Raw genomic sequence first — 45,809 nt, 5'->3', positions numbered from 1 at the left:
CCCCCCCCCCCCCCCCCCCCCCCCCCCACCCCCACCCTCATCGACCCCACAGGAGGGCTCCATGTCGCGCATCGACGACGACCGTCAGCTCGGGGACCAGGTCACTCCGGCAGGGGCGCGGGCCACGCAGGTGGCGTCCACCTCCGCCGGTGTGCCGACCGGGCAGGCCGGCGTGCCCGGGTCCCGGCGCACGCGCTCCCGCCCACGCGGCGGCATACGCGGCAGGGAGGGCACGGCCGGGTGGCTGTTCGTGGCCCCCATGATCGTGATCCTCGGGCTCTTCCTCGTCATCCCCATCGGGATGGCCCTCTGGGTGAGCTTCACCAACTGGCAGGGCAACACGAACCCCTTCTCCGTCGGGCAGGGCACCGACGTCGTGGGGCTGAAGAACTACACCGACCTCTTCGCCCGTGACGGGCTGACGCGCGACAACTTCATGCAGTCGATCGGCAACACCTTCTACTACGTGCTGCTCGTCGTGCCCCTGCAGACCATCCTCGCGCTCGGACTGGCGCTGCTCGTCAACAACACGATGCTCAAGGGCCGCAGCTTCTTCCGGACGGCGTTCTACTTCCCCTCCGTCACGAGCTCCATCGCCATCGCGACGGTCTTCCTCTTCCTCTTCTCCAACACCGGTGCGGTCAACGCCTTCCTCGGCTTCTTCGGCATCGACGGCCCACAGTGGTTCAGCGACAGCCGCGGGCTGCTCCACCTCGCCTTCAACGCGGTCGGGGTCGACAACCCGGGCTGGGCGCAGGCCGAGATCCTCGGCCGCAGCCTCTGGGACTGGCTCTCCGGGCCCTCGGTGGCGATGTTCGTCATCATCTTCCTCGTCATCTGGACGACGTCCGGGACCTTCATGCTGATGTTCATCGCCGCCCTGCAGGACCTGCCGGTCGAGATCGACGAGGCGGCGGCGCTCGACGGCACCTCCGGGTGGCAGAAGCTGCGCCACGTCACCCTGCCGATGATCAAGCCGGCGCTCTTCCTCGTCATCACCCTCGGCCTGATCGGCACGTGGCAGGTCTTCGACCAGATCTACGTCATGGGCAAGGGCGCTCCCGCCGGGACGACGCTGAGCCCCGCCTTCCTCTCCTACCAGCAGAGCTTCGGCAACTTCCGCTACGGCTCGGGCGCGGCGATGGCCTTCGTCGTCTTCCTCATCATCATCGTCCTGACCCGCGTCCAGCGACACGTGCTGACCGACAAGGACGAGCGCAAGCCCCTCTTCAGAGTCGGAGGTCGCAAGTGAACGCCCGCAAGTCCAACCCGGTCAAGACGATCCTTCTCTACACGGCGCTGCTCGCCTTCGCGGTGCTGTTCATCTACCCCTTCCTCATCCAGATCTCGACGTCGTTCAAGACCGACCCGGACGCCGCCAACAACCCCCTGTCCCTGCTGCCGAACCCCTTCACGACGCAGACGTGGCAGCGCATCTTCGGACAGAGCGGTGACTCGTCCGTCCCGATCACGACGTGGCTGCAGAACTCCGTGGTCATCACGCTCGTGGTCACGGCCGCGCGAGTCTTCCTCGACTCGCTGGCCGGCTACGCGCTCTCGCGGCTGCAGTTCCGGGGCCGTAAGGCGGTCTTCACGGCGCTCCTCGCCGTGATGGCCGTGCCGGGTGTGGCCCTGCTGATCCCCAAGTTCCTCATGGTCAACTACCTCGGGATCTACGACACCTACACCGCAATGATCCTGCCGCTCATCGTCGATGCGGCCGGGGTCTTCATCATGAAGCAGTTCTTCGACTCCGTGCCGGTGTCGGTCGAGGAGGCGGCGCGGATGGACGGCGCGAGCATCTTCCGCACCTTCTGGTCGGTCGTGCTGCCGATGGCCAAACCGGCCCTGATCACCCTGACGATCCTGTCCTTCCAGGGGTCGTGGAACGAGTTCTCGCACTTCCTCGTCGTCACGAAGGGGACGCCGGAGCACCAGACGCTCGTCACCGGCCTGGCCAGCCTGACGAGCGGGCAGCTGGGCGCCGGCACGCAGTACCCGCTCAAGCTCGGCACCGCCCTGCTGACGACGATCCCGGTGGCCCTGATCTTCTTCGCCCTCCAGCGATACTTCATCCGGGGCGCCAACGAGGGCGGCGTCAAGGGCTGAGGCGCCCGCGGACAGACGGCCGGTGGCGGGTCCTTCGCGGACCCGCCACTCGCCGACGAGATGGCGAGGGTATGGAGGTGGCATGCCAGAGCTCACTCGCCCGCAGACCCCGGACGACACGATCGGCGAGCGCGACCTCACCACCTGGCACACCGGCCTCGGACGCTGGCTCGTGAGCGTCTTCGGCGCGCTCGCCCGCATGTCCCGTCCGGCCGCCCGACGCGTCGCCTCCTGGTCGACGGCTCACCTGGCGTTCGTCGTCTTCGCCGCCATCGCCCTGGTCGTCATGGTCGCCCTCGTCGAGGGGATCGAGACCGTCTACGAGGGCGTCGTCGGGCGTGACGGCCTGACCACGGTCGACCAGCCGGTGCTGGACACCGCCATCTCGCTGCGCTCCCCCGGCCTCGACTCCGCCGTCACGACCTTCACCGACATCGGCGGCCCCGTCGGCATGCCGATCCTCGCCCTCGTCGTCGTCGCCGTCATCACGTGGCGCCGCCGCCGCTGGACCCCGATCGTGCTCACCCTCATCGCGGCCGCAGGCTCGCTGGCCATGACCATCGTGGGCAAGAACCTCGTCGACCGGGCCCGACCGCCGGCCTCGCTGGCCGTGCCGCCACTGGAGATCTCGCCGTCGTTCCCCAGCGGCCACACCCTCAACGCCACCGTGCTGACGACGATCGTCGTCTACCTCGTGCTCATCGAGACGACCGCCGCCTGGCAGCGGACCCTCGCCCTCACCCTCGGCACGCTCTTCGCCCTCACGATGGGCCTGTCCCGCGTGTTCCTCGGACACCACTGGCTCACCGACGTCCTGGCCGGCTGGCTCATCGGGCTGGCGTGGGCCCTGGCCGTCATCACCGCGCACCGCCTCTGGCTCACCCTGCGCGAGCGACCGGAGGTGACGGCCACGGGCGCGGCCGCGGCGGCCGCCGGGGACTGAGGCGACGGCATACGACCGAGGGGTCACGCCTCCTAGGATCGGAAGGGTGAAGCCGGCGATCATCCTCGTGTCCCAGACCCGCTGCGAGCCGCTGCTCGACGAGTTCGGGCGCTACGCGCGCGACTACGACCTGGTGGCCGCCACCTCCGCGCACGAGGCGAAGGAGGCGGCCAAGCGCGTCACCGCCGACGGGGGCCAGGTGGCGATGTTCGTCTCCGAGTCACGCCTGCCCGACGCGGCGGTGCTGGAGGCGTTCCACTGGTGGCGCGCCACCGTGCCGACGGCGCGGCGGGTCATCGCCGCGCACGTCTCCACGTTCCGCGACGACGCTGAGCAGCTGCGCAGCGGCATGGCCACCGGCAAGTACGACGCCTACCTGCTCGCCCCGCGTGGGGTCCGGGATGAGGAGTTCCACACGGCCATCTGCGAGCTGCTCTCCGACTGGGGCTCGACCGTGGCCGAGCCGGAGGTGGTGGCGGTGGCCATCATCTCGCCGGTCGAGGACGCCCTGACGTTGGGCATCCGGGACTACCTCGACCGGATGGGCATGCCCAACCGCGTCTACGCCCCCGACAGCGACAAGGGCCGGCACGCCCTCGCGATCGCCGTGGAGGAGGGCGTGGTGGAGCCCGAGTATCCCCTCGTCATGGACCTCAACCAGCGGGTCTCGCCGGCCCACAGCGTCCGCGACGTCGCCATCCGCATCTTCGGCCGGCCCGTCGACGTCGACGTCGCCCGGGTCGTCGACGTCGCCATCGTCGGCGCCGGGCCGGCCGGGCTCGCGGCCGCGGTCTACGCCTCCTCCGAGGGGCTCTCGACGGTCGTGGTCGAGGCGGAGGCGATCGGCGGCCAGGCCGGGACGTCCTCGATGATCCGCAACTACCTGGGCTTCCCGCGCGGGATCTCCGGCATGCGCCTCTCCCAACGGGCGCGCAACCAGGCGATCCGTTTCGGGACGCAGTTCTTCACCGGCTGGCCGGTCACCACGCTGACGCCGGGATCGGTCGACGACCAGGGCGTACAGGCCCCGCACGTCGTGCGCACCGACGGCGGAGACGTCCAGGCCCGCGCCGTCGTCGTGTCGGCAGGCGTGGAGTACCGCCGTCTGGGCGCGCCCGGCATCGAGCAGCTCGTCGGGCTCGGCGTCCACTACGGCAGCGCGATGACGGCAGCTCGCGAGATGGAGGGCTCCGACGTCATCGTCGTGGGCGGCGGCAACTCCGCGGGCCAGGCCGCGATCCACCTAACCCGCTTCGCCAGGTCGGTGACGATCCTCGTCCGGCGTGAAACGCTCGTGGAGACGATGTCGAGCTACCTCGTCGGCGAGATCGAGTACAACCCGCGCATCACGGTGCAGGGCTGCTCCGAGGTGGTCGGAGGTGGCGCCGGTGACGACGGACGGCTCGGCTGGGTCACGCTGTGCGACACCAGGACCGGCGAGCAGGAGCGCCGCGACTGTCGGGGCCTGTTCCTGCTCATCGGCGCGGCGCCGCACTGCGACTGGCTGCCCGACGAGGTGGCCCGCGACGCCCGCGGCTTCGTCCTGACCGGGCGCGACGTCCCCCAGGCCCGCTGGCGGGACGGCCTGCCGCCGGAGAGCCTCGAGACGACCGTTGCCGGGGTCTTCGCGGTCGGCGACATCCGGGCGGGCTCGATGAAGCGGGTCGCGGCGGCCAGCGGTGAGGGCGCGTCGGCCGTGCCGTTCGTGCACGCCTGGCTCGACCGCACCCGCTGAGCCCACGGCCCGGGCTCAGAGGCGGATGAGCTGCCCGTCACGAAACGAGTAGCGGTATGCCGTCGTCGTGGCAGCCGGCAGGTTGGCCGGGTGCGAGGCGTGGTGGCGGTGCTGGTGCGGACCCGCGGCGGGCGTCGCGCTCACGGGGGTCAGCCCTCCGCTGATGCCGGCGGCCTGGGCCTGCCCGGCCCCTAGGGCCGCGGTGCCGACGAACGCGACGGCGACCGCTGCGCCGGCGGCGCCGAGGCCACGACGCAGCGCGGAACGGAGGGTCGAGGGGGCGGTGCCGAAGCGATGTGTCGTGTCCATGGCTTCACCGTCGCGTCGCTGACTGTGGAGGCTCTGTGGCGCAGGGATGCGTTGGGCGTGGACGGGGAAGCGTTGCGACGACAGCGCTTCCGCCACCGAGATCAGCGGCGCAGGACCCGGTCCATCTCCTCGGCGAGCACACGCGCGCCGTCGGCGCCCTCGGCGCGGAGCCCCTCGATGGCACCTGCACGGTCGGCGTCCGACCGGTTCTGGCTCAGCTTGGCCTTGCCCTCGACCGAGTCGACAGCCACCTCGATGCCGACGATGGCACGCAGCTGGCCACGGACGTACTTGGTCGGGGCATCGGTCACCGCCCAGGGATGGTCGCGGCCGTCCTCGTGACGCTCGGTGAGACGCGTGACGACGTCGAGGACCCAGTCCGGGTCGTCGTGGACCGTGACCGCGCCACGCAGGTGCACCTCGCTGTAGTTCCACGTCGGCACCACTCGCCCGTGCTCGGCCTTGCTGGCATACCAGGAGGGCGAGATGTACGCGTCGGCGCCGCTGACGACGACGAGCGCGGGCGAGCCGGGCGCGATACGCGTCCAGTGCTCGTTGGCGCGCGCGAGGTGGCCGATGACGCGATCGCCCTCGACGACCACCGGCAGCAGCGTCGCGTCGGGGCGACCGTCCGGGCCGACCGTGAGCAGATGCGCGGCCGGGTGTCCGGCGAGGAAGGCCGCGACGTCCGGGTCCGCCATGGCGTTGGCTCTGGGCACGTACATGTCCCGATGGTCGCACGCGGAGCACGCAGGGAGCCCGCCGATGGTCGTCGGCGGGCTCCTGCGGAGGTGCCAGGGGACGCGAGGTGGGGAACGGCGCTGTGCCGGACTCAGCTGTGCCGGTGGGGCGCTCGGCGAGGTGCTGCCGCCCAGGGTCGGGGGCTTTCGGCGTGCGCGGCGGGCACCGCGTGGAGGTCGGCCCGCCCGGTGGCCGCGTTGCGTCCGGCGCGGGCTGGACGCTCGGCTGACGGGTCGAGGCGCTCGGCGAGACTGCGCAGCAGGTGCGCTGCGCGCACGTGCCGGCGGGGGCGGTCGGCCGGCTGGGGTGCGTGGTGCCGGGCGGCCGTGCGGACCGCGATGACGTCGCGGGCGATCGCCTCCTGCGGCGTGAGGCTGACGGTCCAGGCGCTCATGCGAGGCTCACCTGTGCCCGCTTGACGCGGATGTCGCCGCTGCCGGAGTGCACGACGAGCCGGGCCTGGGCCTCGGCGTCGCCGGGTCCCGCGGTCTCCTCCAGGTCGATGTCGACGTCGCCGGTGACGGTGTTGAGGTCGAGGTACGCCGCGACTCCCTGCGCCACGGCGATGGTGACGTCGCCCGTGCCGGTCTTGGCCCGGACGGCGCCACCGTGCACTCCGTCGAGCCTGACGTCGCCCGTGCCGGTGACGAGCTCGAGCTCGCCCGTCGAGGCGCCGACCTGGAGGTCACCCGAGCCGGTGCGGGCCTTGACGGTCGCGTCGGAGCGGCGCAGGGCGATGTCGCCGCTGCCCGAGACCAGGTCGACACGGCCGCCGGCCGTGCCGATCGTGATGTCGCCCGAGCCGGTCTTGGCCTCGGCGTCCCCGCGCGCGGACTGGACTGTGATGTCCCCCGAGCCGGACTTGAGGCCGGCCGCGCCGACCTCGTGGAAGCTGAGGTCGCCCGAGCCGGTGGCGGCGCGGACGTCACCGAGCAGGCCGGAAGCGGCCACGTCGCCAGACCCGGTCCGGACGTCGACGGCGCTCCGCGTCGGCAGCTCCACCTCGACGTCGACCGACCCCTTGGTGCCGAGGCCGAAGAAGCCGTCGCGCAGCTTGGGCGAGATGACGGAGACGTCGTTGCCGCGCGCCTCGACGGTGTACTTCTCCGCGAGCTCGGCGCCGTTCTTGCCGTGCGGGTGCAGCCGGACGGTGGTCGACGGGCCGTCACCGGTCGTCAGCGTCACGTCGCCGACGAGCAGCTCGACCTTGAGGTTGATGGGACCCGTGGTGTCGAAGCGGGTCTCGAGGGTGGTGCCCATGGGATGTCCCCTTGTCTCAGGATGGGTCGTGCAGAGGTGGTCGTGCGGGGGTGGTCGTGCAGGTGGTGCGTCGTCCGGTGGCGGCGAGGCGGGTCAGCGGACCCAGCCCTGCACCCGCTTGTTGGAGGATCGGTTGCGGCCGGGGGCGCCGGGCCCGAACTGCGGGCCGGGCGGCATCGGCGGGAAGCCGGGCATCGGTGCAGGCCCGTGCCCCGTCTGGGTGGCAGCCCGGACCGCCCCGACGATCCAGGTGTTGAGCGACTGGCCGCGGCCCGTCGCCAGCTCCTCGGCACGCACCTTGAGGGCCTCGGGCAGGCGGAGGGTGATGCGGGCCGTCTCCGCGCCCTCCTCGTCGGTCGACACCATTGTGGTGTCACCGACGTCGACGGCCTGGGTGTCGTCGGCGACGGCCGACGGGCCGGCCCCCACGACGACGAAGACGGGCTCGCGGCCCTGCAGTCGCACCTCGACGGAGATGCCTTCGAGCTCGTTGGTGATCTCGGCCGCAGCGTGGGAGAGAGCGTCCATCAGAGCCAGACGGGCGGAGGAGTCGAGCGCGAAGCCGATCCGCTCAGCGGCCTGCTCGGTCTCCGGACCCATCGCCCTGGCCGCCTGGGCGAGATCCCGACGCAGTGCGTCGACGTACTCGGTGATGTCCATGCGCATCACGATGACACCGTAGTGGTGTCATGTCAACACCATGATGACATCGGGTTTCGGTCGGGTACGTTCAGGCGGCCCCTTTCCCTCCCTCGCGAAAGGCCGCCGCATGCGCAGCCTCGGCACGTCAGACCTCCCGTTCGTGCGGTTCCTGTCCTCCGTCATCGAGAAGGTCTCCTCGCGCTCCCGCTCGCGGCAGTTCGTGCGGGTGATGAACCGCATGGGAGCCTCGCCGGCCGCGATCCTGCCCCACGTGCGGGACTCCCCGAACTTCACCGACCGCCGCTTCCACGGCGAGGAGCCCTCCCTGCGACCGCGCATCCGCGCCCAGACCAGCGCCTTCATCGCCGCCGTCCGGGTCCACGGTCGGGGCAAGCCGGTGGCCGCCGTGCCCATCGTCCCCGCGCAGCCCCCCGAGCAGCCGGGCCAGCTCGCCGTCACGTGGTACGGCCACGCGACCAGCCTCCTCGAGATCGACGGCGCCCGCTTCCTGCTCGACCCCGTCTTCAGCGAACGCGTCTCCCCGGTCCGGCACGTCGGCCCGAGGCGCACTCATCCGACGCCCGGGTCCATCGCCGACATACCGAACATCGACGCCGTCCTCATCAGCCATGACCACTACGACCACCTCGACCAGCCTTCGATCGTGCGGCTCGAGGAGACCCACCGGCCGCACTACGTCGTGCCCCTCGGCGTCAACGCGCACCTGCTGACCTGGGGCGTGCCTGCCTCGCGCATCACCGCCCTCGACTGGCGCGGCGAGACCGAGGTGGCCGGCATCCGGCTGACCTGCACCGAGGCCCGGCACAACTCCGGCCGCGGCCTCGTCGACAGCCAGACACTCTGGGCCGGCTGGGCCCTGCACGGCCCCCGCCACAGCGCCTACTTCCCCGGCGACTCCGGCACCTCGAAGCGATTCGCCGCCATCGGGGCCGACCTCGGGCCGTTCGACCTCACCCTCATGCCGGTCGGCGCCTACGACCCGTTCTGGCCCGACATCCACATGGATCCGGAGCAGGCCGTCGCCGCGCACCGGGACGTCAACCGCATCGGCGACGAGGCCCGCGCCCTCACCGCCGACGCCGCGGGAGTCGCCGACGACTTCATCGAGGGCGACCAGCGCATCGACACCCCCGGCGGCGTCCACGAGGAGGGCGAGCGCACGGAGACCGACCGCACCGTCGAGACGGCAGCGCGCACCTCACTCCTCGTCCCCGTCCACTGGGCCACCTTCAACCTGTCGATGCACTGGTGGTCGGAGCCGGTCCGCCGGCTTCGCCGGGCAGCGGCCCAGGCACAGGTGCCGGTCGCCTTCCCCCGAGTCGGTGAGCGCGTCGACCTCGACTCCCGCGACGCACACGCCGTCGCCGCCCGGCACGCAGAGCCGTGGTGGCAGCAGTGCGCGGCGCCCGAGGACTGTGACTGACCCCGCCGGGCCAGGGGGTCCACGAAGGCGCGCCACCCGGCATACAACCTTGGGAACTCAGCAGGCCCGCGCGTCGCTGGACGAGAATGACGGCAGCCCGCACCCGCGCGGCCGCCACCCCGTGAGGCACCACAGGCAGGAGAAGCCCGTGCAGCTCCCGATCCTCCGCCGGATGGGTGCGCCGACCGCGATACAGCGTCGGCGCGCCACGGCGTCACCGAACTACCGCGACGGCGAGTTCCGCTCCCACGAGCCGACCCACGTCGTCGCGACGTCCGAGGCCGAGGGCCCCGGCAGCATGGCCATGACCATGCTCCGGGAGTTCGGGCGCGGCCGCCCCCGCGGCGCCGTGCCGCTCGTGACCCCGCGGCACCCGCACGAGGCGGCCGACCTCGCGGTCACGTGGTACGGCCACGCGACGAGCGTCGTGGAGCTCGACGGCCGGCGCTTCCTGCTCGACCCCGTCTTCGGCAAGCGGGCCTCGCCGTCCGTCGTCGCAGGGCCCAAGCGGCTGCACCCGGTGCCCGGCCGCATCGCCGAGCTCCCGCGGCTCGACGCCGTGGTGATCAGCCACGACCACTACGACCACCTCGACGAGCCCTCGATCCGCGAGCTCGAGCGCACCCACCGGCCGCACTACGTCGTGCCCCTCGGCGTCGACGAGCACCTGCGGGCCTGGGGCGTTCCCACCGGGCGCATCACGAGCCTCGACTGGCGTGAGGAGACGCGGGTCGCCGGCATCCACATCACGTGCACCGAGGCCCGCCACTTCTCGGGGCGGGGCTTCGTGCGCAACCAGACGCTGTGGGCGGCGTGGTCGCTGCGGGGTCCGCGGCACGCGGTCTTCTTCGGCGGTGACTCCGGGCCGACCCACCGCTACACCGACATCGGCGCCGACCTCGGGCCCTTCGACCTGACGATCATCCCGATCGGCGCCTACAGCGTGCACTGGCCCGACATCCACCTCAACCCCGAGGAGGCCGTCAAGGCGCACCTGGCGCTCAACCGCGGCCGGACCGACTCGGTGATGCTGCCGATCCATTGGGCCACCTTCAACCTCGCCACGCACTGGTGGAGCGAGCCGATCCGGTGGGCGCGGCGCGCCGCCGCGGAGCACGGGGTGCGGTTGGTCGCACCGCGTGTCGGCACGCGAGTCCAGCTGAGCGACAAGGACGTCGATGAGGTCGTTGCCGCGCACCAGGACCCGTGGTGGGAGGCGTGCGCCGCGCCCGAGGATCGCGACCAGTAGGTCAGCCCGGCCGGCGGACCGCCCTCACCGATCGCTCGCCGGGACTTCGAGCACCGGCTCGCTGGCGTATGCCGTGTCGTGGCGGTCCGTCGGTCCGCCCACGACCGCGTCGGCGGGCCTGCGGAAGATCCACCGCTGCATCGCCACGAACCGGACGGCCGTCGAGAGCACGTTGGCCACGGCCACGACGACGGTCTGCACGAGCGGGCTCGCCGAGGGCGCGACCGCACCGAGCAGCGCGAGGGCAAGCGTCGTGGCGGTGTAGGTGATGGCGAAGATGACCAGGGCCTGGCCGTGGTGGGTGACGAGCCGGCGACGGCCCGAGATGCCGAAGGTCCACACCCGGTTGAGGCCGGTGTTGAAGAGGGTCGCCACGACGAGGGCGACACCGTTGGCGACCTGCGAGGGCGCCCCGCCCCGCACCAGGGCCGCGAAGAGGCCGAGGTGCAGGACGGTGGACAGCGCACCCACGCCGGCGAACCGGAGGACCTGCTGCGAGAGGAGCTGACGCGGCAGCGACGTGAAGGTCGACATGGTCGTCACGTCAGGGGCTGCGTCAGGTCGTAGAACGTCGAGCCGCCGATCGTCAGGGACGTGAAGTTGGCCTCGACCCACGAGCTGATCTCGGACGACGCGCTGCTGCCGCCGTTCTGGTTGCCGAATCCCCGTCCGCCGCTGGCGAAGTAGTGGATCTGGCCGTTCGCGACGTACTCCTTGAACTGCGCGAGCGTCGGGCTGGGGTCCGAGCCGTTGAAGCCGCCGATGGCCATGACGGGCAGCTGCGTGCCGAGCTGGAGCCCGGCCGCGGTCTGCGACCCGATCGCTGCGGCGACCCACGTGTAGCGGCTCGCGTCGGCCGAGAGGGCCGCAACCACCGCGGTGCTCGGCGTCGAGGCGTCGAGCAGTCCGCCCGGGCCTCCGCCGGTCCGACCTGTCTGCGGACCACCCTGGGTGGTCCCGTTGGCGCCTGTCGGCCCCTGGAGCTGCGGCAGGGTGCCGCCGGCCGCGCCACCGGGTCCGCCGGCGCCGCCTGGCCCGCCCGCGCCACCGGGACCACGGCTGGAGCCGGCAGGACCGGCCGTCACGATGGAGCCGCTGTGCCCCTGCGCGGTGGTCGACACGGCATACGCTCCCGGGCCGGCGAGTGCCGCCACGAGCGCCGCGGCGAGCACGAAGGGGACGGCGCGAGCGTGCATCCAGCGCGTCGCGAGGATGAGGAGGGCCGCCGCCATGCCCACGGCGAGCACCGAGACCCGCAGCCAGTCGCCGTAGGCCGTCGTGCGTGAGAGGAGGATGAAGCACCACGTCGCAGCCGCCGCGGTCGCCGCGGCGAGGGCGATCGTGGCGACCGCGCTCGAACGGCGCTGCCAGGCCTCGACGGCACCCATGCCGACGACTGCGCCGATCGCGGGGGCGAGGGCCACGGTGTAGTACTCGTGGAAGATGCCGGCCATGAAGGAGAAGACGAGCATCGTGACGACGAGCCAGCCGCCCCAGACGAGGTAGGCCGCGCGGCGCAGGTCGGTGCGCGGCCGGCGGCCCCGCAGCCACAGGCCGGCCGCGAGCAGGATCAGGGCGCTCGGGATCAACCACGAGACCTGGTCGCCCACGCTCGACGAGAACATCCGGAACAGGCCGGTCGACCCCCACATGCCGCCACCCGTCGCTCCCGCCGGGCCGCCGCCACCGACCGAGCCGGTCTCGTTGCCGCTCAGGCGGCCGAAGCCGTTGTAGCCGAACGTCAGCTCGAGGAAGGAGTTGGTCTGGCTGCCGCCGATGTAGGGGCGGGCCGAGGCCGGCACGAGCTCGACGATGGCGACCCACCAGCCGGCCGACAGCACCATCGTGCCGACGGCGAGCAACGAGTGGACGATCCGCTTGCGCAGGGTCGTGGGGGCAGCGATGAGGTAGGCGAGCCCGAAGAAGGGCACCACGAGCAGGACCTGGAGGGTCTTGGTGAGGAAGCCGAGGCCGATGAAGACGCCGACGATCATCATCCACTTGGGAGACGCCTGCTCGATCGCCTTGACGGTGGCCCAGGCTCCGAGCGCCATGAGGAGGGTGAGGAGCGCGTCCGGGTTGTTGAAGGTGAACATCAGGGCGGCGACGGGCGTCAGCGCGAGGACGACGCCGGCGATGAGGCCCGCGGCGGCGCCGAACTGGCGCTTGACCGTGGCGTAGACGACCCCGACCGTCGCGACCCCCATGAGCGCCTGCGGCAGCAGGATGGCGAAGGAGCTGAGCCCCAGGAGGCGCACCGACAGGGCCATCACCCACAGGGAGGCCGGCGGCTTGTCGACGGTGATCGAGCTCGCGGCGTCGGAGCTGCCGAAGAAGAAGGCCTTCCAGCTCTCGCTGCCCGCCTGGACGGCGGCCGAGTAGAAGGAGTTCGCGTAGCCGCTCGCCGTGAGGTTCCACGTGTAGAGCACCAGCGTGACGAGCAGGAGGCCGAGGAGCGCCGGGCGCGCCCACGACGGGTCGGCGTCGGCGCCGCGCCAGAGGCGGTGGAGCCGGCCGAGACGACCCCCTCCGGCGGCGGGAGGCTGGGTGGTCTGGGGGCCGGGCTGCGCCGTGCCCCGGGGCGCCGGGGCGGTGTGTCCCGCCGCGCCCGTGGTGAAGGTCATCGTGTCCATGGCTCCACCGTCGAGCCCGCCCCTGTGCGGGTGCTATGTCCGGACTTTGGCGCGGTGATGAGTGCCGGGTCGGGGAGCCGCGGGTCAGGGAGCGGCGGGCAGCAGCAGCGAGAACGTCGTGTCGCCCGGACGGCTGTCGAGCTCGACGCGACCGCCGTGTGCCTTGCTGACGGCAGCGACGATCGACAGCCCCAGACCGGTGCTGCCACCCGCCCGCACCCGGGCGTCGTCACCGCGGGCAAAGCGCTCGAAGACGTTGGGCTGCAAGGACTTCGGCACACCGGGACCGTCGTCGTGGACGGCGACCCGGACCCACTCGCCCTCCGGCCGCACCGACGTCGTGACCCGGGTGCCGTCCGGGGTGTGCGTGCGGGCGTTGGCGAGCAGGTTGGCGACGACCTGGTGCAGCCGGGCGCCGTCCCCGGTGACCTCGACCGGCTCGGGAGGCAGGTCGAGGTCCCAGTGGTGGCCGGGCGAGGCCGCGTGGGCATCGCTGACCGCGTTGATGACGAGCATCGACATGTCGACCGGAGCCTCGTCGAGGGGGCGGCCCGCGTCGAGGCGCGCAAGGAGCAGGAGGTCCTCGACGAGCGAGCTCATCCGGTTGGCCTCGGACTCGATGCGGCCCATCGCATGCGTCACTGTCGCAGGGACGGTGTCCGGCTCGCGACGCGACAGCTCGGCATACCCCTTGATCGAGGCCAGCGGCGTGCGCAGCTCGTGCGACGCGTCGGCGACGAACTGGCGCACCCGCTGCTCGCTCTGGTGCCGGGCGTTCAGTGCCTCGTCCACGTGGTCGAGCATCTCGTTGAAGGCGGCGCCGACCTTGCCGACCTCCGTGCGCGTGTCGGTGTCGGCGGGGTCAACCCGCTCGACGAGCGCGACCTTGCCTGAGTCGAGGGGGGTCTGCGAGACGGTCGTCGCCGTCGTGGCCAGCCGGCGCAGCGGTTCGAGGTTGCGCCGCACCAGCCAGGTGCCGAGCAGGCCCACGAGGAGGATGCCCGCGGCCACGGTGCTGATCGCGAGCACGACCATGCGCTGCACCGTGCGTTGCTGCTGCGCGACGGGCAGGCCGACGACGAAGGTTCCGCTGGTCACGGTCCTCGTCTGCTGGTTGACCAGCGACCCGGTCGACGACACGAGCCGGTAGGGGCCGAGGCCGTCGAGCGACACCGTGGTGGGCTGGGGGCCGAGCCCTGCGGCGCTCAGGCCGCCCAGCTGGCTGGCCGACAGCGGCACGCGCTCACGTCCGGCCGACGACGCGGTGCCCGCCGCCGTGGGGATGTCGGCCGTCGGTGTCGTGGGGAAGAAGGCGATGAGCCCTTCGTCACCGGGGCCGCGCGGACCACCGCCGTCCCGGCCGCCGAGACCGGTGTCGAAGGGCCGGCCGTTGACGAGCTGCGACACCGAGGTGCGCAGCTGGTCGTCGACCTGTCCGGTCAGCTGGCGGTCGAGGGCGACCACCGTGAAGGCGCCGGTCGCGAGACTGAGCACCGTGAACAGGGCGAGCATCGAGGCGACCAGCTTCGCGCGCAGGGTCCACGCCGACCACGGGCGGACGCGCGCCCCGGCGTTCGAGAGGCGCTGGGGCAGCGAGGGTCGCGGCGTCGGCTGGGCTGACGACACGGCAAATGTTCTCGTGTCGTCGCGCTCCTCGTCGTCGCGAAAGTCGCTTCCCTCACCGAAGAGGTCGGGCGCGCTCGCGCCGTCGTCGTCCGGGAGGTCGAGCGGCGTCGGACGGTCGGGCAGCTCTGTGCCGGTTTCAGACGGCCGGCTTGAGGACATACCCGGCCCCTCGCATGGTGTGGATCATCGGCTCGCGGCCGGCGTCGATCTTCTTGCGCAGGTAGGAGATGTAGAGCTCGACGACGTTGGCCTGGCCGCCGAAGTCGTAGTTCCACACGCGGTCGAGGATCTGCGCCTTGGACAGCACGCGCTTCGGGTTGCGCATCAGGTAGCGCAGCAGCTCGAACTCAGTTGCGGTCAGGTGGATCTCGTCGCCGCCGCGCATCACCTCGTGGCTGTCCTCGTCGAGCGTGAGGTCACCGACGACGAGCATCGAGTCGGAGGACGACACGGCGACGGTGGTGCGCCGCATCAGCGCGCGCACCCGTGCGACGACCTCCTCGAGGGAGAAGGGCTTGGTGACGTAGTCGTCGCCGCCGGCGGTGAGCCCCGAGACGCGGTCCTCGACGGCGTCCTTGGCGGTGAGGAAGAGGACGGGGACGTTGCTGTTGTCGGCGCGCATGCGGCGCAGCACCTCGAGCCCGTCGAAGTCGGGCAGCATCATGTCGAGCACGACGGCGTCGGGGTCGAACTCGCGGGCCGCGCGTACGGCCTCCATGCCGGTGCCGGCGGCACGCACCTCCCAGCCCTCGTAGCGCAGCGCCATGCCGAGCAGCTCGGTGAGGTTGGCCTCGTCGTCGACGACGAGCACCCGCACCGGGGATCCGTCGAGTCGCTGGAGTCGCGCCGCTGCGGGCTTGGTCTTCTCGGTCATGGTCCCAGTGAAACCCCTGGGGCTGTGCCATGACCAGTACCTTCCTGTGTGCGGCCTGTGGAGCCGCTGTTCCCAAGTCCCAGCACGTCGATGGCTGGACCACAGCGCTCGCACAGCCAGCGGTTCGAGTGTGGCTCCCATGAGCAACGACTCCACGCCACCGGCCGCAGCCGACCAGCCGAAGCCGGGTCTGCCGCAGTTCGACCCCAACGCACCGGCCGGCCACCCCGCGGCTGGTGACACCGAGCACCTCCCGTCCGTCGGCTCGACCAGCGAGCTCCCGGTGACGCCGCCCAGCGCTCCGTACGCGTATGCCGTGTCGCCCGGCGGCTCGGCACCCATCGCCGGTCCCGACGTGCCCCTCTCACCCACCGGCCTGCCGGTCCGCGAGAAGTCCGCCGCGGCGGGCACGGGTGACGGCCCGCGCTGGAGCGCCAAGAAGACCGCCGTGACCGCCGGCCTGGCACTCGTTCTCGCCTCGGCCGGTGCCATCGGCGCGGCCGCCGCGCTGCCGGCCGGCTCGGCCGGTGGCGACACCGGTTTCCGTGGCCCGGGTGGGGGACGCGCCTTCCGCTTCCCCGGCGGCCAGCAGGGCCTGCAGAACCCGAACCAGCAGAACCAGGGGCAGCAGGGCGCCGGCCCGCAGCAGCTGCCGAACCTGCAGAATGGCTCCCCGGGCGGGCTCAACGGGATCGACCCGAACCAGCTGAGCCAGCTCGACCCGCAGGACCTGCTGCAGCAGCTGAACCAGCTGGGCCAGGGCTCCGACCCGTTCTCCGACGACCAGGGTCAGGACCCTGGCCCCGACGACTCGGGTTCCGGCACGACCGGCACCACGAAGACGACCTGATCAGCGACGCAGCGCAGCCGCGTACTCCTCGAGCGCCCTCGTCGCCCGGTCGATCTCGTCCTCGACCCGGGCGACGAGGACTTCGTCGGCGAGCCGGCTTGCGGCGCCGAGGTCCTCGACCTGCTTGCACACCTCGGCCAAGGTCGCGGCGCCGAGGTTGGACGCAGACCCCTTGAGGCCGTGGGCGATCCGGCCCTGGCCCTCGGCGTCCCCGTCGCAGCGCGCCGCCCTGAGCTCGGCGAGCCGCTCACGCGCGCCCCGGCCGAAGCGGTCGATGAAGCGCAGCAGCAGCGAGGGGTCGCCCGGCTCGAGGTCGCGCAGCTCCTCGAGGCGCCGCAGGTCGAGCACGTCGGCGCCCACGACCGGGCCGTCCGACGTCCCGGTCGGGCCGTCGGGCGACCGAGCGAGGTCTGCCGGCCCCCCGCCCGAACGCCCCGAGCGCGATCCGGATCCGGGCCCCGGGCCGGTCCATCGCTGCAGCGTCGCGGCGAGCAGCCCGACGTCGATCGGCTTGGTGAGGAAGTCGTCCATCCCGGCCTGCAGGCACCGCTCGCGCTCCCCCGCGATGGCGGAGGCCGTCATGGCGATGACCGGCAGGCGGCGGCCCGGCTCCTCCCGCTCCCGGATCGTGCGGGTGGCCTCGTAGCCGTCCATCCGGGGCATCTGGCAGTCCATCAGCACGGCCACGATCTCGTCGCGGTGCGCCGCGTGCGCCGCGACGCCTTCGGTCCCGTTGCCGGCGAGCCGCACGGCGTAGCCGAGCGCCTCGAGCACCCCCTGGGCCACGAGCTGGTTGACGTCGTTGTCCTCCACGACGAGCACGGTGCCGAGGCGTCCGTCGGGGGCGGACACGTGTCCGTCCATGCCGCCGGGCGCGGGCTCCGGGCCGAGGAGGTGGCCGCCGGCCACGTCGGCCATCGCGTCGAAGAGGGCGGAGGGCATGACCGGGGACATCAGCGTCGCGTCCACCCCGGCCTCCTCCAGCGTCGCCGGGTCGGGAGGCGGCTGCTGGGCGCACACGAGCACCACGCGTACGCCGGCGAAGCGTTCGTCGGAGCGGATCAGCCGGGCCACCTGCAGTCCGCCGGTCCCCGAGCCGGGGTCGTCGAGGACGACGACGTCGACCGGCGTGCCGCCACGGTGGGCGCCGTCGAGCTGCACGAGGCCCTCGACGCCGGAGGCGGCCGACGAGACCGCCACCGACCAGGCCGCGAGCTGCTCCTCGACGCGCTGACGGTGACCGGCGTCGCTGCCGACGACGAGTGCCTGCAGCTCGGACACGGCAGCCGCCGTCGACGGCGAACGCCCGACGCTGCGGCCGGACGCCGGCTCGAACGCCGCCGTGAACCAGAACCTGCTGCCCTGCCCCGGCTCGCTGTCGACGCCGATCTCGCCGCCGAGGGCCGTGACGATCTGGCGGCTGATCGCGAGTCCCAGCCCGGTGCCGCCGTACTCACGCGTCGTCGACGAGTCGCCCTGGGAGAACGACTCGAACACCCGGGACCGCACCTCGGGACCGATTCCCGCACCGGTGTCGGTCACCTCGACGCGCAGGACGGGTCCGTCCTCGGACGCGTGGTCGAGGGCGAGGTGCACGACGACCCTGCCGGAGTCCGTGAACTTCACTGCGTTGCTCGTGAGGTTGGCGACGACCTGCCCGAAGCGCACCGGGTCACCGGACACCATGAAGGGCAGGTCGGGCCCGTGGGTCACCGAGAGGTCGACCGACTTCGCGCGGGCGCGCTCGGCGAGGAGGGCCACACCCCGCTCGAGCACGGCCGCCGGGTCGAAGTCGACAGACTCGAGCTCGAGACGCCCGGCCTCGATCTTGGACAGGTCGAGGATGTCGTTGACGAGCTCGAGCAGCACGCGCCCCGCCTGGTCGATCCCGTCGGACAGTCGGCGCTGGTGCGGCGTCAGCTCGGTCCGGCGCAGCAGCTCGGACAGGCCGATGACCCCGTTGAGCGGGGTGCGGATCTCGTGGCTCATCGTGGCGAGGAAGGCGGACTTCGCCCGGGACGCCTCCATGGCGGCGTCGCGCGCCTGGGCCAGTCGCTCGGCGGTCCACTCCCGGTCCGCCACCCGCGCGAAGAGGCCGGTGATCTGCTCGATCGTTGTGGCGTCGGACTCGAGTGGAGGTGTGGCGCTGCGCATGTCGAGCACGACGACGCAGGCCACGCGTCCCTCGTTGACCACCGGCACCGCCACGAACGTCGAGCCCTCCGCGGAGGACTGGGCCACGACCGAACTGCTCGAGGTGGCCCGGGTGGCCAGCTCCGTCCCGAGCGCCAGCGCGACCGGCCCGGCGTCCCTTCCCTCGGCCGCGACGACCGGCTCCCCGAGCCCACCCTCGGCGTCCACAACCGCGCCCAGCACCGGGCGCCAGGTCGTGTGGCGCGCCACCTCGACGAGAACGGCGGGAAGGGCCTCGTCGAGAGTCGCCGAGCGGTTGGCCGCGGTCGCCATGGCCGTCATGAGGGCGAGGGCCTGCTCTGCGTCCTTCTTCTCGGTGATGTCCTGCGTCGTGCCGCCCACCCTCGTCGCACGCCCCTCGGAGTCACGGGCGACGAGGCCTCGCCCGCGGATCCAGGCGACCTCGCCGTTGCGCCGTACGACCCGGCCGTCGAACTCGAAGCCGTCGCCGGACGCCAGCGCCGTGCCGATGTGCTCCGACACGGCAGGGCGGTCGTCGGGATGCATCCGTGAGAGGAAGCTCTCGGAGGTGGGGTCCGTCTCGTCCGGGTCCAGGTCGTAGATCCGGACGAGCTCGGGAGACCACGAGACCCGGTCGGTGGCGAGGTCCCACTCCCAGCTGCCGACCTTGGCGATGGCCTGCGCCTCGGCGAACTGGTCAAGCAACCTGCGCTGGGCACTGTGCTCGCTGACCCGGTGCATCCAGCCCCGGCGCACACCCGCCTCGTCGACGAGCGGGGAGTGCGACACGAGCGCCCAGAAGCGCTCGCCCCTGGAGTCCAGGAGGCTGCACTCGAGGTTGTCGCCCGGTACGCCGGCGGTCGCGAGCTCCGCGAGGTGCGCCCGGAACTGCTCCTTGCCGACGTCGTCGACCGCCTCGAACACCGAGAAGCCCACCATGTCGTCGGGTTCGCGCCCGAGCAGCTGGGCCATCCTCGCGTTCGCGAAGAGCGTGCGGCCGTGCTCGTCGAAGACCCACAGACCGTCGGGAGAGGCGGCGACCATCCAGCGGAAGAGGTCGCCGGCCTCCGCGTCACCGACGCCGCGATTGCCCGACATGTCACGATCCTCGCGCATGCCGGCGGTTCGCGCTCGCAGGTCGGCCCGGTTTGCGTCTCGCGCCGATAGGTGAGGCTCACCTACCGTGACACCTGCCCCGCGCAGGTGCCACGATCGGAGGAGCCCCCGCCCCTGATCGGAGCACCCGCCATGGTCGATGTCCGCGCGTCCGACGAGTCGACACCCATCGACTCCAGCCACGACCGCGACGAGCCGCACGGGTCCAGCACCGGCAGCCGCCTCAACTGGCTGCGCGCCGGCGTCCTCGGCGCCAACGACGGCATCGTCTCGACGGCCGGTGTCGTCGTCGGCTTCGCCAGCGCCACGAGCGACAAGGGCGCGATCGTGCTCGCCGGCGTCGCCGCCCTGTCGGCGGGCGCCATGTCGATGGCCGCCGGCGAGTACGTCTCCGTGAGCACCCAGCGCGACTCCGAACGGGCGCTCATCGCGCTCGAGACGCGGGAGCTGCACGAGGACCCGGAGGGCGAGCTCGAGGAGCTGACCCAGCTCTACGAGGCCAAGGGCATGCGGCGCGAGCTCGCTGCCGAGGTCGCTCGCGAGCTGACCGCGCACGACGCCCTGGGCGCGCACGCCGAGGCGGAGCTCGGCATCGACCCCACCGACCTGACCAACCCGTGGCACGCCGCGGGCGCCTCTATGGTCGCCTTCGTCGTCGGCGCGATCCTGCCCCTCGTGACGATCACGTTCAGCCCCCCGTCGGTGCGCATCCACGTCACGGTGGTCAGCGTCGCTGCGGCGCTGGCCCTCACCGGCTGGCTGAGCGCCAGGCTCGGCCACAGCGCGGTGCCGCGTGCCGTCCTGCGCAACGTCGCCGGAGGCCTGCTCGCCATGGCGGTGACGTATGCCATCGGCGCCCTGGTCGGTGTCAACCTCACCTGAGAGCACGGCATACGACCCGATCGGCCCTGACGGGCTGTAGAGTCGAGGGTGTTCCTGCGCCGGTCCGTGGCGCATCTGCCGGATCCGGCTCCCACGTCTTGCGTGGCGCGCCACCCGGCCCGGGACACCGGGCGCGCGATGGCGCGTCCACCGGGACTCGAGCCGAGTCCGCCTCCGACACCGAGTCAGGGTGTCGCGGGGGCCCACCGGCTCGTCGTCCGCCGCGTCATCAGGAGGAACATGGCAACGCGCGTCCGCCGTCGGGCCACCGACGGCCAGGGCCAGAACCAGGGCCAGAAGCAGGCCCAGAACCACACTCAGCGGAAGGCCACCGCCCGCCGTGACGACCCCGCACCGCTGATTCCCGTGCTCGCCCGACGGGTGCGGGAGGTCGAGTCACGTGTGTCGAGCAAGGGCAAGGCCAGCCCCTCGAACCGGACGAAGTTCCTCGTCGTCGCGCTGCTGATGCGCTCCGAGCGCGCCCGCGTCCGCGAGGACGCCTCGATCCCGCACGCCACTCGCGCCGACCTGCTCAAGCGCCTCGACGGGATCGCGACGATCCTCGCCCAGATCGCAGCCCGCGACACGAGCCTGCTGACCCTGCTCGACGCCGACGCCAAGCCCGGCCCCGCCGCACAGCAGATGCGCCGCGACTGGCTCCTCGAGTCCGGCGCCGAGCTCGCCGAGGAGGACCTCGTCGTCCAGGCGCCGGAGCCGGCCAAGCCCGTCGTCCCGCCCCAGATCGCCGCCCGGCAGGTCATGCCGCAGTCGGTGCCGTCGCGGGCGCTCGCCAACCCGTTCCTGACGCCCGACCTCACCCGGGTGCAGAACGACTACCTGCCCAGCCGCCTCGCCGGCTGGGACCTGCTGAGCCCCCTCTACCGCGCCTTCGAGCAGGGCGCCGGCGGTGAGGCCGCGTCGATGGAGCTGCCGCCCACGCCGCAGATCGACCGCTTCTCCCCTCCCGGCTCGCAGCTGATGGTCCACCAGTCCCGCTTCCTGCAGAGCGTGCAGGAGGGCCACCGCACCTTCCTGCTCGCCGACGAGCCGGGCCTGGGCAAGACCGCTCAGTCCGTCATGGCCGCCTCGATCGCCGGCACCTACCCGATGCTCGCCGTGGTGCCCAACGTCGTGAAGATCAACTGGGCGCGTGAGGTCGAGCGCTGGACGCCACAGCGGCGCGTCACCGTCATCCACGGCGACGGCAACGACGTGGACGCCTTCGCCGACGTCTTCGTCGTCAACTACGAGATCCTCGACCGGCACTTCGGGTGGCTCTCGAGCTTCGGCTTCCGTTCGATGGTCGTCGACGAGGCGCACTTCATCAAGAACCTCGCGTCCCAGCGCTCGCAGCAGGTGCTCGCCCTCGGCGACCGCCTGCGAGAGACGGCGCCCGGCGGCGACCCGCTGCTCATCGCCCTCACCGGAACCCCGCTCATCAACGACGTCAAGGACTTCGACGCGATCTGGCGCTTCCTCGGCTGGATCAAGGACGGCCGGCCCACCGCGCAGATCGTGCGCCGCCTCGACGAGACCGGCTACACGCCGGCCGACCGCGCCTTCTACCCCGAGGCGCGGCGGGCCGTGGTCGACATGGGCATCGTGAGGCGCCGCAAGGTCGACGTCGCCAAGGATCTGCCCGACAAGCGGATCGCCGACATCACGGTCGAGCTCGACGACGACCTCGGCCGCTCGATCCGCGAGGCCGAGCGCGCCCTCGGCCGTCGCCTCGCCTCGCGCTACCGGGCCCTGCTCTCGCAAGGTGAGGGGCACGAGCACGACGACGAGCCGGACGTCGCCCTCATGCGCCGGGTGGCCGGCGCCGAGCTGCGGGCCGCCTCGGCCGAGAAGGGAACCGACAACGTCTTCTCCCTCGTGCGGCGCATCGGTCAGGCCAAGTCCACGCTCGCGGCCGACTACGCCGCCCAGCTGTCGCACTCGGTCGGCAAGGTCGTCTTCTTCGCCAAGCACATCGACGTCATGGACGCCGCCGAACGCGTCCTCGCCTCGGCGGGGCTGCGCACGGTGTCGGTCCGTGGCGAGCAGACCTCGAAGCAGCGCCAGGAGGCCATCGACGCGTTCCAGAAGGACCCGGAGGTCGCAGTTGCCGTCTGCTCGCTGACTGCCGCGGGCGTCGGGCTCAACCTGCACGCCGCCTCCAACGTCGTGCTCGCCGAGCTGTCGTGGACCGCGGCCGAGCAGCAGCAGGCCATCGACCGCGTGCACCGCATCGGTCAGGACGAGCCCGTCACAGCCTGGCGGATCCTCGCCTCCGGCACCATCGACTCGAAGATCGCCGAGCTCATCGACGCCAAGCAGGGCTTGGCCGCCCGAGCGCTCGACGGCAGCGACGAGGACATCACCGCCGGTGACACCCTCCAGCTGGACGCGCTCGTCGAGCTGCTCCGCCAGGCGCTCACGGAGGCCTGAGCCCGCCGGCCGAACGGCGCGGGCGGGACCGTGGTGCCGGCCTGTCGGTCCGCGGCGGGACGTATGGCCCTACCTCCTCAACGGTTCGCGCAGTGCACTGGGAAGGTGCCGCTGAGTGCGGCGCCGAGGAGGAGACATGAGGCCCACGATGCACGCGATCGTCTACCACGGCCCGGGCCAGAAGGCCTGGGAAGAAATGCCCAAGCCCAGCATCCGGGATGACACCGACGCCGTCGTCAAGGTCGACACCGTGACGATCTGCGGCACCGACCTGCACATCCTCAAGGGTGACGTCGCCGCCGTCACGGACGGCCGGATCCTGGGGCACGAGGCGGTCGGCACCGTCGAGGAGGTGGGGCCGGGCGTCAAGAACGTCAGGCCGGGCGACCGCGTGCTCGTGTCGTGCATCACCGCGTGCGGCTCCTGTCGCTACTGCCGTGACGGCAGCTACGGCCAGTGCATCGGTGGAGGCGGCTGGATCCTCGGCCACAAGATCGACGGCACGCAGGCGGAGTACGTCCGGGTCCCGTTCGCGGACACCTCGACGTACGCCGTCCCCGAAGGTGTGACTGACGAGGAAGTACTCATGCTCGCCGACATCGGGCCCACGGGCTACGAGGTGGGTGTGCTGAACGGCCGGGTCTCGCCCGGTGACGTCGTAGCGGTGGTGGGCGCCGGCCCGGTCGGGCTCTGCGCCATCATGGGTGCCAAGCTGTTCAGTCCGGCGCACGTCGTGGCCATCGACCTGGCCGATGCCCGACTCGAGGCGGCCAAGCAGTTCGGCGCCGACATCACGGTGAACCCCTCGCGCGAGGACGCCGTGGCCATCGTCCGTGACCTGACGCAGGGCCTCGGCGCAGACGTCGCCATCGAGGCCGTGGGGGTCGCACCGACGTTCGAGCAGTGCGCTGCGCTCGTGCGCCCCGGCGGCACGGTCGCCAACGTGGGCGTCCACGGCGGCCCGGCCACCCTTCACCTCGAGGAGCTCTGGATCCGGAACGTCACGATCACGACCGGCCTCGTCGACACCTACTCGACACCCACCCTGCTGAGGCTGCTCGCGGCGCACCAGATCGACCTGGCGCGGTTCGTGACGCACCGCTTCCCGATGGGTGAGTTCGTCGACGCCTACGACACCTTCGCCCGTGCCGCTGACACCGGCGCCCTCAAGGTGGTGCTGACGAGCTGAGCCGCGGTCGCTCAGAGCTCGACGTGCATGATCCGCAGGTCCACGCGCTCCCCGGTCGGGAGCTCGTGGGCCTTGGGCACGGTGCCGACGACCGTGAAGCCGAGTGTCTCGTAGAGCCTGACCGCGCCAGTGTTGGTGGCGACGACGGCATTGAACTGCATTGCGGCATAACCGGACTCGCGCGCCCAGTCGAGCGAGTCGACCACGAGGGCCCGCCCGACACCCCGGCCCCGCGCGTCCGCCGTGACCATGTAGCTCGCCGTGGCGACGTGCGAGCCGGGTCCGGGACGGTTGCGCCCCATCTTCGCCGTGCCGAGCACGCGGTCACCGTCGACCGCGACGGCGACTCGGCCACCGGGACCGTTCTCGAGCCAGACGGCCCGCGCCTGCTCCTCGGTCAGGTCCGTCGGGAAGGGGAAGGTGTCGCCAGCGAGGACGACCTCCTCGATGACCGGCCACACGCGGGGCCAGTCGGCGTCGTCATAGTCGCGGACGACGGGAGTTGCTGACACGTGGATTGCCTTACTTCTCAGGAACGTTGGCGTCGAGCTCGTTGAGCCACGTCGCCGACGTCACGTCGGACGGCATACGCCATTCGCCTCGCGGCGACAGGGCGCCACCCGCCACGACCTTCGGGCCGTTCGGCAGTGCCGAGCGCTTGAACTGGTTGGCGAAGAAGCGCCTGACGAAGACCTGCATCCAGTGCCGGATCGTCTCCAGGTCGTAGGCCGTCCGCTCAGCCTCCGGGTAGCCCGCGGGCCACTCCCCCGCCTCGCTGTCGCACCACGCCTGCCAGGCGAGGTAGGCGATCTTCGACGGGCGGAGACCGCGGCGCAGCACGTGGTAGAGCGTGAAGTCCTGCAGGGCGTACGGGCCGATGATCGCCTGGGTGCTCTGCGGCTTGTCACCCTCCCTGGCGGGGACGAGCTCCGGGCTGATCTCGGTGTCGAGGATCGAGGTGAGCGTCTCGCCGACGTGGTCCTCGAACTGGCCGGAGGAGACGACCCAGCGGATGAGGTGCTGCATCAACGTCTTCGGGACGCCGGCGTTGACGCCGTAGTGGCTCATCTGGTCGCCGACGCCGTAGGTGCACCAGCCGAGGGCCAGCTCGGACAGGTCTCCGGTGCCGAGGACGATCCCCCCGCGCTGGTTGGCGATGCGGAAGAGGTAGTCGGTGCGCAGGCCGGCCTGGACGTTCTCGAAGGTCACGTCGTAGACCTCCTCGCCCCGGCCGAACGGGTGGCCCATCGCCTCGAGCATCTGCGTGGCGGCCGGGCGGATGTCGAGCTCTTCCCACGTCACGTCGAGCGACTCCATCAGGGCGATGGCGTTGCTCTTGGTGTGGTCGCTGGTGGCGAAGCCGGGCATCGTGAAGGCGAGGATGTCGCGGCGCGGTCGGTCCAGACGGTCCATGGCCTTGGCAGCGACGATGAGGGCGTGCGTGCTGTCGAGCCCGCCGCTGACGCCGATGACGATCTTCGGCTGCCCGATGGCGCGCAGCCGCTGCTCGAGCCCCGAGACCTGGATGTTGTACGCCTCGTAGCAGTCGAGCGCGAGGCGGTCCTCGTCGTCGGGCACGAAGGGGAAACGGTCGACCTTGCGCAGCAGGCCGATGTCGCCGGCCGGAGGCCGGAGCTCGAGCTCGATGGTCCGGAAGCCGCCGGTGCGGTCGGCGAGCGTGCGCCGGTTGTCGTCGAAGGTGCCCTGGCGCTGGCGCTCCTGGCGGAGCAGGTCGAGGTCGATGTCAGCCACCGAGGCGCGCGGTCCCTCGGGGAAACGCTCGCTCTCGGCGAGCAGGAGGCCGTTCTCGTAGACCATCGTCATGCCGTCCCAGGACAGGTCGGTCGAGCTCTCCCCCTCACCGGCGGCGGCGTACAGGTAGGCGGCGAGGCATCGCGCGGAGGCGCTGCGGGCCAGCAGGTGGCGGTCCTCGGCGCGCGAGACGGTGATGGGCGAGCCGGAGAGGTTGGTGAGGATGGTCGCGCCGGCGAGCGCTGCCTCGTGGCTCGGCGGGACCGGCACCCAGAGGTCCTCGCAGACCTCGACGTGCACGACGAAGCCCGGCACGTCGGTGGCGCGGAAGAGCAGGTCGGGCCCGAACGGCACGCGGTCCCCCGCGACGTCGATGAGCTGGCCGCGCTGGTCGTCCCCCGGGGCGAAGTGGCGACGCTCGTAGAACTCGCGATAGGTCGGCAGGTAGGACTTCGGGGCGACGCCGAGGATGCGCCCGGCGTGGATGACCACGCCGCAGTTGTAGACGCGCGAGCCCTTCTCGAGCGGTGCGCCGACGACGACCACGGGCCGCAGGTCGGCCGTGGCCTCGGCGATGCGCGCGAGCGCGTCGTCGACGGCATCGAGGAGCGGGTCCTGCAGGAACAGGTCGTCGATGGCGTAGCCGGAGAGGCAGAGCTCCGGGAAGATCGCCAGGCCGACGCCGTCGTCGTGGAGGTCCTGCAGCTGCTCGATGACCGCGTCTGCGGTGCGCTCGGGGTCGACCGCGACGATCGGCACGGTGCACGCGGCGACGCGGGCGAAGCCCTGGGCCCACGAGCTGTAGAAGTCCATGGGCCCCAGTCAATCGCACGAGGGCCTGTGACGCGGGACTCGCCCCGGCCCCTGCCCGGGAGCGGGCAACCCTACTACTATTAGTAGTAGTCAGGCGGTTGCCCGGCCAGATGTTCGAGGAGGTCACCATGTACGACCAGAACCCGGTCCACGTCCTTCACCCGGAGGAGTCGTGGGGCTTCCTCCGGACCCACGAGTTCGGCCGACTTGCCTTCCACCTGGTGGGCGAGGTCCACATCGTCCCGATCAACTACGCGCTCGACGGCGAGCGCCTCATCTTCCTCACCGCCGAGGGCAGCAAGCTCTTTGGTGTGACCGCCAACCCCGACGTCGCCTTCGAGGTCGACGAGATCGTCGGCGAGCGCGCGACGAGCGTCATCGTGCGAGGCCGCGCCCGGACTCTGGAGGGGCAGGCCGCGTACGTCGTCGAGCGCCTTCCCGTGCGGCCCTGGGTCGGCACTCCCAAGTCGGTCGTGGTGGCTGTCGAGGCCGACGAGATCTCGGGGCGCCGCTTCGACCTCACCCGACCCTGGCTGCGGGACCTGCCGACCGGCTGAGCGCGCAACCCGGCGTATGCCGCCCGGCACCTCGGGCGCGGCCAGAGCGTGACGCCGCAGTGCGTTCGACGACTCAGGCGACCGCGTCGTGCGCGGCGACGAACGCGTCGACGCACGCGCGTACGTCGGCCTCGGAGTGCGCCGCCGAGAGCTGCACGCGGATGCGTGCCTTGCCACGCGGCACGACCGGGAAGCTGAAGGCGGTCACGTAGACGCCGTTGCCGAGCATGTGGTCGGCGATCTGGGCGGCGCGACGGGCACCCTCCTCGCCGGGGAACATGACCGGCCGGATCGGGTGCGTGCCGGGCAGCAGCTCGAAGCCGGCCTCGGTCATGAGCGAGTGGAAGAGCGCGGTGTTGGCCTTGAGCGCCTCGCGCTTGTCGGCCGAGCTCTCGACGAGCTCGAGGGCGGCCATCGAGCCGGCGACGACGGACGGTGCGACGGAGTTGCTGAAGAGGTAGGGACGCGAGCGCTGGCGCAGCAGGTCGACGATCTCCTGGTGCGACGACACGTAGCCGCCCGACGCGCCGCCGAGCGCCTTGCCGAGCGTGCCGGTGAGGATGTCGACGCGGTCCATGACGCCGAAGAGCTCGGGCGTACCGCGGCCGCCGTCGCCGACGAATCCCACCGCGTGCGAGTCGTCGACGAACACCATGGCGCCGAACTCCTCTGCCAAGTCGCAGATCTCGGCGAGCGGCGCGTAGGACCCGTCCATCGAGAAGACGCCGTCCGTGACGACGACCTTGCGCTTGGCCCCGGCCTCGTGCGCCGCCTCGAGCTGGGCGCGCAGGTCGGTCATGTCGGCGTTCTTGTACCGGTAGCGCATCGCCTTGGACAGCCGCACGCCGTCGATGATCGAGGCGTGGTTGAGCTCGTCGCTGATGATCGCGTCCTCGGCGCCGAAGAGCACCTCGAAGACACCGCCGTTCGCGTCGAAGCACGACGAGTAGAGGATCGTCGCCTCCGTGCCGAGGAACTCGCTGACCTTGTGCTCGAGGGAGGTGTGCAGCGTCTGCGTGCCGCAGATGAAGCGCACCGAGGCCATGCCGAAGCCCCACTCGTCGAGGGCCTGCTTCGACGCCGCCACGACGACCGGGTCGTTGGCCAGGCCGAGGTAGTTGTTGGCGCAGAAGTTCAGGGCCTTGGCCTTGAGCGTCGTGATGTGCGCCGACTGCGGCGAGGTGAGCTCGCGCTCGTTCTTGTAGAGCCCGGCGTCCCTGATCTCCTGGAGGGTCGCCGCGATCTCGTCCTTCACTGAGCCGTACATCGGTGTCCTTCGCAGGTGGGTGGGGCGGCTGGCGCCACCCAGCGTATGCCGCCCGGCGGGCGCTACGGACGGGCCAGCGCCAGCAGGTCGTCGAGGATGTCACCCATGCGCATCATGAGCGACACGTGGCCGTCGCCCTCCATGAGATGGGCCTGCGCCCCCGCGACGTTCGCCGCGAGCCACTGCCCGTGGGCGAACGGGACCATGAGGTCCTCGCTCCCCTGCCACACGGCCGTCGGCACCTGGATCGCGGCGAGGTCGAAGCCCCACGGGCGGATGAGCGTGAGATCGTCGTCGCGCCACCCGACGATGCCCTGCGCCCCGGCGTGACGGGACGATGCCGAGAGGTACTCGGCGAGCTCGCCCGTCATCGCCGCCTGGTCGACCGGGGGCAGCAGGCCGCCCATCTCGCGGGCGATGTCGTCCGCCGACGCAGAGAACAGCGGCGTGCCGTGCTCCTCGAGGAAGGCCGTCAGCGCCTCGATGCCCTGCGCCGCCGCCGCGAACTCGGCCACGTTCTCCGGGCCCATCCCCGCGGTGAGGTCCAGCCCCTCGGCATCCGGTGGGGCGATGCCGACGCCAGAGGTGGCGGCCAGGCAGCGCCCGGGGAGCAGTGCCGCACAGGCGAGCGCCCGGGGGCCTCCGCCGGACCAGCCGAGTGAGACGAACTCACCGAGAGCGAGCGCGTCCAGCACGAGCGCCGTGTCAGACGCGTCGTCGGCCACCGTGGCAGTCGTGGCGCCGTCGGACCGCCTCGTGGAACGGCCGTATCCCGGACGCGAGTACGTGATCGTGCGCAGGCCGCGCTCCGCCGCCGGGCGCTCGAGGATGCCGAACGGCACCGCGGCCTGGGGCGTGCCGTGGTGGAAGACGAGAGGGAGGCCGTCGGCGGGCCCGGTGACGAGGACCTCGAGGTCTCGACCGTCGGGGGTGCGGACGAGCTGGGCGTCGTGGCTGGCCATGCCCCATGCAACCACGGCGCCCGTCCGGGTCTGCACGCGAAGCGCCCACGGGCAGCACGGCCCCGGCGTAGCGTGGCTCCGTCAGGGGATCGACCGACCGAGCGAGGCGACACCATGCCTGAGTTCATGGACGTGCACACCAACATGCCGGGAGTGACCTCGGAGGCGCTCATGGAAGCCCACCAGGCCGACGTGGACATCCAGGACGACGAGGGGGTGACCTTCAAGAAGGCCTGGGCCGACCCCATGAGCGGCCACGTCTTCTGCCTGTCCGAGGGCCCGAGCGCCGATGCCGTGAAGCGGATCCACGAGCGGACGGGTCATCCCGCCGACGAGATCCACGAGATCACCGTCACCGCCTGAGGTTCCCGCTCGGCACGACCGCACGAGCGCGGGAGAGCGCCTAGGCTCGCCGGGATGGACGACGACCCGCAGGATCGCTTCGGGCAGGCGCGCGTGGCGCGGCTCGCGACGGCCGACGCCGACGGGAGTCCGCACCTCGTCCCGATCGTCTTCGTGCTGCTCGGCGAGGTGGTCTGGAGCGCCGTCGACGGCAAGCCCAAGACGACCCGGGCCCTGAAGCGGCTGGCCAACGTCGCGAGCAACCCGCACGTGAGCCTGCTCGTCGACCACTACGACGACGACTGGACGCAGCTGTGGTGGGTCCGCGCCGACGGGACGGCCGAGGTCGTCGAAGTGGGCAGCCCCGATGCCGCGCACGCCCTCGACGCCCTGGCCGCGAAGTACCCGCAGTACGTGTCGAACCGGCCGGCCGGCCCACTGCTCCGCGTCGCCGTCACCCGGTGGAGCGCCTGGCAGCACAGCCGGTCCTCCTGATCGGCCTGCCCCGGCCTCGTCAGCCCCGACGAGCCCGCCGGGGGCGCGGTCACCGCGTGACGGCATACCTCGCGTAGGTGGTGCCGCCGGCGAAGCGGCGGTGAAGTCACGCTCGAGGGTGGTCCGCTCGCTCGACACCGTGTCGAGGGTGCGCGAGTAGACGACCTTGTCGGCCGCCTGCCAGATGCGGGCGTAGTCGTGCGCGATGTCCACCTCGGGCTCGGCCGTCGGAGCCGTCTCCAGTGGACCATCGTCTCGTAGAGCCGCCGGCCGCAGAGGGAGGTGCCCACGTCGCGCTCCAGGTCGTTGACGAAGGCATGCACCTCCGCGTCCAACCGGCCGTCCTAGTCGAAGTCCCGCAGGGCGCGGTTCTCGATGTCGCGCAGGACCTCGTCGGCGCTGGCGGCACTGACGAGGCCACGGCGGCGGGCGTCGAGGACGAGCTGCCGCTCCACGTCGCTGGCCCGGCGCAGGACGGCCTCGAGCTCCCCACCGCGCTCGTCGTCGCCCGATCGAGCCTCGCGCACTGCCTCCTGCGCTGCGAGGTAGCCCTCGTACTGTGCGATGGCAGCACGGCGGACGTCCTCGTCGAGGTCGGGCAGCTCCTCCCTGACCTGTTTGAGCCCGGCCGCGGTGGCCCGCAGGCGCAGGTCGGAGATCTCGGCGGTCTCGTCCACGTCGCTGCCGACCCCGAGCCACCTCGTGAGCGGCGTGAGCGTGAGCCCCTGCACCACGAGGGTCACCAGGACGACGACGAGTGCCACGGTCACCACCTCGTCTCGGTTGGGCAGCGGGTCACCGTTCTCGACCGCCATCGGCAGGGCCACGGCCGTCGCGACGGTCACCACGCCTCGCATCCCGGCCCACGCGACGACGGTGGACTCGCGCCAGCCGGTCGGGACCGGGACGTCCTGGCGCCGGGCCTGTCGTCGCGCGAGCCAGCCCGCGGGGTAGATCCAGACCCCGCGGAAGACCACGAGCGCGACGACGACGAGCAGCGCCAGGACCATCGTGTCGGTGCCTGTCGAGGTGGACCTGATCACGGCCACGAGCTCGAAGCCGAGGAGCGCGAACACCAGGCTCGTGATGAGGAAGTCGGCGTAGGACCACACGGCACGTCCGAGCAGCCAGCCGCCCGATGTCGTGGCGTCGTGGGCGTACGTGCGCAGGTACAGCCCCAGCACGAGCACCGCGAGGACGCCCGAGCCGTTGACGTGCTCGGCGCCGACGTAGGCGAGGAACGGCACGAGGACGGTCACCGTCGTCTCCGCGGCACCGTCGTGGATCCGGGCCAGCACGAGCCGCGACAGGTAGCCGAGGACGAAGCCGACGAGCACGCCGAGGACGACGGCCTCCACGAGCTCCAGGGCGATGTCGCCGCCCGTGATGTCACCGGTCACGGCGGCGACGATGGCCACCTTGTATGCCACGAGCGCCGTCGCGTCGTTGAACATCCCCTCGCCCTCGAGGATGGTGACGAGCCGGTGCGGCAGTCTCAGCCGGCGGGCGACGGCCGTCGCAGCGACCGGGTCAGGCGGCGAAACGATCGCACCGAGCACCCAGGCGACCGACCACGGGAGGCCGACGGCATGGGAGACCACCGCGACGACGACGACTGTCGCGAGCGTCAGCCCGACGGCGAGGACGAAGACCGGCCTGGCGTGCTCGCGGAACTCGTTGACGGTGGTGCGCTGGGTGGCCGCGAAGAGCAGGGGCGGCAGGACCACCGGCAGGATCAGGGTGGGGTCGAAGGTCAGCGGGTTGGCCGGCACCACCAGCGCGATGGCCAGCCCGAAGATGGTGAGCAGCACCGGCTGCGGCACGCGGATCCGGTCGGCGACGGGCGTCAGGACGATGACGCCGAGCACGGTCACGAGGGCGAGCGCGGGTCCGGCCACCGTCCCGACCCTAGGACACCTGGGGCGGGCGCGCCCGGTGCGCGAACGGTCCGACCCACGTCAGCAGCGTGTTGACGACGACGATGACGGTGACCACGACGGCCCAGGCCGGCGGCAGCACCACGAGGGACACGAGGGCGGCACCGCCCAGCACCACGGACTTGGTGGCGATGGCGAGCACCGGCTTCCGGATGACAGCACGCGGCGCCGCGAAGAGCCCCCACAGGACGGCGGCGACCAGCGGCACGAGGACGCCGCCCGCGACGTGGGTGGCCGTCGTGGAGCCGAGCCGGGCACCCCACATCGCCAGCAGCACCAGGGCGAGCACCTCGACGGCGAACGCGACGACGTCGTTCGCGTTGACGTCGGCGCTGATATCCCGGCCGGCCTCCTCGCTCACGGCGCGGGCTCCTCGAGGAACGCGTGGACGAGGTCGGCGAGCTGCGGGGCCGACTCCGTGTTGAGCAGCGGCCCGGCGCCGTCGATGACCTGCAGGCGCGCGGACGGCAGGTGCTGCGAGAGCTCCTGCGCTGCAGCGAGTCCCGTCTTGTCCCTCGAGCCGGCGACGACGAGCACGGGCGCGGTGATGGTGCGCAACGACTCGGTGCCGTCGAAGCCCCTGAGGGCGTCGAGAACCGCCAGCATCCGGGGCCGCGACACCCCGGCGTCGACGAGCTTGCCCTCCGGCACGAGCCGCATCGCAAGGCGTTGCAGGCGCAGGGCGCCCTTGCTCGGTCGCACGAGCGCGCCTCCGAGGACGAGACGCCCGACGAGCTCGGGCCGCTCGACGGCGAGCCGCAGCGCGACACTCCCACCGACCGAGACCCCGACGAAGTCGGCCTGGCGCACGCCCTGCAGCTCCAGCTCGTCGGCGACGCCGGATGCCGCGGCCCCGAGGTCGAAGCCGACCGGGTCCTTGGGCTTGAGGCCCTTCATCCAGGGCGCCGTCATCGGGCGGCCGGCGCCGTAGGCCGACACGAAGTCCTGCCACGCGATCGGCGACTGGCCGAGCCCGTGCAGCAGCACGAGCGGGCGGGGACGGGCACTCGAGTCGGGAGGGGACGGCATACGAAAGTCCTTCAGCTCCAGTCGAGGACGACCTTGCCGCACTGGCCGGACCGCGCGGTCTCGAAGGCCTCCTCCCACTGCTCGGCGGGGAAGCGGTGCGTGATGACCTGCGAGACGGCCGACCGAAAGCGCTCGGAGGTCGCGATCATCTGCGACATGGCGTACCACGTGTCGTACATCTCGCGGCCGTAGATGCCCTTGAGCGTGATCATGTGGGTGATCACCTTGCCCCAGTCGAGGTCGTAGGACTGGTGCGGCAGCCCGAGCAGCGCGATGCGCCCGCCGTGGTTCATGTTGGCGATGAGGTCGCTCACCGCGGGCGCGGCTCCCGACATCTCGAGGCCGATGTCGAAGCCCTCCTTCATCCCCAGGTGGGCCTGCGCGTCGGCGAGGCTCTCACGGGTGACGTTGATGGTGAGGTCCGCTCCGGCGTGCTCGGCGAGCGCGAGGCGGTAGTCGCTGGCGTCGGTCACGACGACGTAGCGGGCGCCGGCGTGCCGCGCGATCGCGGCGGCCATGACGCCGATCGGGCCCGCGCCCGTGATGACGACGTCCTCGCCGACCATCGGCCACTGCAGCGCGGTGTGGGTCGCGTTGCCGAGGGGGTCGAAGACGGCGCCGAGGTCCGGGTCGAGGCCGGCCGGCTGCACCCAGGCGTTGCTCGCCGGCATGACGACGAAGTCGGCGAAGGCGCCGTCACGGTTGACGCCGATTCCCTCGGTGCGGATGCAGAGATGGCGGCGGCCGGCACGGCAGTTGCGGCAGCGGCCGCAAACGATGTGCCCCTCGCCCGAGGCGCGGTCACCGACGGCGACGCCCATGACGTCCTCGCCCACCTCGACGACCTCGCCGTAGAACTCGTGCCCGATGACGAGCGGCGGCTTGACCGTCGCCTGGGCCCAGTCGTCCCAACCGGCGAGGTGCAGGTCGGTGCCGCAGATGCCGGCGCGCAGGACGCGGATCTTGACGTCGGCCGGCCCGCACTCGGGCTCCGGGCGGTCGACGAGCGTGAGGCCGGGGCCTGCGGTCAGCTTGGTGAGGGCGCGCACGGGGAGAGTCTGCCACTGCCGATAATGGAGGCGTGCCAGCCTCTGCCGATGCCGCCCCGGAGAGCCCCCACGTGGCGAGGGCCGTCGAACAACTGCGCTCCGCCGGAGAGCGCGTCACGCCGGCGAGGTATGCCGTCCTGCGGGTCGTCGACGCGGCCGACCGGGCGCACGAGCACCTGACGGCCGAGCAGATCGGGGCCCGCGTCGGGCAGGCCGAGCCGTCGGTCCACCGCGCCACCGTCTACCGCACCCTCACCTCGCTTGTGGAGACCGGCATGCTCTCGCACGTGCACCTCGGCGGGTCCGCGACGGTCTACCACCTCACCGAGCCGAAGCCCGAGCACCGTCACGCGCACGCACATGTGCAGTGTCACGACTGCGGGCGCGTGTTCGACGTGCCGCCGGACGCGTTCGACGAGGTGGCGGCGCGCCTGCGTCAGGACCTCGGCTTCGTCGTCGACACCGGCCACGCGGCCCTCCTCGGCACCTGCCGCGACTGCCGAGATTCCTCGGCCTCCTGACGGTTGGAGGGGCCGGGTCAGAGGGCGCGGACGTCGAGGAGGTAGCCCTGGGCCGGACCGATGACCGGCACCGGCAGGCCCACGGTCGCCAGCACGGCGCCGGGCACGACGAGCCCGTCGTCGCCGAGGGCTGCGTCCCACCACCCGGGCGCCGCGTGCTGCACGACGGCGGGAAGTCCGGCCTCGGGACGGACGCGGACGGCATACGACCGGCTCGGGTCGAGACCGGGCAGGGGCAGCGGCCCCGTCACGGCGTCGCGACCCGTCACGAGACGAGCGACGGTGTATGCCGCGTGCCTGCGGTCGGCGTCGACGGTGCCCGTCACGAGGACGGTCCCGTCGGGGCTCTCGGAGCGCACGAGGTCGCCGCTGTGCAGCAGCGGTCGCAGCTCGCGCGCGAGCGCCGTCCAGCCCGTCAGGGACTCGAGCTCCTCGTCGGTGCAGGTCGTGATGTCCCACTCCAGGCCGGCGTGGCCCTGCAGCGCCATGAGGGTGCGGAAGCCGAGGTCGACGGTGCGGTGCGTCGTGTGTGCGGTCGGCGGCCCGACGTGCGTGCCCATCAGCTCCGGCGGCACGAGCAGGCTCGTCCACCGCTGGATGCCGGCGCGCTCGAGGGCGTCGTTGCAGTCGCTCGTCCAGATGCGGTCGGTGCGGTCGAGCACCGCGAGGTCGACGCGCGCGCCGCCGCTGCTGCACGACTCGATCTCGAGGCGCGGGTGTCGCGCCCGCAGGTCGTCGAGGAGGCGGTAGAAGGCGAGCGTGTGCGCGTGGACGGCGGGGGCGTCGACGAGACGGCCGGTCGGGGCGTCGACGGTGTGCACGGCCTCGAGGAGGTCGCGGTTGTGGTCCCACTTGATGTAGTCGATGGCGTACTCGGACACGAGCCCGCTGATCCGCTCGAGCAGCTGCTCGCGTGCGTCGTCGTGGGTCAGGTCGAGCAGCTGCTGGAACCGCCAGTCGCGCGGTGAGCCGGCGGCCGGTCGCAGCACCCACTCGGGGTGCTCGCGCACGAGGTCGCTGTCCTCGTTGACCATCTCGGGCTCGAACCAGAGCCCGAACTCGAGGCCCAGGCCCTTGACGTGGTCGACGAGCGGCGCCATGCCCTCGGGCCACACGTCGCTCGAGACGACCCAGTCGCCGAGGCCGGCGCGGTCGTTGCGCCGGGCGCCGAACCACCCGTCGTCGAGGACGAAGCGCTCGACGCCGATGCGGGCCGCCGTCTCGGCCAAGGCCTTCAGGTGGTCGAGGTCCGTCTCGAAGTAGACGGCCTCCCACGTGTTGAGCACGACCGGACGCGGGCGCGACGGGTGCCCGGCGCGGGCGCGCAGGCTCCGGTGCAGGCGACGCGACAGCCCGTCGAGACCCTCGGTGGAGTGGACGAAGACAACCGTCGGGGCGGCATACGCCTCCCCCGGCGCGAGGCGGACCTCGCCGGAGGAGAGCAGCTCGCCGCCGCCGAGAACGGCGTGGTGGCGCCCGGCGCCCTCGGGCAGCGACTCGACGAGGTGCTCGTGGTTGCCGCTCCATGCGGTGTGCACAGCCCAGACTTCCCCACTGCGCCAGTCGAACCCGCGGGTCCCAGCCATGAGCAGGAGGGTCGCGTCGTGGCCGGTGCGCCCGCGCCGAGACGCCCGCAGGTGCGTGCCGTGGTCGAGGCGGCTGCGCTGCGGCGAGCGCTCGCGGCACCAGCGCCCGGTGAGGTCGAGCACCTCGTCGGCGCGCACGGGCAGCGGCAGGATCGCCCGCAGCGCGGACACGTCGAGGGGTGCGGCGTCGTCGCCGGTGTTGGTCACCGACGCGTCGACGCGGAGCACGCCGTGGTCGTCGAGGGTGTGGCGCAGCTGAAGGCGTATGCCGTCCGCCGTGCTCGCCTGCGTCACGACCGCGCCGCCGGACACCTCGCAGCTCACGTCGCGCCACCGGACGGCCCCGGCCGCGCCGGCGCGGTGACCGGCCCAGCCGGGCGTGCCCGACCAGCCGTCCGCCTCGCCGGGCAGGACCGTCAGAGGCCACGGCCGGTCGAGAGCGCTCGGCGGGACCGGCGCCGTCGTGACCGCGGACAGTGCGGCATACGTGCTCGCGCCACCCTCGAGCGCGGGACCCCAGTGCACCACCTCGGGCAGGGCCGAGCCGCCGGGGCTCGGCTCGAGCACGAGCGCGGTACCCGCGGACTCGAGGTGGATCGTGGAGCTGGTGGACTGGTCGGACGGGTTGGTGAGGTCGGTCACGTCATCCCTTGGTCGCGCCGAGCGTCAGGCCGGCGACGAAGTGTCGTTGGAGCACGAAGAAGATGACCAGCGTGGGGACGGCGATGATCACCGATCCCGCTGCCACCAGGTTGTTGTCCGTGAAGAACTGGCCGCGCAGGTTGTTGATCGAGCTCGTCACCGGATACTTGTCGCCCTGCTGGAACAGCACCGTGGCCCAGAAGAACTCGTTGTAGATCCACGTCGTCTGCAGCACCGCGAGCGCAGCGAGGGCCGGACGGCAGAGCGGCAGGGTGATCTGCCAGAACTGCCGCAGCACGCTCGCCCCGTCGATCACGGCCGACTCGTAGAGCTCCTTCGGCAGCGCTTTCATGTAGTTGCTCAGCACGAAGGCGCAGAAGCCCGTCTGGAAGGCGACGTTGACGAGGATCAGGCCCTGGAAGCTGTTGAGCAGCGTGCCGGACTCGCTGAACCAGAACGGCACCTCGATCGCCCGGAACATCCGGTAGACCGGGATGAGCAGAGCCTGGGGCGGCAGCAGGTTGGCGGCCAGGAAGAAGCCCAGCAGGGCGATGTTGATCCGCCAAGAGAAGCGCGCGACGACGAACGCGACGCAGGCGGAGAGGAAGAGCGTCAGCAGCACGGCGGGGACGGTGATGAGAAAGGAGTTCCAGAAGTGCAGGCCGAAGTCGCCCTGGTCCCAGGCGTTCTTGTAGTTGTCGAGCGTGAAGCCGCCCCAGGAGACGTAGCCGTGCGTCGACGTGTAGCCGTAGTCACGGAAGGAGTTGACGAGCGCGAGCAGCAGCGGGAAGAGCCAGATGAGCGAGATGAGCGAGAGCACGAGCGGCAGGAACCAGCGGCGCCCGGACCTCACACCTCCTTCGCGCGGTTTGAGCAGCGCCGTCGTCTGCTCCTGCACCGGGTCGGCGGTGACGGACATGTCAGTCCTCCTTCATGGCGATGCGCAGGTAGATGAAGACGAGCACGCTCGAGATCGCCAGCATGATCGTCGCCAGGGCCGAGCCGAAGCCGATGCGGCTCGCCTCACCGACGACGTTCTGCGTCACCAGCGTCGAGATGAGCTCGAGCCCGTTGCGGCCCTTGTTGATCACCCACACGAGGTCGAAGGCACGCAGCGACTCGATGAAGGTGACGACCAGGACGATGATGTTGATCGGGCGCATGACCGGGAAGACGACACGGAAGAAGGTTGTCGTCTCGCTGGCACCGTCGATCTTCGCCGCCTCGCGCAGCGACGGGTCGACGCCCTTGAGGCCGGCCAGGTAGAGCAGCATGATGTAGCCGGCGTGCCGCCAGGACGCCGCGACGAGGGCCGCCCACAGGTTGACGCTCGGGTCGCCGTACCAGTCGGTGGTGCCACCGGTGATGGCGTTGAGCAGGCCCTGGTCGCGCGAGTAGATGAGCTGCCAGACGAAGCCGATCAGCGCCAGCGACAGCACCACGGGCAGGTAGATGCTCGTCTGGTAGAAGCGCGTGCCCGCCACGCCGCGGTCGACGAGGACCGCGAAGAGGATCCCGAGCGGGGTCGCGATGAAGAAGAACACCGCCAGCCAGATGAGGTTGTGCTGGATCGCCGGCCAGAACGGCGGGTAGATCGTGGCGATGTCTTTGTAGTTCTGCAGGCCGACGGACTTGATGCTGGAGAGCGGCCCGATCCCGTCCCAGTTGGTGAAGGAGAGCAGGACCGAGCCGACCGCCGGGAGCCAGACGAGCCAGGTGACCAGGAGGGTCGGCACGACCACCATCAGGGCCACGACGATCTTGTCGCGGGCCGAGAGCTGGTCGATGCCTTTGTACGTGCGCTTGCCCGCCATGGGACTCGCCTCTCGATCAGGAACCGAAGATGCTCTTCTTCTGGGCCTCGATGCTGTTCGTGAGACCGTCGATGTCCTTCGGGTTCTTGATGAAGGACTGGATCGCCGGGATCATGACCGTCGAGGCGAAGTCCGGGCGGGTGTCGCGGTCCATGAACTGCGAGATCGACTTGGCGGACTTGATGAACTCGAGCGACTTCTTCTGGAGGGCCGTGTAGCCGCTCGTGTCAGCCGTGCTGTTCGTCGCGATGACGCTGGGGTCGGCCTTGAGGGCGAGGAGCTGGGCCTCGGGCTGCGAGATGTACTGGAGCAGCTTCTTGGCGGCGGGCTCGTTCTTGGGCCGGGCGCTCATCATGTAGCCGTCGATGGGGGCCTCGACCGCGTCCGTGCCGATCGTCGAGTCGATCTCCGGGAAGCCGAAGAAGTCGAGGTCCTCCTGGTCGGCGCCCTTGGTGAACTGCTGGGCGAGGAACGAGCCGAGGACGTACATGCCGGACTTCTTCTGCTGGAGCGACTGCGCCGCCTCCTGCCAGGTGCGACCGAGCGAGTCGGCCTGGTGCAGCGGGAGGATGCCGGCCCAGGTGTCGAAGACCTTCTTCACCTTGGGGTCGGTCCACGACTCCTTGCCGGCCATCAGGCTGATGTGGAAGTCGTAGCCGTTGACGCGCATGTTGATCTGGTCGAACGTGCCCATCGCGGGCCAGCCGTCCTTGTCGCCGAAGGCGATCGGGACAAGACCGTCCTTCTTCATCTGCGCGCCCAGTGCGTTGAGGTCGTCGAGCGTCTTGGGGACCTCGTAGCCCTTCGCCTTGAAGACGCTGGGACGGTAGAAGACCGCCCAGGGGTAGTTGGTGATCGGCACGAAGTACTGCTTGCCGTCGGCCCCGGTGGACGCCTTCTTCAGGGCGTCGCTCATGCCCGTGATGCTCTTCCACACGTCGGAGATGTCCCCGACGAGGCCCTTCTCGGCGAAGAACTGCATGCGGTAGCCCGCGAACCAGGTGAAGACGTCGTCGGGCGAGCCCTGCAGGTAGTTGTTGATGTTCTCCTGGAAGGAGTTGTGGTCGACCGTGTTGATCTTGACATCGGTGCCCGGGTTCGCCTTGGCGAAGGCGTCCATGTAGGACTTGACGGCCGCTTTTGGCACGGCATCCGACTGGTTGGAGCCGACGGTGACCGTGCCGCTGACGGCGCCCGTCGGGGCGCCGCTGCTGCTGTTGCTGCTGGAGCCGCAGGCCGCGAGGCCGCCGGCCCCGAGGAGTGCACCGACGCCCAGGGCGCCGCGCAACAGGGTCCGGCGGTCGACGCCGCGGACGGAGGGGGGAACCATGCGGGCCAGGTACTCGGCCTCGCTCGTGGGACGGGTCATTGCGGTCTCCTTTGACGCTGTGCCGGGTTCGTTGTCGAGACGAGGCGACAGAGTCGAACATCCGTCACCAGAAACCTCCAACAACAAACAGAGGATGTCGGCGCCTGACCCTGGTGTCAAGGGATTCGTGCAGACCCACAGAGGTCTGCGACCGAACCGAAACCTCTCCCGCGGGCTGCTCTTCGGAATTGCACCGTTGTAAAGGGATTGGTGACGCACACGGCGCATTTCTCCGCCTCCACACGCCCCCGCGCCGGGCCGCGTCCACCCACCGAGACGGCAGCCACCGGTCGCTCGTCTCACCCGCGTCGCATGTTCGAAAATGTTGACATCCCGGCGAGCGAGGCGACACCCTGTGTGCCATGCGCTCATGGCCGACGAAGACCCTGGCACTCGGTGGCGACTACAACCCCGAGCAGTGGCCCCGCACCGTCTGGGACGAGGACATCGAGCTGATGCGGCGCGCCAACGTGTCGTTCGTCAGCCTCGGCATCTTCTCGTGGAGCTGGCTGGAACCGGCCAAGGGCGAGTACGAGTTCGAGTGGCTCGACACCGTTCTGGACAAGCTCCATGCCGGCGGGATCGCCGTCGACCTCGCGACCGCGAACGCCACTCCCCCGCCATGGCTCTCGACCGCCCACCCCGAGATCCTGCCGGTCGACGTCGACGGCCACACGCTCTGGCCAGGCAGCCGGCAGGCGTGGTGTCCGACGTCGGAGGTCTTCCGTGAGTACGCCCTGGCGCTGACGCGCCAGCTGGCGACGCGCTACCACGAGCACCCCGCCGTGGCGATGTGGCACGTCTCGAACGAGTACGCCTGCCACAACCTGCCCTGCTACTGCGATGACTGCGCCAGGCACTTCCGCACCTGGCTGCGGCGCCGCTACGCCATGCTCGACGACCTCAACGACGCGTGGGGCACGGCCTTCTGGAGCCAGCGCTACACCGACTGGGACCAGATCCTGCCCCCGCGCCGCTCGACGACCTTCAACAACCCGACGCACGTGCTCGACTACAAGCGCTTCAGCTCCGACGCGCTGCTCGAGCACATGCGGGGCGAGCGCGCCGTCCTCGAGGAGCTCTCGCCGGGCGTGCCGATCACGACGAACTTCATGACGCTCAAGCACTTCCGCCACCTCGACTACTCGCAGTGGACGCCGACCGTCGACGTCGTCAGCACCGACCACTACATCGTCGACGCGCTCGAGCACCCCCGCGCCGAGCTCGCCTACAGCGGGGACCTCACGCGCGGCCTCGCAGGCGGCGCGCCGTGGATGCTCATGGAGCACTCGACGAGCGCCGTCAACTGGCAGCCGACCAACCACGCCAAGGACTTCGGCCAGACGATTCGTGACGCGCTCGCGCACGTGGCCCGCGGCGCCGACACCATCGGCTGGTTCCAGTGGCGCCAGTCCCGCGCCGGCTCGGAGAAGTTCCACAGCGCCGTCGTGCCGCACGCCGGGCCGGACAGCGCGCGCTTCCGCGAGGTCGAAGAACTCGGCCGCATCGCCGGTCGCCTCGGCGAGCTCGTCGGCAGCCGCGTCGAGTCCGGGGTCGCGATCCTGCACGACTACCAGTCGATCTGGGCGGCCGAGGGACCGTGCATGCCGAGCTCCGAGCTCGACGCCCTCGAGGCCGCCTCGACCATCCACCGCCTGCTGCACGACCGAGGGGTCACGGCGGACGTCGTGCACCCCTCGGCCGACCTCACGGCATACGCCCTCGTCGTCGTGCCGCAGCTCTACCTCGTCACCGACGAGCACGCGGCAGCCGTCGCCGCGGCGGCCGAGGCGGGTGCCCAGGTCGTCGTCACCTACTTCTCCGGCATCAGCGACGAGCACGACCACGTCCGCCTCGGTGGCTACCCCGGCGCCTTCCGCGACCTGCTCGGCGTGCGCGTCGAGGAGTTCTTCCCGCTCGGCCCCGACGAGACGGTCGGCCTCGCCGAGGGCACCGGCACGTGGTGGAGCGAGGACGTGACCGCCCTGTCCGGGACCGACGTGCTGACGACGTATGCCGCCGGCCCCCTCGCGGGCCGTCCTGCGGTCACGCGTCGGGCGGGCGAGGGCAGTGCCGGCTCCGCTTGGTACCTCAGCACGCTGCCCGACGACGCGACCCTCGGCGCCCTGCTCGACGACGTGCTGACGGCCGGTTCGGTTCGGGCCACCGTCGAGGACCTGCCGCGGGGCGTGGAGACCACGCGACGCAGCGACGGCACCACCTCGTGGCTCTTCCTGCTCAACCACACGGACACCGAGCATCGCGTCCCGACCAGTGGGTACGACCTCGTTGCGGACACCCCTGTCGACGGCAGCGTCCGCCTCGCCCCGGGGGGCGTGGCCGTGATCAGGGAGGAGTGACGATGCTCGCGAGCCAGCGGCGCTCCGTCATCCTCGAGCTCGTCGAGGAGTCGGGTGCCGTCAAGGTGTCCGACCTCGTGGAGCGTCTCGGGGTCTCCGACATGACGATCCGCCGCGACATCGAACGCCTCTCGACGGACGGGCTGCTCGAGCGCGTCCACGGCGGCGCCCTCGCCCTCGGGGGCACGCGCAGCAGCGAGGAGCCCGGCTTCTCGGCCAAGTCGATGCTCCAGCTCGCCCAGAAGCAGGCCATCGCCCGAGCCGCCGCGCAGCGCGTCGAGGCGGGCAGCGCCATCGGCATCTCCGCGGGCACCACGACCTACGAGCTGGCGCGAGCCGTCCGCGACATCCCACAGCTGACCATCGTCACCAACTCGGTTCCCGTCGCGCAGCTGCTGCACGAGTCCGGGACTCCCGGGCAGACCGTCGTTCTGACCGGCGGCGTCCGCACGCCCTCGGACGCGCTGGTCGGGCCGGTGGCCGTCTCGGCCCTGCGCTCGCTGCACGTCGACGTGCTCTTCCTCGGCGCGCACGGCGTCGACGACCGCACCGGGCTGACCACTCCGAACATCGTCGAGTCCGAGACCAACCGGGCGCTCGTCGGGTCGGCGCGGCACGTGTGCCTGCTCGCCGACTCCTCCAAGTGGGGCACCGTGGGCCTCAGCACCTTCGCCGACCTCACCGACGTCGACCTGTTCGTCACCGACAACGCCTTCCCCGAGCGCGCGCGCGAGGCCGCGCGCGAGAGCGTCGGCTCCCTCGAGATCGTGGAGGCATGATGTCCAGCTCCACCCCCAGCCGCACGCGGACCAGGTTCACCTCGAGGCGCCTGGCGGACGGGCGAGAGATCATCTACGTCGACGAGCCGGGCACCCCCGAGCGCACCGCCGAGGACCCACGTCCGGTCGAGCCTCGCGTGCTGTCGGGCGAGCTGCGCCACGACGCGCTGGTCGACGACTGGGTGGCCGTGGCCGCCCACCGCCAGCACCGCACCTTCATGCCGCCCAAGGACGAGTGCCCCCTGTGCCCCGCCGGGCACGGCTCCGTGCCGTCCGAGATCCCCGAGCGCGACTACCAGGTCGTCGTCTTCGAGAACCGTTTCCCGTCGTATGCCGTCATCTCCGTCGGCGCCGACGCCCCTGACCCGGGCGGCATCTTCGGCACCCGCCCGGCCGTCGGACGCTGTGAGGTCGTCTGCTTCACGAGCGACCACGAGTCGTCGTTCAAGGACCTGCCGATCGAACGGGTGCGCACCGTCATCGACACGTGGGCGCAGCGCACCGAGACCCTCGGCGCCCTGCCCGAGGTCGAGCACGTCTTCGCCTTCGAGAACCGCGGCCGCGAGATCGGCGTGACGCTGCCGCACCCGCACGGCCAGATCTACGCCTACCCCTACGTGCCCGACCGCACCAAGGCCCTGCTCGAGGCGGCCCGCCGCCATCACGAGCGGACGGGCCGCCTCCTCGGCGCCGACATCCTCGCCGCCGAGCAGGCCGACGGCTCGAGGGTGGTCGTCTCGGGGACGCACTGGACGGCATATGTCCCCTTCGCGGCGCGCTGGCCGGTCGAGGTGCACCTGGCCCCGCACCGCGACGTGCCCGACCTCGTCGCCCTCGACGACGAGGAGCGCGACGAGCTGGCCGTCATCTACCGCGACCTGCTCGGGCGCCTCGACCGCTACTACGTCAACGAGGACGGTTCGGCCGTGACGCTGCCCTACATCGCGGCCTGGCAGCAGGCCCCGGCCCGGACGGGGCGTGACGTGTCGCGCCTGCACCTGCAGCTCATGTCGGTGCTGCGCGGCCCGGGGCGCCTGAAGTTCCTCGCCGGCTCCGAGTCCGGTGTCGGCGGCTGGGTCAACGACGTGGCCCCGGAGCGCGCCGCAGCCCGCCTGCGGGAGGTCGCCCCGTGAGCGAACGCACCCCCGCCGAGCTCGTCGAGGCGGTGTCGGCCGGCTTCGAGCGCGCCTACGGCCACGCCCCGGCCGGCGTCTGGTCGGCGCCCGGTCGGGTCAATCTCATCGGCGAGCACACCGACTACAACGGCGGGCTCTGCCTTCCCATCGCCCTGCCCCGACGCACGTATGCCGCCGTGGCCCGTCGCGACGACGGCGTCATCCGGATGGCGTCGGCCCAGCTCGAGGGGGTCGTCGAGGTGCACCTCGACGAGATCTCCGCGGACCGCCCAGGAGGCTGGGGCTCCTACGTCGCGGGCGTCCTCTGGGCGCTGCGCCGCGACGGGCTCGCCGTGGGCGGACTGGATGTGCTCATCGACTCGACGGTGCCCTTCGGCGCAGGGCTGTCCAGCTCCGCCGCCCTCGAGTGCGCCGTGGCCGCGGCGGCGAGCGACCTCTTCGACCTCGGCCTGCTGGGCTCGCCCGAAGGTCGCGCCCGGCTGGCTGCACGCTGCGTCGAGGCGGAGAACCACATCGCCGGCGCCCCGACCGGGGGCATGGACCAGTCCGCGTCGCTGCTGTGCGGCGAGGCGTCGGCGCTGCTGCTCGACTGCCGCTCCGGCGAGACCCGGCAGGTGCCCTTCGACCTCGACGCGGCGGGCTACGTCCTGCTCGTCACCGACACGAGGGCGGAGCACTCCCTCGTCGACGGGCAGTACGCCGCACGACGCGATGCCTGCGAGAAGGCAGCGCACGAGCTGGGCATCGACACGCTGCGCGAGATCGACCCCGCAGCGCTCGATGCCGCGCTCGAGCGGCTCGACTCCGACGAGGTGCGCCGCCGCGTCCGTCACGTCGTCACCGAGATCGAGCGGGTGAGCCGCGCGGTCTCGGCCCTCGAGGCCGGCGACCTCGGCGAGGTGGGCCGGTTCTTCGACGCCTCGCACGCCTCGCTGCGCGACGACTACGAGGTCTCCTGCGAGGAGCTCGACGTCGCGACGGCCACGGCGCGGTCGCGCGGCGCCCTGGGCGCACGGATGACCGGTGGCGGCTTCGGCGGGTCGTGCATCGCCATCGTCCGGGCGTCCGACGCCGACGATGTCGCGGCCGCGATCACAGCGGCCTTCGAGGCCGAGGGCTTCACGGCGCCGGCGTCCTTCACCGTCACGGCCTCCGGCCCCGCCACTCGCGACCGCTGACCCGCAGACCTCACCCCGCGGACCCACCCCCACTC

At 71.6% G+C, this 45,809-nt stretch carries 40 protein-coding genes; 18 read left to right on the top strand and 22 right to left on the bottom strand.

What is annotated here, in order from left to right; genetic code table 11:
* Positions 1 to 61 precede the first annotated feature (61 nt).
* The 4 genes from AC3WRT_RS05965 (at position 62) to AC3WRT_RS05950 (ending at position 4,787) form a co-directional block, all read left to right on the top strand.
* Positions 62 to 1,252, top strand: a complete 1,191-nt coding sequence (locus AC3WRT_RS05965; protein WP_492720287.1) for a carbohydrate ABC transporter permease — start codon at positions 62 to 64, stop codon at positions 1,250 to 1,252.
* A complete protein-coding gene (locus tag AC3WRT_RS05960) occupies positions 1,249 to 2,109 on the top strand; it encodes a carbohydrate ABC transporter permease (RefSeq protein WP_492720285.1) in 861 nt (286 codons plus the stop codon). The genes AC3WRT_RS05965 and AC3WRT_RS05960 overlap by 4 nt, the downstream gene beginning before the upstream one ends.
* 82 nt (positions 2,110 to 2,191) lie before the next feature.
* The gene (locus tag AC3WRT_RS05955) at positions 2,192 to 3,052 is read left to right on the top strand and encodes a phosphatase PAP2 family protein (RefSeq protein WP_492720283.1); all 861 of its coding nucleotides are present in this window, start codon (positions 2,192 to 2,194) and stop codon (positions 3,050 to 3,052) included.
* A 46-nt stretch (positions 3,053 to 3,098) separates the two neighbouring features.
* A complete protein-coding gene (locus tag AC3WRT_RS05950) occupies positions 3,099 to 4,787 on the top strand; it encodes an NAD(P)/FAD-dependent oxidoreductase (RefSeq protein ID WP_492720281.1) in 1,689 nt (562 codons plus the stop codon).
* A 15-nt stretch (positions 4,788 to 4,802) separates the two neighbouring features.
* Here AC3WRT_RS05950 and AC3WRT_RS05945 read toward each other — a convergent pair whose 3' ends face one another.
* From AC3WRT_RS05945 to AC3WRT_RS05925, 5 genes are all read right to left on the bottom strand, one after another.
* Positions 4,803 to 5,096: a hypothetical protein gene (locus AC3WRT_RS05945; protein WP_492720279.1), complete on the bottom strand. Its 294-nt coding sequence runs from the start codon at positions 5,094 to 5,096 to the stop codon at positions 4,803 to 4,805.
* Positions 5,097 to 5,197: 101 nt separating this feature from the next.
* Entirely contained in the window at positions 5,198 to 5,821 is a 624-nt protein-coding gene (locus AC3WRT_RS05940; protein ID WP_492720277.1) for an FMN-binding negative transcriptional regulator, read from the bottom strand.
* A 107-nt stretch (positions 5,822 to 5,928) separates the two neighbouring features.
* The gene (locus AC3WRT_RS05935; protein WP_492720275.1) at positions 5,929 to 6,231 is read right to left on the bottom strand and encodes a hypothetical protein; all 303 of its coding nucleotides are present in this window, start codon (positions 6,229 to 6,231) and stop codon (positions 5,929 to 5,931) included.
* Positions 6,228 to 7,097 (bottom strand): DUF4097 family beta strand repeat-containing protein, encoded by an 870-nt coding sequence (locus tag AC3WRT_RS05930; RefSeq protein WP_492720273.1) that lies wholly within the window; start codon positions 7,095 to 7,097, stop codon positions 6,228 to 6,230. The genes AC3WRT_RS05935 and AC3WRT_RS05930 overlap by 4 nt, the downstream gene beginning before the upstream one ends.
* A gap of 93 nt (positions 7,098 to 7,190) precedes the next feature.
* Positions 7,191 to 7,757, bottom strand: coding sequence for a toxin-antitoxin system HicB family antitoxin (locus tag AC3WRT_RS05925; protein WP_492720271.1), 567 nt, complete (start codon positions 7,755 to 7,757; stop codon positions 7,191 to 7,193).
* Positions 7,758 to 7,866: 109 nt separating this feature from the next.
* Between AC3WRT_RS05925 and AC3WRT_RS05920 the strand changes: the two genes are divergently transcribed.
* Together AC3WRT_RS05920 and AC3WRT_RS05915 are read left to right on the top strand one after the other, a co-directional pair.
* On the top strand, positions 7,867 to 9,183 hold the full coding sequence (locus tag AC3WRT_RS05920) for an MBL fold metallo-hydrolase (RefSeq protein WP_492720269.1): 1,317 nt from the start codon (positions 7,867 to 7,869) through the stop codon (positions 9,181 to 9,183).
* A 148-nt stretch (positions 9,184 to 9,331) separates the two neighbouring features.
* A complete protein-coding gene (locus AC3WRT_RS05915; protein ID WP_492720267.1) occupies positions 9,332 to 10,432 on the top strand; it encodes an MBL fold metallo-hydrolase in 1,101 nt (366 codons plus the stop codon).
* Between the two features lie 24 nt (positions 10,433 to 10,456).
* On the opposite strand, the gene AC3WRT_RS05910 is transcribed toward AC3WRT_RS05915, so the two are convergent.
* The 4 genes from AC3WRT_RS05910 to AC3WRT_RS05895 all read right to left on the bottom strand — a co-directional run bounded on the left by AC3WRT_RS05910 (position 10,457) and on the right by AC3WRT_RS05895 (position 15,565).
* A complete protein-coding gene (locus AC3WRT_RS05910) occupies positions 10,457 to 10,966 on the bottom strand; it encodes a GtrA family protein (RefSeq protein ID WP_492720265.1) in 510 nt (169 codons plus the stop codon).
* A 5-nt stretch (positions 10,967 to 10,971) separates the two neighbouring features.
* Positions 10,972 to 13,065 (bottom strand): glycosyltransferase family 39 protein, encoded by a 2,094-nt coding sequence (locus tag AC3WRT_RS05905; protein WP_492720263.1) that lies wholly within the window; start codon positions 13,063 to 13,065, stop codon positions 10,972 to 10,974.
* A gap of 84 nt (positions 13,066 to 13,149) precedes the next feature.
* On the bottom strand, positions 13,150 to 14,850 hold the full coding sequence (locus AC3WRT_RS05900) for a sensor histidine kinase (RefSeq protein WP_492720261.1): 1,701 nt from the start codon (positions 14,848 to 14,850) through the stop codon (positions 13,150 to 13,152).
* On the bottom strand, positions 14,828 to 15,565 hold the full coding sequence (locus AC3WRT_RS05895) for a response regulator transcription factor (RefSeq protein ID WP_492720259.1): 738 nt from the start codon (positions 15,563 to 15,565) through the stop codon (positions 14,828 to 14,830). Before AC3WRT_RS05895 ends, AC3WRT_RS05900 begins: the two co-directional genes overlap by 23 nt.
* Positions 15,566 to 15,704: 139 nt before the next feature.
* Here AC3WRT_RS05895 and AC3WRT_RS05890 point away from each other — a divergent pair, with 139 nt between their 5' ends.
* The gene (locus tag AC3WRT_RS05890; RefSeq protein WP_492720257.1) at positions 15,705 to 16,415 is read left to right on the top strand and encodes a hypothetical protein; all 711 of its coding nucleotides are present in this window, start codon (positions 15,705 to 15,707) and stop codon (positions 16,413 to 16,415) included.
* On the opposite strand, the gene AC3WRT_RS05885 is transcribed toward AC3WRT_RS05890, so the two are convergent.
* The gene (locus AC3WRT_RS05885) at positions 16,416 to 19,667 is read right to left on the bottom strand and encodes a response regulator (protein WP_492720255.1); all 3,252 of its coding nucleotides are present in this window, start codon (positions 19,665 to 19,667) and stop codon (positions 16,416 to 16,418) included.
* Between the two features lie 150 nt (positions 19,668 to 19,817).
* On the opposite strand from AC3WRT_RS05885, the gene AC3WRT_RS05880 reads away from it, so the two are divergent.
* From AC3WRT_RS05880 to AC3WRT_RS05870, 3 genes are all read left to right on the top strand, one after another.
* On the top strand, positions 19,818 to 20,567 hold the full coding sequence (locus tag AC3WRT_RS05880) for a VIT1/CCC1 transporter family protein (RefSeq protein ID WP_492720253.1): 750 nt from the start codon (positions 19,818 to 19,820) through the stop codon (positions 20,565 to 20,567).
* A gap of 240 nt (positions 20,568 to 20,807) precedes the next feature.
* Positions 20,808 to 22,997, top strand: a complete 2,190-nt coding sequence (locus tag AC3WRT_RS05875; RefSeq protein WP_492720251.1) for a DEAD/DEAH box helicase — start codon at positions 20,808 to 20,810, stop codon at positions 22,995 to 22,997.
* Between the two features lie 148 nt (positions 22,998 to 23,145).
* Positions 23,146 to 24,186 carry a zinc-dependent alcohol dehydrogenase family protein gene (locus AC3WRT_RS05870; RefSeq protein ID WP_492720653.1) on the top strand — a complete coding sequence of 347 codons (1,041 nt, stop codon included), beginning with the start codon at positions 23,146 to 23,148 and terminating at the stop codon, positions 24,184 to 24,186.
* A gap of 11 nt (positions 24,187 to 24,197) precedes the next feature.
* Here the strand turns inward: AC3WRT_RS05870 and AC3WRT_RS05865 are convergent, their stop codons facing one another.
* Together AC3WRT_RS05865 and AC3WRT_RS05860 are read right to left on the bottom strand one after the other, a co-directional pair.
* The gene (locus tag AC3WRT_RS05865; protein ID WP_492720248.1) at positions 24,198 to 24,698 is read right to left on the bottom strand and encodes a GNAT family N-acetyltransferase; all 501 of its coding nucleotides are present in this window, start codon (positions 24,696 to 24,698) and stop codon (positions 24,198 to 24,200) included.
* Between the two features lie 10 nt (positions 24,699 to 24,708).
* Positions 24,709 to 26,751: an NAD(+) synthase gene (locus AC3WRT_RS05860; protein WP_492720246.1), complete on the bottom strand. Its 2,043-nt coding sequence runs from the start codon at positions 26,749 to 26,751 to the stop codon at positions 24,709 to 24,711.
* 128 nt (positions 26,752 to 26,879) lie between these two features.
* On the opposite strand from AC3WRT_RS05860, the gene AC3WRT_RS05855 reads away from it, so the two are divergent.
* Positions 26,880 to 27,308: a pyridoxamine 5'-phosphate oxidase family protein gene (locus AC3WRT_RS05855; protein ID WP_492720244.1), complete on the top strand. Its 429-nt coding sequence runs from the start codon at positions 26,880 to 26,882 to the stop codon at positions 27,306 to 27,308.
* Positions 27,309 to 27,381: 73 nt separating this feature from the next.
* Here the strand turns inward: AC3WRT_RS05855 and AC3WRT_RS05850 are convergent, their stop codons facing one another.
* Entirely contained in the window at positions 27,382 to 28,575 is a 1,194-nt protein-coding gene (locus AC3WRT_RS05850; RefSeq protein ID WP_492720242.1) for a glycine C-acetyltransferase, read from the bottom strand.
* Positions 28,576 to 28,637: 62 nt separating this feature from the next.
* Positions 28,638 to 29,573, bottom strand: coding sequence for an alpha/beta fold hydrolase (locus AC3WRT_RS05845; protein ID WP_492720240.1), 936 nt, complete (start codon positions 29,571 to 29,573; stop codon positions 28,638 to 28,640).
* A 78-nt stretch (positions 29,574 to 29,651) separates the two neighbouring features.
* Here AC3WRT_RS05845 and AC3WRT_RS05840 point away from each other — a divergent pair, with 78 nt between their 5' ends.
* Positions 29,652 to 29,900, top strand: coding sequence for an SCO4226 family nickel-binding protein (locus tag AC3WRT_RS05840; protein ID WP_492720238.1), 249 nt, complete (start codon positions 29,652 to 29,654; stop codon positions 29,898 to 29,900).
* A gap of 54 nt (positions 29,901 to 29,954) precedes the next feature.
* Positions 29,955 to 30,374, top strand: coding sequence for a TIGR03668 family PPOX class F420-dependent oxidoreductase (locus tag AC3WRT_RS05835; RefSeq protein ID WP_492720236.1), 420 nt, complete (start codon positions 29,955 to 29,957; stop codon positions 30,372 to 30,374).
* 344 nt (positions 30,375 to 30,718) lie between these two features.
* On the opposite strand, the gene AC3WRT_RS05830 is transcribed toward AC3WRT_RS05835, so the two are convergent.
* The 4 genes from AC3WRT_RS05830 to tdh are packed head-to-tail and all read right to left on the bottom strand — an operon-like array spanning position 30,719 to position 34,389.
* Positions 30,719 to 32,272 carry a Na+/H+ antiporter gene (locus tag AC3WRT_RS05830; protein ID WP_492720233.1) on the bottom strand — a complete coding sequence of 518 codons (1,554 nt, stop codon included), beginning with the start codon at positions 32,270 to 32,272 and terminating at the stop codon, positions 30,719 to 30,721.
* 10 nt (positions 32,273 to 32,282) lie between these two features.
* Positions 32,283 to 32,672 carry a YrdB family protein gene (locus AC3WRT_RS05825; RefSeq protein WP_492720230.1) on the bottom strand — a complete coding sequence of 130 codons (390 nt, stop codon included), beginning with the start codon at positions 32,670 to 32,672 and terminating at the stop codon, positions 32,283 to 32,285.
* On the bottom strand, positions 32,669 to 33,340 hold the full coding sequence (locus AC3WRT_RS05820; RefSeq protein ID WP_492720227.1) for an alpha/beta fold hydrolase: 672 nt from the start codon (positions 33,338 to 33,340) through the stop codon (positions 32,669 to 32,671). Before AC3WRT_RS05820 ends, AC3WRT_RS05825 begins: the two co-directional genes overlap by 4 nt.
* A gap of 11 nt (positions 33,341 to 33,351) precedes the next feature.
* Entirely contained in the window at positions 33,352 to 34,389 is a 1,038-nt protein-coding gene (gene tdh / locus AC3WRT_RS05815; protein WP_492720224.1) for an L-threonine 3-dehydrogenase, read from the bottom strand.
* A 32-nt stretch (positions 34,390 to 34,421) separates the two neighbouring features.
* On the opposite strand from tdh, the gene AC3WRT_RS05810 reads away from it, so the two are divergent.
* On the top strand, positions 34,422 to 34,910 hold the full coding sequence (locus AC3WRT_RS05810) for a Fur family transcriptional regulator (RefSeq protein WP_492720219.1): 489 nt from the start codon (positions 34,422 to 34,424) through the stop codon (positions 34,908 to 34,910).
* 17 nt (positions 34,911 to 34,927) lie between these two features.
* On the opposite strand, the gene AC3WRT_RS05805 is transcribed toward AC3WRT_RS05810, so the two are convergent.
* The 4 genes from AC3WRT_RS05805 to AC3WRT_RS05790 are packed head-to-tail and all read right to left on the bottom strand — an operon-like array spanning position 34,928 to position 40,321.
* On the bottom strand, positions 34,928 to 37,138 hold the full coding sequence (locus AC3WRT_RS05805; protein ID WP_492720217.1) for an alpha-galactosidase: 2,211 nt from the start codon (positions 37,136 to 37,138) through the stop codon (positions 34,928 to 34,930).
* Between the two features lies 1 nt (position 37,139).
* Positions 37,140 to 38,057, bottom strand: coding sequence for a carbohydrate ABC transporter permease (locus AC3WRT_RS05800; protein WP_492720213.1), 918 nt, complete (start codon positions 38,055 to 38,057; stop codon positions 37,140 to 37,142).
* Position 38,058: 1 nt separating this feature from the next.
* The gene (locus tag AC3WRT_RS05795; protein WP_492720208.1) at positions 38,059 to 38,952 is read right to left on the bottom strand and encodes a carbohydrate ABC transporter permease; all 894 of its coding nucleotides are present in this window, start codon (positions 38,950 to 38,952) and stop codon (positions 38,059 to 38,061) included.
* 16 nt (positions 38,953 to 38,968) lie between these two features.
* A complete protein-coding gene (locus AC3WRT_RS05790) occupies positions 38,969 to 40,321 on the bottom strand; it encodes an ABC transporter substrate-binding protein (protein ID WP_492720206.1) in 1,353 nt (450 codons plus the stop codon).
* A gap of 362 nt (positions 40,322 to 40,683) precedes the next feature.
* Between AC3WRT_RS05790 and AC3WRT_RS05785 the strand changes: the two genes are divergently transcribed.
* The 4 genes from AC3WRT_RS05785 to galK are packed head-to-tail and all read left to right on the top strand — an operon-like array spanning position 40,684 to position 45,774.
* Positions 40,684 to 42,681, top strand: a complete 1,998-nt coding sequence (locus tag AC3WRT_RS05785; protein ID WP_492720204.1) for a beta-galactosidase — start codon at positions 40,684 to 40,686, stop codon at positions 42,679 to 42,681.
* Between the two features lie 2 nt (positions 42,682 to 42,683).
* Positions 42,684 to 43,460 (top strand): DeoR/GlpR family DNA-binding transcription regulator, encoded by a 777-nt coding sequence (locus AC3WRT_RS05780; protein WP_492720202.1) that lies wholly within the window; start codon positions 42,684 to 42,686, stop codon positions 43,458 to 43,460.
* Positions 43,460 to 44,593 carry a galactose-1-phosphate uridylyltransferase gene (gene galT / locus AC3WRT_RS05775; protein WP_492720651.1) on the top strand — a complete coding sequence of 378 codons (1,134 nt, stop codon included), beginning with the start codon at positions 43,460 to 43,462 and terminating at the stop codon, positions 44,591 to 44,593. The genes AC3WRT_RS05780 and galT overlap by 1 nt, the downstream gene beginning before the upstream one ends.
* Positions 44,590 to 45,774, top strand: coding sequence for a galactokinase (gene galK, locus AC3WRT_RS05770; RefSeq protein ID WP_492720200.1), 1,185 nt, complete (start codon positions 44,590 to 44,592; stop codon positions 45,772 to 45,774). Before galT ends, galK begins: the two co-directional genes overlap by 4 nt.
* Positions 45,775 to 45,809: the final 35 nt, after the last annotated feature.

It is taken from the genome of Terrabacter sp. FW104-15G4B (genome assembly GCF_058790095.1).
This window is presented reverse-complemented; position numbering and strand designations above follow the sequence as displayed.

What these genes read in the sequence shown, in the direction of transcription:
- AC3WRT_RS05965 (WP_492720287.1), top strand. Translation starts at nt 62, where the DNA reads ATGTCGCGCATCGACGACGACCGTCAGCTCGGGGACCAGGTCACTCCG.
- AC3WRT_RS05955 (WP_492720283.1), top strand. Translation starts at nt 2,192, where the DNA reads ATGCCAGAGCTCACTCGCCCGCAGACCCCGGACGACACGATCGGCGAG.
- AC3WRT_RS05945 (WP_492720279.1), bottom strand. Translation starts at nt 5,096, where the DNA reads ATGGACACGACACATCGCTTCGGCACCGCCCCCTCGACCCTCCGTTCC.
- AC3WRT_RS05940 (WP_492720277.1), bottom strand. Translation starts at nt 5,821, where the DNA reads ATGTACGTGCCCAGAGCCAACGCCATGGCGGACCCGGACGTCGCGGCC.
- AC3WRT_RS05935 (WP_492720275.1), bottom strand. Translation starts at nt 6,231, where the DNA reads ATGAGCGCCTGGACCGTCAGCCTCACGCCGCAGGAGGCGATCGCCCGC.
- AC3WRT_RS05930 (WP_492720273.1), bottom strand. Translation starts at nt 7,097, where the DNA reads ATGGGCACCACCCTCGAGACCCGCTTCGACACCACGGGTCCCATCAAC.
- AC3WRT_RS05925 (WP_492720271.1), bottom strand. Translation starts at nt 7,757, where the DNA reads ATGGACATCACCGAGTACGTCGACGCACTGCGTCGGGATCTCGCCCAG.
- AC3WRT_RS05920 (WP_492720269.1), top strand. Translation starts at nt 7,867, where the DNA reads ATGCGCAGCCTCGGCACGTCAGACCTCCCGTTCGTGCGGTTCCTGTCC.
- AC3WRT_RS05910 (WP_492720265.1), bottom strand. Translation starts at nt 10,966, where the DNA reads ATGTCGACCTTCACGTCGCTGCCGCGTCAGCTCCTCTCGCAGCAGGTC.
- AC3WRT_RS05905 (WP_492720263.1), bottom strand. Translation starts at nt 13,065, where the DNA reads ATGGACACGATGACCTTCACCACGGGCGCGGCGGGACACACCGCCCCG.
- AC3WRT_RS05900 (WP_492720261.1), bottom strand. Translation starts at nt 14,850, where the DNA reads ATGTCCTCAAGCCGGCCGTCTGAAACCGGCACAGAGCTGCCCGACCGT.
- AC3WRT_RS05895 (WP_492720259.1), bottom strand. Translation starts at nt 15,565, where the DNA reads ATGACCGAGAAGACCAAGCCCGCAGCGGCGCGACTCCAGCGACTCGAC.
- AC3WRT_RS05890 (WP_492720257.1), top strand. Translation starts at nt 15,705, where the DNA reads ATGAGCAACGACTCCACGCCACCGGCCGCAGCCGACCAGCCGAAGCCG.
- AC3WRT_RS05885 (WP_492720255.1), bottom strand. Translation starts at nt 19,667, where the DNA reads ATGTCGGGCAATCGCGGCGTCGGTGACGCGGAGGCCGGCGACCTCTTC.
- AC3WRT_RS05880 (WP_492720253.1), top strand. Translation starts at nt 19,818, where the DNA reads ATGGTCGATGTCCGCGCGTCCGACGAGTCGACACCCATCGACTCCAGC.
- AC3WRT_RS05875 (WP_492720251.1), top strand. Translation starts at nt 20,808, where the DNA reads ATGGCAACGCGCGTCCGCCGTCGGGCCACCGACGGCCAGGGCCAGAAC.
- AC3WRT_RS05870 (WP_492720653.1), top strand. Translation starts at nt 23,146, where the DNA reads ATGCACGCGATCGTCTACCACGGCCCGGGCCAGAAGGCCTGGGAAGAA.
- AC3WRT_RS05860 (WP_492720246.1), bottom strand. Translation starts at nt 26,751, where the DNA reads ATGGACTTCTACAGCTCGTGGGCCCAGGGCTTCGCCCGCGTCGCCGCG.
- AC3WRT_RS05855 (WP_492720244.1), top strand. Translation starts at nt 26,880, where the DNA reads ATGTACGACCAGAACCCGGTCCACGTCCTTCACCCGGAGGAGTCGTGG.
- AC3WRT_RS05850 (WP_492720242.1), bottom strand. Translation starts at nt 28,575, where the DNA reads ATGTACGGCTCAGTGAAGGACGAGATCGCGGCGACCCTCCAGGAGATC.
- AC3WRT_RS05840 (WP_492720238.1), top strand. Translation starts at nt 29,652, where the DNA reads ATGCCTGAGTTCATGGACGTGCACACCAACATGCCGGGAGTGACCTCG.
- AC3WRT_RS05835 (WP_492720236.1), top strand. Translation starts at nt 29,955, where the DNA reads ATGGACGACGACCCGCAGGATCGCTTCGGGCAGGCGCGCGTGGCGCGG.
- AC3WRT_RS05820 (WP_492720227.1), bottom strand. Translation starts at nt 33,340, where the DNA reads ATGCCGTCCCCTCCCGACTCGAGTGCCCGTCCCCGCCCGCTCGTGCTG.
- AC3WRT_RS05800 (WP_492720213.1), bottom strand. Translation starts at nt 38,057, where the DNA reads ATGTCCGTCACCGCCGACCCGGTGCAGGAGCAGACGACGGCGCTGCTC.
- AC3WRT_RS05795 (WP_492720208.1), bottom strand. Translation starts at nt 38,952, where the DNA reads ATGGCGGGCAAGCGCACGTACAAAGGCATCGACCAGCTCTCGGCCCGC.
- AC3WRT_RS05790 (WP_492720206.1), bottom strand. Translation starts at nt 40,321, where the DNA reads ATGACCCGTCCCACGAGCGAGGCCGAGTACCTGGCCCGCATGGTTCCC.
- AC3WRT_RS05785 (WP_492720204.1), top strand. Translation starts at nt 40,684, where the DNA reads ATGCGCTCATGGCCGACGAAGACCCTGGCACTCGGTGGCGACTACAAC.
- AC3WRT_RS05780 (WP_492720202.1), top strand. Translation starts at nt 42,684, where the DNA reads ATGCTCGCGAGCCAGCGGCGCTCCGTCATCCTCGAGCTCGTCGAGGAG.
- galT (WP_492720651.1), top strand. Translation starts at nt 43,460, where the DNA reads ATGTCCAGCTCCACCCCCAGCCGCACGCGGACCAGGTTCACCTCGAGG.